This window comes from Streptomyces sp. NPDC091412, assembly GCF_044756885.1.
GTDB lineage: Bacteria > Actinomycetota > Actinomycetes > Streptomycetales > Streptomycetaceae > Streptomyces.
The window spans coordinates 1-56015 of sequence record NZ_JBIVTV010000029.1 but is presented as its reverse complement, the minus strand read 5'-3'; the positions used below and the strand labels follow the sequence as shown (position 1 = coordinate 56015).

The 56015-nt window shown below is 68.9% G+C and carries 51 protein-coding genes and 12 pseudogenes (1 of these 63 running past the window's edge); 36 read left to right on the top strand and 27 right to left on the bottom strand.

Features of this window, described 5'->3' with window-relative positions; genetic code table 11:
- The 5 genes in view from ACIQMV_RS36595 to ACIQMV_RS36575 are tightly spaced (at most 51 nt apart) and all read right to left on the bottom strand, a layout consistent with a single transcriptional unit that may run on beyond the window.
- Positions 1-391, bottom strand: partial view of a cupin domain-containing protein gene (locus ACIQMV_RS36595; protein WP_402597391.1) — the 5' portion only. 20 nt of this gene lie to the left of the window's left edge; the window shows 391 of its 411 coding nt (coding positions 1-391); the start codon lies at positions 389-391; its stop codon lies beyond the left edge, outside the window.
- A gap of 51 nt (positions 392-442) precedes the next feature.
- Positions 443-766: a carboxymuconolactone decarboxylase family protein gene (locus ACIQMV_RS36590; RefSeq protein WP_141365668.1), complete on the bottom strand. Its 324-nt coding sequence runs from the start codon at positions 764-766 to the stop codon at positions 443-445.
- Between the two features lie 49 nt (positions 767-815).
- Complete coding sequence (locus ACIQMV_RS36585; RefSeq protein WP_402597390.1) at positions 816-1583, bottom strand: glucose 1-dehydrogenase; 768 nt, start codon at positions 1581-1583, stop codon at positions 816-818.
- 43 nt (positions 1584-1626) lie between these two features.
- Complete coding sequence (locus tag ACIQMV_RS36580; RefSeq protein WP_402597389.1) at positions 1627-2502, bottom strand: MFS transporter; 876 nt, start codon at positions 2500-2502, stop codon at positions 1627-1629.
- A gap of 21 nt (positions 2503-2523) precedes the next feature.
- The gene (locus tag ACIQMV_RS36575) at positions 2524-3540 is read right to left on the bottom strand and encodes a zinc-dependent alcohol dehydrogenase family protein (RefSeq protein ID WP_402597388.1); all 1017 of its coding nucleotides are present in this window, start codon (positions 3538-3540) and stop codon (positions 2524-2526) included.
- Between the two features lie 215 nt (positions 3541-3755).
- On the opposite strand from ACIQMV_RS36575, the gene ACIQMV_RS36570 reads away from it, so the two are divergent.
- Positions 3756-4658 (top strand): helix-turn-helix transcriptional regulator, encoded by a 903-nt coding sequence (locus ACIQMV_RS36570; protein ID WP_401782419.1) that lies wholly within the window; start codon positions 3756-3758, stop codon positions 4656-4658.
- 49 nt (positions 4659-4707) lie between these two features.
- A pseudogene (locus tag ACIQMV_RS36565) lies at positions 4708-5040 on the top strand (transposase family protein); the annotation flags it as partial.
- Between the two features lie 6 nt (positions 5041-5046).
- Here the strand turns inward: ACIQMV_RS36565 and ACIQMV_RS36560 are convergent.
- Positions 5047-5882 (bottom strand): annotated as a pseudogene (locus ACIQMV_RS36560) (IS5 family transposase).
- A 235-nt stretch (positions 5883-6117) separates the two neighbouring features.
- Between ACIQMV_RS36560 and ACIQMV_RS36555 the strand changes: the two are divergent.
- From ACIQMV_RS36555 to ACIQMV_RS36515, 9 genes are all read left to right on the top strand, one after another.
- Positions 6118-6864 (top strand): HAD family hydrolase, encoded by a 747-nt coding sequence (locus tag ACIQMV_RS36555; protein WP_402597387.1) that lies wholly within the window; start codon positions 6118-6120, stop codon positions 6862-6864.
- Positions 6865-6951: 87 nt separating this feature from the next.
- Positions 6952-7926: a hypothetical protein gene (locus ACIQMV_RS36550; RefSeq protein ID WP_402597386.1), complete on the top strand. Its 975-nt coding sequence runs from the start codon at positions 6952-6954 to the stop codon at positions 7924-7926.
- A 193-nt stretch (positions 7927-8119) separates the two neighbouring features.
- Positions 8120-8575, top strand: coding sequence for a MarR family winged helix-turn-helix transcriptional regulator (locus ACIQMV_RS36545; protein WP_402597385.1), 456 nt, complete (start codon positions 8120-8122; stop codon positions 8573-8575).
- A 51-nt stretch (positions 8576-8626) separates the two neighbouring features.
- Positions 8627-9637: an ABC transporter ATP-binding protein gene (locus ACIQMV_RS36540; RefSeq protein ID WP_402597384.1), complete on the top strand. Its 1011-nt coding sequence runs from the start codon at positions 8627-8629 to the stop codon at positions 9635-9637.
- Positions 9634-10473 (top strand): ABC transporter permease, encoded by an 840-nt coding sequence (locus tag ACIQMV_RS36535; RefSeq protein ID WP_402597383.1) that lies wholly within the window; start codon positions 9634-9636, stop codon positions 10471-10473. The genes ACIQMV_RS36540 and ACIQMV_RS36535 overlap by 4 nt, the downstream gene beginning before the upstream one ends.
- A 344-nt stretch (positions 10474-10817) precedes the next feature.
- On the top strand, positions 10818-11105 hold the full coding sequence (locus ACIQMV_RS36530; protein ID WP_402597382.1) for a hypothetical protein: 288 nt from the start codon (positions 10818-10820) through the stop codon (positions 11103-11105).
- 9 nt (positions 11106-11114) lie between these two features.
- Positions 11115-11516 carry a hypothetical protein gene (locus ACIQMV_RS36525; RefSeq protein WP_402597381.1) on the top strand — a complete coding sequence of 134 codons (402 nt, stop codon included), beginning with the start codon at positions 11115-11117 and terminating at the stop codon, positions 11514-11516.
- A 221-nt stretch (positions 11517-11737) separates the two neighbouring features.
- Positions 11738-11998: a hypothetical protein gene (locus ACIQMV_RS36520; RefSeq protein ID WP_402597380.1), complete on the top strand. Its 261-nt coding sequence runs from the start codon at positions 11738-11740 to the stop codon at positions 11996-11998.
- A gap of 266 nt (positions 11999-12264) precedes the next feature.
- A complete protein-coding gene (locus tag ACIQMV_RS36515) occupies positions 12265-13059 on the top strand; it encodes a hypothetical protein (RefSeq protein ID WP_402597379.1) in 795 nt (264 codons plus the stop codon).
- A gap of 302 nt (positions 13060-13361) precedes the next feature.
- On the opposite strand, the pseudogene ACIQMV_RS36510 reads toward ACIQMV_RS36515, so the two are convergent.
- Together ACIQMV_RS36510 and ACIQMV_RS36505 are read right to left on the bottom strand one after the other, a co-directional pair.
- Positions 13362-13604 (bottom strand): annotated as a pseudogene (locus ACIQMV_RS36510) (hypothetical protein); the annotation flags it as partial.
- Positions 13605-13677: 73 nt separating this feature from the next.
- Positions 13678-13977, bottom strand: coding sequence for a hypothetical protein (locus ACIQMV_RS36505; RefSeq protein WP_402597378.1), 300 nt, complete (start codon positions 13975-13977; stop codon positions 13678-13680).
- A 314-nt stretch (positions 13978-14291) separates the two neighbouring features.
- On the opposite strand from ACIQMV_RS36505, the pseudogene ACIQMV_RS36500 reads away from it, so the two are divergent.
- The 11 genes and pseudogenes from ACIQMV_RS36500 to ACIQMV_RS36450 form a co-directional block, all read left to right on the top strand.
- Positions 14292-14948 (top strand): annotated as a pseudogene (locus ACIQMV_RS36500) (AraC family transcriptional regulator); the annotation flags it as partial.
- Between the two features lie 534 nt (positions 14949-15482).
- Positions 15483-16835 (top strand): ATP-binding protein, encoded by a 1353-nt coding sequence (locus ACIQMV_RS36495; RefSeq protein ID WP_402597377.1) that lies wholly within the window; start codon positions 15483-15485, stop codon positions 16833-16835.
- On the top strand, positions 16832-17266 hold the full coding sequence (locus ACIQMV_RS36490) for a roadblock/LC7 domain-containing protein (RefSeq protein ID WP_141365634.1): 435 nt from the start codon (positions 16832-16834) through the stop codon (positions 17264-17266). The genes ACIQMV_RS36495 and ACIQMV_RS36490 overlap by 4 nt, the downstream gene beginning before the upstream one ends.
- Positions 17263-17634, top strand: a complete 372-nt coding sequence (locus ACIQMV_RS36485; protein ID WP_401783363.1) for a DUF742 domain-containing protein — start codon at positions 17263-17265, stop codon at positions 17632-17634. Before ACIQMV_RS36490 ends, ACIQMV_RS36485 begins: the two co-directional genes overlap by 4 nt.
- Entirely contained in the window at positions 17615-18211 is a 597-nt protein-coding gene (locus ACIQMV_RS36480; protein WP_401783361.1) for a GTP-binding protein, read from the top strand. The genes ACIQMV_RS36485 and ACIQMV_RS36480 overlap by 20 nt, the downstream gene beginning before the upstream one ends.
- Positions 18208-19446, top strand: coding sequence for a cytochrome P450 (locus ACIQMV_RS36475; protein WP_401783358.1), 1239 nt, complete (start codon positions 18208-18210; stop codon positions 19444-19446). The genes ACIQMV_RS36480 and ACIQMV_RS36475 overlap by 4 nt, the downstream gene beginning before the upstream one ends.
- 90 nt (positions 19447-19536) lie before the next feature.
- Complete coding sequence (locus ACIQMV_RS36470) at positions 19537-20661, top strand: polyprenyl synthetase family protein (protein WP_402597376.1); 1125 nt, start codon at positions 19537-19539, stop codon at positions 20659-20661.
- Positions 20658-22256 carry a prenyltransferase/squalene oxidase repeat-containing protein gene (locus ACIQMV_RS36465; protein WP_402597375.1) on the top strand — a complete coding sequence of 533 codons (1599 nt, stop codon included), beginning with the start codon at positions 20658-20660 and terminating at the stop codon, positions 22254-22256. Before ACIQMV_RS36470 ends, ACIQMV_RS36465 begins: the two co-directional genes overlap by 4 nt.
- A gap of 47 nt (positions 22257-22303) precedes the next feature.
- Positions 22304-23668, top strand: a complete 1365-nt coding sequence (locus tag ACIQMV_RS36460) for a cytochrome P450 (RefSeq protein WP_402597374.1) — start codon at positions 22304-22306, stop codon at positions 23666-23668.
- The gene (locus tag ACIQMV_RS36455) at positions 23665-24660 is read left to right on the top strand and encodes a hypothetical protein (protein WP_402597373.1); all 996 of its coding nucleotides are present in this window, start codon (positions 23665-23667) and stop codon (positions 24658-24660) included. The genes ACIQMV_RS36460 and ACIQMV_RS36455 overlap by 4 nt, the downstream gene beginning before the upstream one ends.
- Before the next feature lie 532 nt (positions 24661-25192).
- Positions 25193-25597 (top strand): annotated as a pseudogene (locus tag ACIQMV_RS36450) (transposase); the annotation flags it as partial.
- Positions 25598-25697: 100 nt separating this feature from the next.
- On the opposite strand, the gene ACIQMV_RS36445 reads toward ACIQMV_RS36450, so the two are convergent.
- Positions 25698-26753, bottom strand: a complete 1056-nt coding sequence (locus ACIQMV_RS36445; RefSeq protein ID WP_402597372.1) for an ABC transporter permease — start codon at positions 26751-26753, stop codon at positions 25698-25700.
- A gap of 73 nt (positions 26754-26826) precedes the next feature.
- Between ACIQMV_RS36445 and ACIQMV_RS36440 the strand changes: the two genes are divergently transcribed.
- A complete protein-coding gene (locus ACIQMV_RS36440) occupies positions 26827-27078 on the top strand; it encodes a hypothetical protein (protein ID WP_402597371.1) in 252 nt (83 codons plus the stop codon).
- Between the two features lie 57 nt (positions 27079-27135).
- Positions 27136-27494: pseudogene (locus tag ACIQMV_RS36435) on the top strand (MerR family transcriptional regulator); the annotation flags it as partial.
- 211 nt (positions 27495-27705) lie between these two features.
- Here ACIQMV_RS36435 and ACIQMV_RS36430 read toward each other — a convergent pair.
- On the bottom strand, positions 27706-28968 hold the full coding sequence (locus ACIQMV_RS36430; protein ID WP_402597370.1) for a DUF418 domain-containing protein: 1263 nt from the start codon (positions 28966-28968) through the stop codon (positions 27706-27708).
- Between the two features lie 195 nt (positions 28969-29163).
- Between ACIQMV_RS36430 and ACIQMV_RS36425 the strand changes: the two genes are divergently transcribed.
- The 4 genes from ACIQMV_RS36425 to ACIQMV_RS36410 are packed head-to-tail and all read left to right on the top strand — an operon-like array spanning position 29164 to position 31463.
- Positions 29164-29832 carry a response regulator gene (locus ACIQMV_RS36425; RefSeq protein ID WP_402597369.1) on the top strand — a complete coding sequence of 223 codons (669 nt, stop codon included), beginning with the start codon at positions 29164-29166 and terminating at the stop codon, positions 29830-29832.
- A complete protein-coding gene (locus ACIQMV_RS36420; RefSeq protein ID WP_402597368.1) occupies positions 29829-30974 on the top strand; it encodes a sensor histidine kinase in 1146 nt (381 codons plus the stop codon). The genes ACIQMV_RS36425 and ACIQMV_RS36420 overlap by 4 nt, the downstream gene beginning before the upstream one ends.
- A gap of 10 nt (positions 30975-30984) precedes the next feature.
- The gene (locus ACIQMV_RS36415; protein WP_402597402.1) at positions 30985-31239 is read left to right on the top strand and encodes a transposase; all 255 of its coding nucleotides are present in this window, start codon (positions 30985-30987) and stop codon (positions 31237-31239) included.
- Complete coding sequence (locus tag ACIQMV_RS36410; protein ID WP_402597401.1) at positions 31236-31463, top strand: IS3 family transposase; 228 nt, start codon at positions 31236-31238, stop codon at positions 31461-31463. The genes ACIQMV_RS36415 and ACIQMV_RS36410 overlap by 4 nt, the downstream gene beginning before the upstream one ends.
- On the opposite strand, the gene ACIQMV_RS36405 is transcribed toward ACIQMV_RS36410, so the two are convergent.
- The 7 genes and pseudogenes from ACIQMV_RS36405 to hisC all read right to left on the bottom strand — a co-directional run bounded on the left by ACIQMV_RS36405 (position 31353) and on the right by hisC (position 37446).
- Complete coding sequence (locus ACIQMV_RS36405; protein WP_402597400.1) at positions 31353-31649, bottom strand: IS3 family transposase; 297 nt, start codon at positions 31647-31649, stop codon at positions 31353-31355. The two genes, ACIQMV_RS36410 and ACIQMV_RS36405, sit on opposite strands and share 111 nt — an antisense overlap.
- 174 nt (positions 31650-31823) lie before the next feature.
- Positions 31824-32534 (bottom strand): DUF4232 domain-containing protein, encoded by a 711-nt coding sequence (locus ACIQMV_RS36400; protein WP_402597367.1) that lies wholly within the window; start codon positions 32532-32534, stop codon positions 31824-31826.
- A 207-nt stretch (positions 32535-32741) separates the two neighbouring features.
- A pseudogene (locus ACIQMV_RS36395) lies at positions 32742-32888 on the bottom strand (MFS transporter); the annotation flags it as partial.
- A gap of 94 nt (positions 32889-32982) precedes the next feature.
- Positions 32983-33385: pseudogene (locus ACIQMV_RS36390) on the bottom strand (alkaline phosphatase family protein); the annotation flags it as partial.
- A gap of 321 nt (positions 33386-33706) precedes the next feature.
- Positions 33707-34291: a hypothetical protein gene (locus ACIQMV_RS36385; protein WP_402597366.1), complete on the bottom strand. Its 585-nt coding sequence runs from the start codon at positions 34289-34291 to the stop codon at positions 33707-33709.
- Positions 34292-34847: 556 nt separating this feature from the next.
- Complete coding sequence (locus tag ACIQMV_RS36380) at positions 34848-36317, bottom strand: purine-cytosine permease family protein (RefSeq protein WP_402597365.1); 1470 nt, start codon at positions 36315-36317, stop codon at positions 34848-34850.
- 97 nt (positions 36318-36414) lie between these two features.
- Positions 36415-37446 carry a histidinol-phosphate transaminase gene (hisC, locus tag ACIQMV_RS36375; protein WP_402597364.1) on the bottom strand — a complete coding sequence of 344 codons (1032 nt, stop codon included), beginning with the start codon at positions 37444-37446 and terminating at the stop codon, positions 36415-36417.
- 236 nt (positions 37447-37682) lie between these two features.
- Here hisC and ACIQMV_RS36370 point away from each other — a divergent pair, with 236 nt between their 5' ends.
- A complete protein-coding gene (locus ACIQMV_RS36370; protein WP_402597363.1) occupies positions 37683-38423 on the top strand; it encodes an IclR family transcriptional regulator in 741 nt (246 codons plus the stop codon).
- Between the two features lie 43 nt (positions 38424-38466).
- Here the strand turns inward: ACIQMV_RS36370 and ACIQMV_RS36365 are convergent.
- The 3 genes and pseudogenes from ACIQMV_RS36365 to ACIQMV_RS36355 form a co-directional block, all read right to left on the bottom strand.
- Positions 38467-39052, bottom strand: a pseudogene (locus ACIQMV_RS36365) (RNA-guided endonuclease TnpB family protein); the annotation flags it as partial.
- A 75-nt stretch (positions 39053-39127) separates the two neighbouring features.
- On the bottom strand, positions 39128-40027 hold the full coding sequence (locus ACIQMV_RS36360) for an aminoglycoside phosphotransferase family protein (protein ID WP_402597362.1): 900 nt from the start codon (positions 40025-40027) through the stop codon (positions 39128-39130).
- A gap of 164 nt (positions 40028-40191) precedes the next feature.
- The gene (locus ACIQMV_RS36355; RefSeq protein ID WP_402597399.1) at positions 40192-41289 is read right to left on the bottom strand and encodes a MerR family DNA-binding transcriptional regulator; all 1098 of its coding nucleotides are present in this window, start codon (positions 41287-41289) and stop codon (positions 40192-40194) included.
- Between the two features lie 481 nt (positions 41290-41770).
- Between ACIQMV_RS36355 and ACIQMV_RS36350 the strand changes: the two are divergent.
- Positions 41771-42034, top strand: a pseudogene (locus ACIQMV_RS36350) (ATP-binding protein); the annotation flags it as partial.
- A gap of 192 nt (positions 42035-42226) precedes the next feature.
- Here ACIQMV_RS36350 and ACIQMV_RS36345 read toward each other — a convergent pair.
- A pseudogene (locus ACIQMV_RS36345) lies at positions 42227-42355 on the bottom strand (MFS transporter); the annotation flags it as partial.
- Positions 42356-42547: 192 nt separating this feature from the next.
- A complete protein-coding gene (locus ACIQMV_RS36340; protein WP_402597361.1) occupies positions 42548-42970 on the bottom strand; it encodes a hypothetical protein in 423 nt (140 codons plus the stop codon).
- 610 nt (positions 42971-43580) lie between these two features.
- Here ACIQMV_RS36340 and ACIQMV_RS36335 point away from each other — a divergent pair.
- Positions 43581-44861, top strand: coding sequence for an MFS transporter (locus ACIQMV_RS36335; RefSeq protein WP_402597360.1), 1281 nt, complete (start codon positions 43581-43583; stop codon positions 44859-44861).
- A 158-nt stretch (positions 44862-45019) separates the two neighbouring features.
- On the opposite strand, the pseudogene ACIQMV_RS36330 reads toward ACIQMV_RS36335, so the two are convergent.
- Positions 45020-45163 (bottom strand): annotated as a pseudogene (locus ACIQMV_RS36330) (hypothetical protein); the annotation flags it as partial.
- Between the two features lie 136 nt (positions 45164-45299).
- On the opposite strand from ACIQMV_RS36330, the gene ACIQMV_RS36325 reads away from it, so the two are divergent.
- The 4 genes from ACIQMV_RS36325 (at position 45300) to ACIQMV_RS36310 (ending at position 49726) form a co-directional block, all read left to right on the top strand.
- Positions 45300-46370 carry an Lrp/AsnC family transcriptional regulator gene (locus tag ACIQMV_RS36325; protein ID WP_402597359.1) on the top strand — a complete coding sequence of 357 codons (1071 nt, stop codon included), beginning with the start codon at positions 45300-45302 and terminating at the stop codon, positions 46368-46370.
- A gap of 177 nt (positions 46371-46547) precedes the next feature.
- Positions 46548-48041, top strand: a complete 1494-nt coding sequence (locus ACIQMV_RS36320; protein ID WP_402597358.1) for an amidase — start codon at positions 46548-46550, stop codon at positions 48039-48041.
- Positions 48042-48056: 15 nt separating this feature from the next.
- Complete coding sequence (locus tag ACIQMV_RS36315; RefSeq protein WP_402597357.1) at positions 48057-48302, top strand: hypothetical protein; 246 nt, start codon at positions 48057-48059, stop codon at positions 48300-48302.
- On the top strand, positions 48299-49726 hold the full coding sequence (locus ACIQMV_RS36310; RefSeq protein WP_402597356.1) for a sodium:solute symporter: 1428 nt from the start codon (positions 48299-48301) through the stop codon (positions 49724-49726). Before ACIQMV_RS36315 ends, ACIQMV_RS36310 begins: the two co-directional genes overlap by 4 nt.
- A 177-nt stretch (positions 49727-49903) precedes the next feature.
- On the opposite strand, the gene ACIQMV_RS36305 is transcribed toward ACIQMV_RS36310, so the two are convergent.
- Positions 49904-51430: a malonyl-CoA synthase gene (locus tag ACIQMV_RS36305; protein WP_402597355.1), complete on the bottom strand. Its 1527-nt coding sequence runs from the start codon at positions 51428-51430 to the stop codon at positions 49904-49906.
- 16 nt (positions 51431-51446) lie between these two features.
- On the bottom strand, positions 51447-52841 hold the full coding sequence (locus ACIQMV_RS36300; protein ID WP_402597354.1) for a malonyl-CoA decarboxylase domain-containing protein: 1395 nt from the start codon (positions 52839-52841) through the stop codon (positions 51447-51449).
- A gap of 164 nt (positions 52842-53005) precedes the next feature.
- Here ACIQMV_RS36300 and ACIQMV_RS36295 point away from each other — a divergent pair, with 164 nt between their 5' ends.
- Entirely contained in the window at positions 53006-53683 is a 678-nt protein-coding gene (locus tag ACIQMV_RS36295) for a GntR family transcriptional regulator (RefSeq protein ID WP_402597353.1), read from the top strand.
- 270 nt (positions 53684-53953) lie between these two features.
- Here ACIQMV_RS36295 and ACIQMV_RS36290 read toward each other — a convergent pair whose 3' ends face one another.
- Both ACIQMV_RS36290 and ACIQMV_RS36285 read right to left on the bottom strand, forming a co-directional pair.
- Entirely contained in the window at positions 53954-54490 is a 537-nt protein-coding gene (locus ACIQMV_RS36290; RefSeq protein ID WP_402597352.1) for an EF-hand domain-containing protein, read from the bottom strand.
- Between the two features lie 153 nt (positions 54491-54643).
- Entirely contained in the window at positions 54644-55846 is a 1203-nt protein-coding gene (locus ACIQMV_RS36285) for a sodium:calcium antiporter (protein WP_402597351.1), read from the bottom strand.
- Positions 55847-56015 lie beyond the last annotated feature (169 nt).

Sequence of the window (56015 nt, the reverse complement as noted above, 5' to 3'; positions counted from 1 at the left end):
CGGTGGCGTACTGCTCGTCGGTGACGGGCTCCAGCCATGTGGTGGCGTCTCCGCCGGCGTCTCCGACGACCATGGCGATGTGGGCCATGAGGGTGGTGTCGGTGGCTCCGTGCCAGTGCTCCTCGCCGGCCGGGCACTTGACGATCTGTCCGGCGCTGACGCGTACGACGTTGCCGTCGCGGGTGCCGACCAGGCCGATGCCGTCGGTGATGTAGAGGGTCTGGCCGTTGGCGTGGCTGTGCCAGTTGGTGCGGGCGCCGGGAGTGAAGCGGACCAGGGCGGCGGCCAGGCGGGCCGGCTCGGTCGGCGCCTCGATCATGTTGAGGTAGACGTCGCCGGTGAACCGCTCGGAGGGTGCCTTGGCCGTGGGGGTCGAGGTGATGTGCTCCATGATGGTCTTCCTTGTCGCATGGGGGGCGTTGGGCGGTGAGCGAGGGCGGGCTCAGGACGGGGCGCGCTCGTCGGCGATCTTCTTGAGCCTGGTGATGGCGGTCATGGCGTTGGGCCAGCCGGCGTAGAAGGCGAGATGGGTGATGGCTTCGGACAGCTCTTCCACGCTCAGCCCATTGTTCAGGGCAACGCCCAAATGGTGGTCGAGCTGCTCGCTGCGGTAGAGAGCAGCCAGCGTGCTCACGGTGACCAGGCTCCGGTCGCGAGGGGACAGGCCGGGGCGTTTCCAGACGTCGCCGAAGAGGACGTTGTTGGTGACCTCGACGAGCTTGGGGGCGATCGCCTTGAGCTCTTCGGGGGCGGACTGATCGGGCATGGTGGTTCTCCTTGGTCTGCGACGGTGCTGTGCGGTGGGAACTCCGGGGTCATTGGGCGGTGTAGCCGCCGTCGATGGGGAGGGCGACACCGATGACGAAGCTGGCGCCGGGGCTGCACAGCCACAGGACGGCCTGCGCGATCTCGTCGGCGGTGCCGAGCCGTCCGATGGGCTGGTTGGCTTCTGCTTCGGCGCGGTCGAGTTCTCTCTTGGTGATCATGTCGCTGACCATGGGGGTGTCGATGGTGCCAGGGCAGATGGCATTGATGCGGATGCCGCGCGGGGCGTATTCGAGGGCGGCGCTGGTGGTCAGGCCGATCACGCCGTGCTTGGTGGAGTGGTAGGAGGCGCGGCCGGGGATGCCGACGAGGCCGCCGAGGGAGGAGCAGTTGACGATGGCGCCGCTGCCCTGGGTGCGCAGGTGGCGTAGTTCGTGCTTCATGGCGGCCCAGATGCCGCGTAGGTTGACGGCGTGGACCTTCTCGAACTGGTCGAGGGATTCGTCGGCGGCGTCGGTGGGCGGGATCTGGATACCGGCGTTGTTGTAGGCCATGTCGAGGCGGCCGAAGACCTCCACGGTGCGGTCGACGGCGGCGGCGACCTGGGCCTCGTCGGTGACGTCGCAGGTCAGGGCAAGAGCCTGGTGGCCGGCATCGGTGAGTTCCTTCACCGCCTCGCGCACGGCCCTTTCGTCGATGTCGGCGAGGGCGACGGCGGCGCCGGAGGCAGCGAAGGCTTGGGCGACGGCCAGGCCCATGCCGGAGCCGGCGCCGGTGACGAAGGCGACCTGGCCGGTGAAGTCGTAGGTCGGGTTCACAGGGTTCCTCCTGGTGAATGGGGTGCGAGGTAGGCGGACAGATTCAGGACCGCGTCGACATCGCGTCAGCGGTCTCCCGCGGTGCCGCCGGGGCCCGAGCCTCGGCAGCAGTGCCCTGGGCGACGATGTGGGTCGTCCCACGCCTGGCGGAGAAGGCCAGGGCGATCAGTGGCAGCAGGGTCAGCCCGGCGAACACGGCGCAGACCAGTGCCGGTCCGGTAACGCCGAGGGAAGAGGCGAGGGCCTGTCCGGCGAGCGCGGAGCCGGCTGCGATGCCGGTGTCGTACGCGGACGTGGTCAGCGCGGAGGTGAGAGTCGGCGCGTCACCGGCGAAGCGGACGGCGAGGGCGGTGATGACCGGGTTGATCGTGAACCCGGCCAGTGCCATGAGGAAGATCAACGCGACGGCGACGGCCGGGGTGGTGGCCAGAGGGATCAGCGCGAGCGGCACCAGCGCGGTCGCCGCCGCGGCCGGGATGGTCGTGGTCATCGGGCGGCGGTCGCCGAACCGGCCACCGATGACGGTGCCGCCCAGTGCGCCGGCCCCGAAGACGATCAGGGCCAGCGGCACGGCACCGGCCGGGATGCCGGCACGGTCGGTCAGCAGCGGGGTGATGAAGGTGTAGGTGGCGAGGACTCCGCCCGTGATCAGACCGGCCGCAGCCAGCGCCAGCCACAGTCGGCCCTGGCGCAGCGCCTTGATCTCACGGCGCACGGAAACCTGGACGATGTCCATGGAGCTCTTCCTGCCGGGACTGGACGGGGTGCGGGGCGCCGGTGTCTCCTGCCACCCGGTCGACGACGCCTCTGCGGGTGGGAGGGGGTTCGCTGCGTCCTGGGAACAGGCGGTCATGGCCATCAGCACGGCTGCCGGAGCGACGAGGAGCCGGAGTGGGGCGCGGCGAGGTATGGCGCTCATCGGCGCTTCCTTGCGGGTCGGTCAGGGCTTGAGCAGGGTCTTGATGGCGCGACGCTCGTCCATGGCCCGGTAGCCCTCGGCGACCTGGTCCAGAGGCAGCGTGAGGTCGAAGACCTTGCCCGGGGCGATGGCGCCGGTCAGGACGCGGTCGATGAGGTCGGGCAGGTAGCGGCGTACCGGGGCGGGACCGCCACGCAGCCCGACGTGGGAGAAGAACAGCTCCTGCCCATCGACAGCGACCTCGTGCGGGACGCCGACGAAGCCGACGCTGCCACCCGGGCGGGCGGAGTGCAGGGCCTGCTGCATGGCCTGGGCGGTGCCGACGCACTCCAGCACGCTGTCCGCGCCGATCCCGCCGGTCAGCTCCCTGATCCGCGCCACGCCCTCCTTGCCGCGCTCGGTGACGATGTCGGTGGCGCCGAACTCGCGGGCGAGCTTCTGGCGGGAGGCGTGCCGGGACATGGCGATGATCCGCTCCGCCCCCATCTCCTTCGCAGAGATCACCGCGCACAGGCCGACTGCTCCGTCACCGACCACCACGGCGGTCGAACCAGGCTTGACCTCTGCGGCATCCGCGGCCCACCAGCCGGTACCCATCACGTCGGAGACTGCCAGCAGCCCCGGCCACAGCTCCTCGCCGGGCACCCCGTCGGTGGCGACCAGGGTGCCCTGGGCGTTGGGGATGCGAACGTAGTCGGCCTGGCAGGTGGACATGAATTCGCGGTGCAGGCAGTTCGACTGGAAACCGTTCCGGCAGTTGGCACACGTGTTGTCGGAGGTGGCGAACGAGCCGATCACGAACTGGCCCGGCCTGACCGAGGTGACTGCGGAGCCGACCTCCTCGACGAAGCCGACGTACTCGTGGCCCATCGGGTGCGGCTCGTTCGTGGGCTCCAGGCCGCGGTAGGGCCACAGGTCGGAGCCGCACACGCAGGTCACGGCCGTGCGGATGATCGCGTCGGTGGGGTGGAGGAGCTTCGGGTCGTCGAGGGTCTCGAAGCGGATGTCGCCGGGGGCATGGATGACTGCGCCGCGCATGAGAGGGGTTCCTTTATGTGCCGAGGCGCGCCGGTAGAAACCGGCCGTCGCCGAATGCAGAGAAATGCGGCTGCCCGTCCCGACCGGCTCGCAGCCGCGGCGGAGAGCACCACGTCATCCAGGTAACCCGCTCCCGGCGTGGGTAGCGAGACACCGTCAAAGGGTGTACTGCCAGTACATCCCTATGACCGCGGGCGGGACGTACCGTCGAAGGCGTGGACAACCAAGCAGAGGTCCGCGAGTTCCTCACCTCGCGGCGAGCGAAGATCACCCCCGAGCGGGCGGGCCTGCCCACCGGCAGCCGTCGGCGCGTACCCGGCCTGCGCAGGAGCGAGGTCGCCGCGCTGGCCGACATGAGCGTGGAGTACTACTCCAAGCTGGAGCGCGGCAACCTCGCCGGCGTCTCCCCGGCTGTCCTCGAAGCCGTCGCTCGCGCCCTGCAGCTCGACGACGCCGAACGCGCCCACCTGCTGAACCTGGCACAGACAGCGGACGGCTCCGACGCCCTCACCCGCCCCCGCCGCAGAGCCACCCGTCACTGGACGGCCCACCGCAGCCTGCAGTGGACCCTGGACGCTGTCACCGCCGGCCCGGCGTTCGTCCGCAACGGCCGCATGGACATCCTCGCCGCAAACCAGCTCGCCCGAGCCTTCTACGCCGACGTCTACGCCGCGCCCCACAATCAAGCGAACCTGGCTCGCTTCAACTTCCTCGACCCCGCCTCCCGCGGCTTCTACCCCGACTGGGACCAGGCCGCTGACATCGCCGTCGCCATCCTGCGCACCGAAGCCGGCCGCAGCCCCCACGACAAGGACCTCCACGACCTCGTCGGCGAGCTCTCCACCCGAAGCGACGACTTCCGCACGCGCTGGGGAGCCCACAACGTCCGCCACCATGGCACAGGCACCAAACGCTTCCACCACCACGCCGTCGGCGACCTCACCCTCGCCTACGAAGGACTGGAGATGGCCGCCGAACCCGGCCTCACCCTCACCATCTACACCGCCGAACCCGGATCGCCCTCCGAGGAAGGACTGCGCCTCCTCGCGACCTGGGCCGCCACCCAGGGGCTGTCAAACGAACGGCTCTGTCCCGTAATCGGTGGTAACGAAGGGTGACGGCCGTCGTCGGCATGGTGTGAGAGAGGTCAATGAGCTTGTGGGTGTGGTGTTTTCGGGACTGTCTGCCCTCGTCGTCGAGGGCGTGACGGACGAGGGCGAGGTCATCCGGGTGTCGGCACGGACCCGGGACGATCCGGTGCCGTGCCCGGTGTGCGGGCAGCCGACGGGCCGGGTGCATGGCCGCCACGGGCGGGTGGTCGCGGACGTGCCGGTGGATGGACGGCGGGTCGTGGCGTCGGTGCGGATCCGGCGCCTGGTCTGCCCGGTGCTTGGCTGCCCGCGGCAGACGTTCCGGGAGCAGGTTCCGGGCGTCGTGGAGCGCTACCAGCGTCGCACCAACCGCCTGGCCGACCAACTCGGCTCCGTGGTCAAGGAGTTAGAGGTCCTAACAAAGGCGTTGGACGTGTCGGTGGGTGATGAGGCAGGTGGCGAGGCCGAGGAATGCCTCGTGGAGGTCGTCTCGTCGCTCCCATCGGACGCGTAGGCGCCGGAATCCATGGAGCCAGGCGATGGTCCGCTCGACGACCCAGCGGTGGACTCCGAGACCGGAGCCGTGCGGGACACCGCGGCGGGCGATCACGGGTTTGATGCCCTGATCCCAGACGAGGCGGCGGTACTTGTCGTGGTCGTAACCCCGGTCGGCAAGCAGCATGTCAGGCCGTCGCCTCGGTCGCCCGACCAGGCCGGCGACAGCCGGGACCTTGGCGAGCAGAGGCATCAGCTGCGTGACGTCGTTGCGGTTTCCGCCGGTCAGCAACACCGCGAGCGGGATGCCCTGCCCCGAACGGGATGCCCTGCCCATCGACGAGGACGTGGTGCTTGCTGCCCGGACGTGCTCGGTCGACCGGCTGGGACCGCTTTTGGGCCCCGTCGAGCGGCCCGGACGTGGCTGGAGTCGATCACCGCCCGGGACCAGTCCAGCTGCTTCGCCGACCGCAGCCTCGTCAGCAGGACGGCATGGAGCCGGTCCCACACTCCGGCCTCGTTCCACGCGGCAAGACGCCGCCAACACGTCATGCCGGAACCAAAGCCGAGCTCCTGGGGCAGGTACTCCCACTGGATGCCGGTGTGGAGCACGAACAGGATCCCGCACAGAGCCTGTCGGTCAGGAACCCGCGGCCGGCCCGCCACCAGCTTCGGTCCCGGGATCGGAAGCAACGGCTCGATCAGCAGCCGCAGTTCATCGGACACGATCCACGGCCGAGGCTTCCTCTTCCCCACGAACAGACCAAACGAACATCCAAGCCGACAGTCACACCATCAACAGCTTCTGTTAGGACCTCTAACAGAAACCTCCAACACCCCAGCTCAAGCCACCTCTGCCACACCAACTACGAATCCCGGAATCACACCTGTCCTCCACATATCTGGCTGCGTCCGGATTGCGCCATGGCCTGCAGTGCTGGCCGCACGGCCCGCCATGGTCCACACTGGCCGGGGTGACGGAAGGAGACCGATGGCCGGCGCACTCGACGAACGTGGGGCTCTGCAGCGGCTGCTCCGCGGCGCACGTGCCGTGCTGCTCGACTTCGACGGACCGGTCACCGACCTCTTCCGCGACGAGTCGACCGCGCCCGTAGCCCACGAGATCAAGGACGTGGTACGCGGCATCTGGGGCCGGCTGGACCCCGACGTCGAAGAGTGCGACGACTCCCACGGCATCCTCCGGCATCTGCGGGACATGTTCGACCGGCCGACCGTCACGCCCCGCGATCCCCGCGCGCTGACCGAGGCCGAGGCCATCGTCACCCGGTACGAGTACGACGCCGTCAGGGCGGCCGTTCCGGCACCGGACGTCCTGCGCCTCGTCGACGCGCTGTGCGACCTCGGTCTGCGCCTGGTGATCGTCAGCAACAACTCCGACGGCCCGGTCTGGGAGTTCCTCAAGAACAACGGCTTGCAATCAAAGTTCGACACCGTGGTGGGGCGGGACCCGCACGAGCTGCGGCACATGAAGCCCGATCCGTACCCCGTCCGCCGCGCTCTGAGGCTCCTGGACCTGCCGGGCACCCAGACCCTGCTCATCGGCGACCAGCTCACCGACCTCCAGGCCGCCCGGGTGGCGGGCACCCCCTTCCTCGGCCACACGCCATCGGCCGAGCGCGCCCGGGAGATGAGGAACCACGGCGCGGGCTGGGTCGTGCAAGGGCACGCGCCGGTCGTCGACGCCGCGAGGTCCTTGGCGGCCATAAAAGCGAACTGACCCACCGATTCTGCCGAGTTGGTGTGCAAAGGGGATCCACGGGGCATCATCACCCTCCCGCACACCACGGCACGCACGGGGGTACGTGTGTCATCTCGCAGTGAGGGCGACAACGGCCCGAGCCGACTCGAACGTCTCCAGGACACGCTGGGCCGGTGGAAGCCTCGCGTGGTGCGCTGGCTGCTCGCCCTGGTCGCCCTGCTCGGAGTAGCCGCCGAGGTCATCGACCCGCTGGGGAACGCCCTCAAGGGACAGCAATTGCTGGGAGGTTCGTTCGCGGCGCTGATCGCCCTGATCCTCTTCGATGCCATCAGCGGGTCCGAGCCGAAGGAGGTGTCGGGCGTCCATGTCTTCGCCGACCGGGATGAACTGCACGCCGCGTTCCGGGAAGCGTTCCAGGCGCGGCTCGTGCGGGTCGACTTCTCCGGATTCACGATGCAAACGCTGCTGGACGCGCTGCGGGTACCGCTGGAGAAGATGGCCGATCACGAAGTACGCACGGTCGAACTGAAGCTGTGTATCATCATCGCCCATCTGAACCTTCCGATGGGGCTGCCCGGAGGCCTTGTCCCCGCACCCCGTAATGGTCAGTCCGAAGCGGAGAGGTTCTACTTCCGGGACTCCCCGGAGAACCGGCAACGGATGCGGGACGACTTCACCAAGCACAACTGGATCACACTGAAGAATCTGCTGGAACGGGTGCACCAGCGAAATCCGGGAATCGTCATATCCTGCGAGATCCGGGAGTCGCCGCAGATACCCGAGCGGAAGCTGTACATCCTCAACCAGGAAACAGTTTTCTCCACGCCGTACGGCATCGAGCACAGAGACGTCACCTGGCACGAGAACACCTACCGGATCCTCGACACCGAAGGCTTCGGCCCGCTCTACGGCGAGGCCCGCTACATCGGCTGGGATCTGCACTCGCGGGCGCGCTCGACCAGACAGATCGCGGAACACCACATGGAGTGCCACCGCAACCTCTGGGAGAAACTCGCCGACATCAAGCCGGAGCGTCCCGTGATCGCGGATCCACTGTGGGCCACTGCCCCTCGTCGGTGAGCATGTCCCAGACCGACTCGCACCACTTCGTCATGCTCTCCACGAAAACGGAATCCAGTGCCGGGGGGTCGTTGGCGCGGACGTGATGGGTGAGCGTCGCGCCGAGCCCCGGGACGATTCCGTCCGGCCATCAACTGAACAAATCCTTGACTGCTCAAGCTACTGATATGCTTGAGCAGTCAAGGAGGTGGCAATGAGTGATGTGCTTGACGCGTCGCTGCGTCTCGTGAGGGCCCAGACGGCCCTGGTGAAGCGATTCGACGCGAGCCTGGGAGGGTTGCATGGGGTGAGCCTGGCCGACTTCACGACGCTGCTGCGTCTGGGGCAGGCGCCCGGCGGCCGGATGCGCCGGGTGGACCTGGCTGAGGCGCTGGGTCTGACTGCCTCCGGGGTGACCCGGGGGCTGGCGCCGCTGGAGCGGATCGGGCTGGTGACGCGCGAGACGGACGCCCGTGACGGCCGGGTGGCCTACGCGGCACTGACCGACACCGGCCGCGCACGCCTGACGGACATGCTCGCCACGGCCGAGCAGGTCGCCGCCGAGATCTTCGCCGCGCCCCCGTGGAGCAAGGAGGACATCGGCCGGATGTCCGCGCTGCTGACGCGCCTGGGCGGTACCGGCCTGCCCGGCCACCCCCTCACCCCATAACCGCCGGCACGCCTCCCGACGGATGCCTCATCCGCACCTTGGAGCACCCACATGAATCCAACCCCAGCCCCCGCACCGCCCCTCGCCCCTGCCGCCACCACGGCCCACGCCCCGGCGGCCATCCGCACGGAGGGCCTGCGCAAGGTCTATCCGCGCGCGCAGGGCGGTCTTGTCGCCGTCGACGGTCTGGACCTGACGGTCCACCAGGGCGAGTTCTTCGGCCTGCTCGGCACCAACGGCGCTGGTAAATCCACCAGCATCGGCATGCTCACCACCCTGGTCGCGCCCAGCGCCGGACAGGCGTGGGTCGCCGGGTACGAGGTGAGCGCCGACCCGGTCGGCGTGAAGTCCCGCATCGGCGTGGTCTCCCAGGCCAACACACTGGACCGCGCACTCACCGTCGCGGACAACCTCGCCTTCCGCGGCCGTTACTTCGGCATGCCCGCCCCAGCAGCCCGCCGCCGCGCGCTCGAACTGCTGGAGCAGTTCGGCCTCGCCGACAAGGCCGGCGCCAAAGCCCACCAGCTCTCCGGCGGCCAGGCCCGCCGGGTCATGATCGGCCGGGCCCTGATGCACCTGCCGGAGGTGCTCTTCCTCGACGAACCCACCGCAGGCGTCGACCCTCAGGCACGCGAGGACCTCTGGCGGATCATCGCAAGCCTGCATGAGGTCGGCCAGACCGTGGTGCTGACCACCCATTACCTCGACGAGGCCGAGGCCCTGTGCCAGCGCTTGGCCGTCATCGACCACGGGCACCTGCTCGCCTGCGACACCCCCGGGGCGATCAAGGCGTCCAGCGGAGCGCAGACGGTCATCACCGTCCACTACGACGGCGATGCCACCCCGGCCACAGACGCCCTGCGCAGCATCCCCGGCGGCCCCCACGACGTGGCCGTCGACGGCCCGACCGTACGGGTCCGCACCACGCATCCCGACGGCCTCCTGGGCCACCTGCTGCGAGCCGGCAGTGCGGCCGGCCTCATCGTCCGCGACGCCACCACCACACCCCCCAGCCTGCAGACCGCCTTCCTCACCCTGACCGGACGTGACTACACGCCATGACCACCGAGAACCTTCTCGCCATCACCTCCCGCCCGCTGTCGTCCCGCCGTGCCGCCTGGCACGCCTACCGCGCGCTGACCAGCCGCGACCTCCACGTCCTGGGCCGCAACCTTCCCGCTCTGCTCATCCAGGTCGGCCTCCAGCCGCTGCTGTTCACCTTCGCCTTCGCCTACGTCATGCCCAGCATCGGCAGCGGACTGGGCGGCGCGACCTCGTTCTCCACGATCCTGCTGCCCGGTCTGATCGCCAGCACCCTCACCCTGCAGAGCATCATGTCTGTCACCGGGCCGCTGGCCGCCGAACTCGGCCCGGGCCGCGAGATCACCGACCGCGCCCTGGCGCCCCTGCCCGTCTGGGCCCTGGGCCTGCAGAAGATCACCTCCTCCGCGATCTTCGGCCTCGTCTCGACCCTCGTTGTCGTCCCAATCGTCTGGCTCGTCCACGCCCCCGGCAACGCGCCCCGAGCCCATATCGACAACTGGCCCCTGCTGCTGACGACACTGGTACTCAGCGCGCTGCTCGCCTCCACACTCGGGCTGCTGCTCGGAACCGCGGTCGACGCCTCCGCCTTCGGGCCGCTGCTCGGCCTGCTCCTGGCCGCCGCCACCATGCTGGGCTGCGTCTACTACCCGTGGACCGCTCTGCACCCGATCCGCTGGGTCCAGGTCCTGACCCTGGCCAACCCGCTCGTCTACATGAGCGAGGGCCTCCGCGCGAACCTCACGCCCTCCACGGGTCACATGCCGACCTGGGCCTACCTCACCGCTCTCACCCTCGGCACCGCCGCTCTGGGCTACCTCGCCCTGCGCCGCTTCGCCCGGCGAGTGCAGACGTGACTACGCGCCTGCCGCAGTAAATGCCGGATTTACTGCGGCGGAGCCCCTAGCGTGATCGCCGGGACCTGCGGCGGCCGATTCCGGCCGCCTGGGCGAGGTGTGCACATTTACTGCGGCAGTGAGCCCTTTCCAACCTGCCGGTTTGGGTTGGCAGTTGGGCTGACACACAGGCGAATTCCCTGGTAGATGGGTTTTCGGCCAAGAAATCCGTCTCCACCAGAGGCTTCGTTTGCTTGTCTACCCGTCCGGCGTCGACGTCCAAAACTGACGATCATCGTTGACACCTGAATCTCCGATCACTACGGAGATCCCCCTGCCGAAGTCCATCCCCGTTCCTCGACTACGTGCTGCAGCGCCTGCCGTTCCAGGTCGAGGTCATCCAGACCGACGACGGCGCCGAGTTCCAGTCCGCCTTTCACTGGCACGTGCTCGACAAGGGCATCGCCCACACGTACATCAAGCCCCGCATCCCGCGGCTGAACGGCAAGGTCGAACGCTCCCACCGCATCGACGCCGAAGAGTTCTACCGACTGCTCGACGGCGTCGTCATCGACGACGCCGAGGCCTTCAACTACAAGTGGCGCGAGTGCTCAAAAGCCCCAGGGTCATGCACCGTCCCGTACGACCGCTAACCTCTCAGCGTGACGAGAGAGCAAGGCCCCGAGACTGACCCGATTCGCCGCCGAGCGTGGGTTGTGGTCGTGTCCGTCGCATTGCGTGCTCTGCTCGGCCTTGCTGTCTGGGGAGTCGTGACTCTGGCACTTTGGCACTTCGAAGACGGGGTCGACAGAACGATCACCTTCGCGGTCCAGGTGTTCGCCGCTGCCCCAATGCTCGGGCTCTACATCGCCGAGCCACCGCGCCGGCGCGTTGGATGTGCAGTCGCTCTCGTGGCCGTACTCGTGATGGCAGTGCTCGGCCTTGCAGTGCAGGCGTGGCTCTCCCCCACGCACCATGTGGGATTCCAGGTAGGCGGGATCATCGGGGTACCCGTTGGCGCAGCCCTGTTCGCTTTGATCGTCAGCCGGGCCAAGGCTGCCTGATCGCCCACCTGGGCTGCCGACCACTCGGTACCCGCTGATATGGCGGCGAGTGATCGAGCGGCGGGGTCGCTCGTCGCGGCTGATCCCCCTCGATGCGAACTATGGGCATGGTGGTCGCTGAGGCCGGTCAGGCACGTCAGCTGATTGCTTGGGGCTGGCAGCGGTTGGTCCTGGGCGCGGGGGTTGCTGCACTTCCCTGCTGTACAGCAACCAGATGCGCCATGTACAACATCGCCATGACGACTCAACCGACGCGGGCCATGTGGTGGGCCGAGATAGCGGTCTTCCTTACCGTCGCCGGCGCGACCTTCACGGCGATTGCTTTCCTGATGTCGTTGGCAGCCGGAGGCCGCCACGTGACCCTCGACGGCGGGGCGTCGATTCTGTTGATCGCGCTGTCCATCGGCGTAGGCATCTTCGTGAGCGGCCGATTCAGGGCGTGGGGGTTGCGTCGCAGAGCCGTGTGCCACACGCAATCTTGAAACCCGTCGTGACGCGAGTCACCGTGCGCCTGTAAGCACTTTGGTTGGCTCCGCCATACGGACCGACCTTGGCGCCATCGCGCGTAAGCCGCTGGCTGAATTCTTGATCATGGGGAGTCCACGCGCGTACCTCGTGACGAACCGATGACGCTGCGCATGCTTTCCGTGTAGCCGAGTGCCTATTTGGGCTGACTGAGACTCTCCAGTTCGCCGCGGATGGGATGGCGTGCAGTGATCGTCCTGCCTACGATCCCAGGATGGCTGGAATGTCAATCATCGTGTGCCTGCCCGGTTCGGCCGTGGGAAGGGTCGACGAGGCGGTCGCGGAGGCGATGATGCCCTTCGCGCGAGACGGTGTGGGCGCCGTGGAACGGGATGTGTGGGACAGCTTTCGGATCTGTGGCGGGTCCATGGGCCTGCCGGTGCTGGCCGACCACGAGGACGACCCGCGGCTGATCGAGGATCGTCCCCGCTGGGACGGCACGTTGGAGCCCGGTCTGCCCGGAATATGCGCGGGTGGGCCGAGGGGGCTGATCGATTTCCGCGATGCCCTCCGAGCGAGGGGCGCCGAGCACGCGGGCCGGGTCTGGGATCGATGGCAGGAAGTAGCTTCCCGCCACCCGGCTGCGGACGACGAGTCGGTGTTCTTTTACCGTCACCTCGCCGCCGCAGGGACCAGGGCCTCGTACGAAACGTCCCAGGAGGCCGCCGCCTACCGTGCCCAGCCGGCCGTCCACGCCTGGGCCGAGGTCGCGCCGACATTGGCCCGGCCCGATATAGCGGACCACTTCTCCTTCGGCTGGGACGCGGTCGGTATCGGCCAACGCAGCCGCGAGGAATACGTCGCGACCTACGAGTTCAGCCTCTTGCCTTCGCGCAACGTGCTGACCCTAGGCGGATGGTGGTACGAACTGGACGAAGCGCCCCAGCATGGCGCATGCCACAGCCGCGCCGATTGCGTCCACGAGCCGGACGTCAACGAGGGGCACCAGGGTGTCCAGTCCTATCTCCTCGCACTGCCCGCCGACACACTGCTAGTCAACGTACGCTGCCACGTCTGACCCGACCGACCGTGCCATGCCCTCCCGCATGCTGCCTTTACCGACGCCGAGTCGGGGGCCGACGGCATACCCGGCAACGTGCGTTATCACTCCGGGGGCTCTCGCAGATCTCTCACAGATGCTCATTTATGAGATTGCCGAGTAGCCGAACTGCAACCGGACGGGCGCCCGATCGGAGTGCCTTGCCGGGCGCCAAGTCGCGGCGAAGGCCACGGGCGTCCGACCTCCCGCACGTCGCCGTAGTACTCCTCCTGCGAAGTTGTCTTTCGCTCCGCCTGTGTGGTCGGAACCGATCTGTGCGCTCAGGCGGGCTGACGGAGTGCGCTGACCAGTGCGCGCGGGTCGTCTGCGTGGAAGCGGATGGTGTGGGCCTCTTCCGTTGCGCCGAGCGGGCGAGTGAAGGAGAGTGGCCGGTTCAGCTCCAGGGTCACCGAGGTCTGGCTGCCCACGATCAGGTCGAGGACCCCGTCCTCGGAGAGGGTGATCAGACGGCCCTCGGGGTAGCGCCGGTCGACCCGGACCGAGGCGACCGCGTCATCCGCCACCTCGTCCTGCAGGCCCCGGCCCCCGTCATCGCCAAGGCGCTCGGTTACCACGACAGGACAGCCACCCGGCTGGTCACCGCGAAGCCGGAGGGACCTGGAGCCGATACGTTCCCGGCGACGCCAGGTGATTCCGATCAAGGGCCTTGTTCACTGAAGCGCAGAACAGGTACACCGTCCCCAGAGCTTCGGAGTCGAAGACAGTCTGTCCGACCGCCACCGAATCGACCGGACCGCACACGCCTTCGACCATGCCGCTCAACACATCAACGGCGACCGCCGGATCACCGCCCGGATCCCACCGGGCATGCATGAGCGCAGCGCGCATGGCCTCTGCCAACTCCGTGGCTGAGGGCTCCGCCAGATCACTCTCCATCCCCGCATCGTCCCAACCTGGCCCGCGGAAAACTACCCTGACCAGCTACTCATCGTGACCGATGCCGTGAAGTCCCTGTGAATACACGACACATCAACATGCGAGCCCACCAGTCCCGAGGCCGTAGGACTCCAGGACCGACAAAGGAGAGAGCACCGTGCAAGATCAGATCGCACGGGCCGCTCGGGAGTCAGGACAAGACTGTGAGGGGACCTTTGGCCGGCTGGGGCGATGGTGGGCGGGATGGGAGCTCCCCGCGCACGCCACGATCAACCCTCAGTCGGGAACGGCGCCCCCTCCATCCCGGTGCCGTGCAGTTCCTCCACGGCGCCACCGGGGTCATGGTCGCCGACACTGCCGATGGCTCCTGGACCGTTCCTCCCGGGCGGGCGCTCTTGATCCCCGCTGTGACCCGGCACCGCGTCCGGATGCTCCAGGTGAGCACCCGGAGCCTGTACATCGAGCCGACGGCCGTGCCGTGGTGGCCCGCCACCTGCACGGTCGTGGACGTGCCGCCGCTGCTACGCGAACTGCTGGTGGCGGCAGTCGAGTTCGTGCCCAACTACGATCTGTCCGGACGCGGCGGACACGTCGCGGCGCTCTTTCTGCACGAGATCGCCGCGCTCGCCCCGCTTCCGTTCCACATCGGTCTGCCCGCTTCTCCCGACCTCGCGGCGCTCTGTCGCGCCTACCTGGCGGCCCCGGACGTGACCGTCACCAATGCCGCGTGGGCCGCGCGGACGGCCGTGAGTGAACGTGCCTTCACCCGGCGATTTCGCAGGGGGACAGGAGAGAGCCCGGCCCATTGGCGGGCCCTCGCCGGGCTGTTGGCGGCACTCCCCATGCTGCGTTCGACCTCCGTCACCGAAGTCTCGGGTCGGCTTTGCTGCGCCTCGCCTGCGGCGTTCACCGCCGCCTTCACCCACGGCTTCGGCGGACCGCCGTCCCGGTTTCACCGCTCGTCACCGTGACGGCCTGCGGGGCCTGTCGCCGGACAGGATCATTTCCGGGAAAGGCTCACTGTGCTCATGTGCAAAGTCGGCACCCGGGACCTGCTCGCCCGGCTCTTCGGAGTCAACGGCAGCACTCTCGCCAGGGCCGTTCACCCAGCCCGGTCCTTCCCGGCCGAGCCCGGCCGCACCGATCCGCCCTCGACGGCCAGGTTGCCGCATTGTGGACGCGACGTGAAGATGCCACACGCTGATCATCTTATGAGTAACATGCCGGATCGTCTGCTCGTTGTCGACCGGAGCGAAATGCCCTGCTTCCCTTGGTTCCCAGTGTGCCTGGCGTGTCCGTGTTCCGTTTCTCGGTGCGAACCTGCCGCGGGACGGGCTCCTGGGAGCGCGGAGTTCCGGGAAGCAGGCCGTCCCACGCGGTGGCCGGCAGACGTGCGCGCCTCTCCCTTACCCACATCGCCAGGTCTGCCTGTCGGGCGTGAGCTTCCGCTGCGTCGCCCGATGCCGGCCGGGGCCTGGCTCTGACCCTCCGAGGACCCCCTATCCGTGACATCAAATCCCGAAGCTGCCCTTGCGGTGTTGGGTGCGACAACCGCAGCGGGCGCTGTCGCCGCAGCGGCTCTCGCCAGATCTCGCGCGGGCCTGTCGCGTCGCTGTGCGGCGCTGACCCGGCAAATCGCCGAGCAGAATGAGGCGTTGGCAACCCTCCGGGCCCGCGAGAGGGCGCAGTTCGAAGAGTTGCGCCACTTGGTGAACAACCGGCTGCCCGCCGCCGCTCTGCACTTGATAAGCGATCATCATCCCGTGCCCGACGGCCTGTTGAACGACGACAGCGACTTCGCGGTGCAGGCCCAGGCGGCGCACGACCTGTTCGTGGAGACTCTGATCGGTGAGCGCGGCCGTATCGACTCCGCCGCCCGGGCGGCACTGCGCGGCGCCTGCACGGCCATCCAGGCCCAGAGCTTCCGGCTGCAGACGCTCATCGACGAGCTGCAACGCGACTGCCGCGACCCGGAGGTCGTCAGGGAGTATTTTCGTATCGACCAGCTCAACGAGCAGGTCCTCCGGCTGGTGCAGAAAGCGGCCATCGTGAGTGGTTCGTGGCCCGGCCTGGTCCGGCCGGACACCCACCTCCCCGACGTCGTCGCCGGAGCCACGTCGCGTCTGAACGGATTCGAGCGGATCCAGGTCCACACCAAACTGCTGGTCGGCGGGGTGGGCGTTGTCGGCCGGGCCGCAGAACCGGTGGCGGTGGCTTGCGCCGAGCTGATGGCGAACGCGCTGGAGTCCTCACGGGGCGACTTGGCGGTGGAGGTCACCCTTCTGCAGACGGACAACGGCAACGTGTGCATCCAGATCGACGACGCGGGCAAGGGGATGACCCGCGAGTCCGTCGCGCGCGGCACCCGGCTGGTGACCGGCGAGAATGCCGGCAAGCTGCTGCTCACCGAGCTGGGCGACCCTCCGGCTCTGGGTTTCGCGGCTATCGGGCAGCTGGTCGCCGACCACGGCTTCCACGTGTCCGTCGATCAGGTCTCCCCCTATGGCGGGGTTCGTGCCGTGCTGGCGGTTCCGAAGCATCTGCTGACCACCATCGATGAGCAGGCGGAGCCGCCGTCGGCGATGGCGGCCCTGCCGGCCCCGGCGCCGCGCACGCCCGTACCTCCTGACGCCGCGGAGCGCGGGGAGGGGTTGCGTGACGTCAGCGCGCCGTCTCCGCGTGACGCCAGCGGGCTGCCCCAGCGCCGCCGCCGGAGCGGATCCTCCCGTGGCCGCTCTCTGACGCGTACGGCTCGACCGGTGGACCCGGATGCGGCTGGCGCCGCATGGGGTGACTTCGAGCAGGCCGTTGCCGCCGGACGTGACGCAACCGACTCTGAGAACAAGGACAAGTCTTGACCCAGTCAACTCTCAGTGAGCAGATACCCGACCCCTCCTGGGTCCTGGGCCCGATCATCGAGATCGGCGTCCGTCATGCTCTGATCCTGTCCGCCGACGGCATCGTCGTCGGAGCCTCGGGCAGCCTCGGCCGCGATGACTCCGAGGGTATGGCGGCCATGGTGTCCGCCCTGCACGGCGCCGCGCGCGCGGCGGCCGTCGTCTCGCTCCAGGCACCCGAGGAGACTCCGATCTCCACCATTACGGTCCAACTCGACGCCTCTGGAACGCTTATGGTCATGCCGGCCGGCGGAGCCAACGCGTTCATCGCCGCTTCCTTCGGCACCGATGTGCCGATGAACATCGTCGCGCACACTCTCGCGCGGCAGGCGAAGAACCTCGGCGAGGCGCTGATGTCCGTACCCACGCGCTCCCATGGCCCGTCATCATGAGCCCGGGCCCGGCGCGACGACTGGTCCCCAGTTACCTGGCCACGGGAGGCCTCAGCGCTCCCGAGCACAGCACGCTCGAAGACCTGACGGCCTTGACCGCCACCGGCCGACCTGCGCTGCCCCATCACACACCCGCCCATCAGCGACTTCTCGACCTGGTCAGTGACGGCGGGCTGACCGTGATGGAGATCGCGGGCTATCTGCGTCTTCCGATCGGCGTGGTGAAGATGCTCGCCGCGCAACTGGTGTCCGACGGTCACCTGCGTGCCGCTGCGCCGCTTCCGGACGCCCTTGCTCCCACCGCTCACGCCGGACGGCCCAGCAAGGCCCTCCTGGAGGAGGTTATGCATGGGCTCCTCGCCCTCTAGTGCGCCGGTCTACCTGCCGGACTCGAACCACGAACGGGTGAAGATCCTGGTGGCCGGGCCGTTCGGTATCGGTAAGACCACGATGATCCGCACCCTGTCGGAGATTCCGAGCCTCCACACCGAGGAGGTCATGACCGACGCGGCGGCTCATGTCGACGAGCTTGCGGTCGCGGACAAGAAGACCACCACGGTGGCCATCGACTTCGGCCGTCTCACCATCGCCCAGGGGCGAATCGTCCTGTACCTGTTCGGCACGCCCGGGCAGCGGCGGTTCAAGCCCCTGTGGAGCGACTACGCCCGTGGGGCCCTGGGCGCACTCGTCATCGTGGACACCCGGAGACTGGCCGACTCCTTCGAGGTCATGGACCTCATAGAGGAGAGCGGCCTGGACTATGCCGTAGCCGTGAACCAATTCCCCGAATCCCCCACCTATGACGAGGAAACCCTCCGCGTCAAGCTCGACGTCGAGGATCACACCCCCATGGTCATCTGCGACGCGCGCGACTGGGACTCCAGCCTCAACGCGCTGCGAGCGCTGGCCGCCCACCTCGTCACCCGTGCCGGAGGCGATCTGTGACCAATGCCCCCAACGCTGTACCGCTGTACGGACCGGAGCATGCCGTCGACCCTCAGCGCAGCTACCAACTGCTGCGAGCACAGGGCCCGGTGGGCCGCGCCGAGATCGATCCCGGCGTCGTCGTATGGGTGGTCACCGACTACCGGGCCGCTCTCGACCTGTTGCAGGACCCCGGCACCTGGACCAAGGACACCCGGGGCTGGGACACGACGGTGCCGGCGGACAGTCCGGTCAAGGAGCCCTTGCAGTGGCGGCCCAGCCTGTTCTTCGCCGACGGCGAGGAACACGCGCATCTGCGGAAGGTCATCACCGACAGTTTCGCGCTCCTCGACCCCCAGTACCTACGGGATGTGACGCGACGTCACGCGGACACGCTTCTGGACGAGTTCGCCCATACGGGACGGGCCGACCTGGTCGCCCAGTACGCCCGTAGGCTGCCGCTCATGGTCCTGAACACCTTGTTCGGCATGCCGGACGAGGGCGCGGACCAGCTCATGTCGGCAATCGAGGCGATGATGAGTACGGTCCCGCAGGCCAAGGAGGCGGGCGAGCAGGCTCTCACCGCGTATCTGGGCGGCCTCTACGCCATGAAGAGCGCGCGGCGCGGCCGCGACCTCACCTCCTGGTTCATCGACCACCCGCACGGGCTCAGCCCGGAGGAGGTGATCAACCAGGTACTGATCACTCAGGGCGCGGCCTACGGCACGCTGGCGGGCCTGATCGCCAACACCCTCGCGCAGATGCTCTCCGACCAGCGGTACCGGGGCACTCTCACCACCGGGAGTCTGCCCATCAGGCACGCCATCGACGAGGTGCTCTGGGCGGATCCGCCTCTGGCCATGTACAGCCTCCACCGCGCGCGGCGCTCCGTCACGTTCCACGGGCGCGCCATCGAGGCCGGAGAGCCCATCATGGTCTCCTACGCGGCGGTCAACACCTGCCCCCACGCCGGTCAGGTGAGCGACGAGCAGCGCTCCGACTACAAGGCACACCTCGCCTTCGCGGCCGGTCCGCACTCCTGCCCCGCCGAGGACATCGTGTTCGTGGTGTCGGTCGCGGCCATCGAGCGGCTGATGGGCAGGCTGCCGGACATCGAACTCACCGTTCCGGCTGCCACTCTGACGTACCAGCCAGGCCCCATCTATCGCGTTCTCACCTCACTGCCCTGCCGTTTCACTCCGCAGACACCGGATTCACGGAGATCAACGCGGGGTAGCGTCCCCGTGTCCGCTTGATCTACATCACCAACACCGACAGCTGACCGACCGCCCCCGGGGTGCAAACCCGGGGGCCGTGTTCTGCCCGGCCACGGGAAAAGGGCGAATTTGCCTGGGATTCTCGCTTCAAGGAAGGTACGTGCATCGATGGCTGGTACCGCGTGGGACACCGATATTCCGACCCTTATATCCGTTCGTGACGATGTAGACGCGGTACTCGAGGACTTCGTCGTCGTGCAGGAGCGGGCAGCACTCGGCCCGGAAATGGCACCGCTGTTCACCACCGTCCGCCGACTTCTCTTCTCCAACGGCAAGCGACTGCGCCCCTTGCTGTGCGTGGCAGGATGGCAGGCCGCAGGCGCATCGGAAGACTTCCACGCGGTCCTTCGCGTCGCCGCCGCCTTGGAGCTGTTCCAGACGTTCGCCCTGATCCACGACGACGTCATGGACGACAGCGATACCCGCCGCGGACGGCCCTCGGCCCACCGCGCGCTGGCCGCCGAGTACATGAGCGGCGGTGGGCGGCTCAGCAAGGCGGAGGCGCACGGCCGGGGTGCCGCCGTCCTCCTCGGTGACCTCTTGCTCGTGTGGTCGGACGAAATGCTGGCGGGCGCAGGGCTCGGAGCCGGGACACGGGCCCGGGTCCTGCCGCTGGTGGACAGCATGCGCGCCGAGCTGGTCTACGGGCAGTACCTGGATCTGCTGTCGACCGACCGGATGTCCGGCGACGTCGAGGCCGCGCTGCGGGTCGCCCGGTACAAGACGGGGAAATACACCGTGGAACGGCCCCTGCACCTCGGCGTTTCCCTGGCCGGCGGCGATCCGCAGCTGCTGCAGACCTGCACCGATTTCGCCATCCCGCTGGGAGAAGCGTTTCAGCTGCGCGACGACGTGCTCAACGTCTTCGGTGATCCGGTACAGACCGGCAAGCCTGTCGGAGACGACATCCGTGAGGGCAAAGCCACCGCGCTCCTGGCTCTCACGGTCCAGGACGCCTCCGGGGCCGACCTGAAGCTGCTCAGCACCCTGGTCGGCAGCCCGGAACTGGGGAGCGAGGACATCGACCGGGTCCGCACCGTCATGGAGACCACCGGCGCCCGGCAGCGGGTCGAACAGATGATCACCGCCAGGCGCGACACCGCTCTCGCCACGCTGGAAGAAGCAGACCTGCCCCAGGACGTCGCCGAGACGCTGAAACAGATCGTATGGATAGCCACGGAAAGGCAGTCATGAGATCCATGTCCCACCAGGCGACCCCGATACGGGCACGGCACACGAACAGCTACGTGGAGCGGGCCCAGATTTTGGTGACGTCGGTCGACAACGATCCCTGGGGCAACGTGCGTCCCTCCGTGTATGAGACGGCCCGGGTGACCTCCTGGGCACCATGGCTGGAGGGACACGAACGCCGTCTGACGTGGCTGCTGGAGAGGCAGTCCGCCGCCGGCACTTGGGGAGAGGGCCCCGCGCCGTACCGGCTACTGCCGACGCTCAGCGCCACGGAAGCCCTCCTGTCCACGCTGCGCCAGGACACGGCCGCAGGCGTCTCGCGCGAGCGGCTCGCCGCGGCTGTGGACAACGGGCTCGCAGCGCTGCGGGACCTGTCCAGGACCGGTGGGTGGCCGGACACGGCGGCCATCGAGATCCTCGCCCCCGACCTGGTCATCCTGATCAACGACCACCTGGACCAGCCGGAGGTCGCGGCCCTGCCCCGGCTCGGCCCGTGGGCCCGCGGGCAGCGCATGGCTCAACCGCGCGGATTTCAGGCGGCGCTGCCCGACCGCGTGGCCGAGCGGTGCCAGGTGGCCGGCGGTGTGCCACTCAAGCTGCACCACACCTTCGAAGGGGTCGCGCGCCGCCTGCCGCAGATGGTGCCTGGCGTCCCAGGCGGGCTGCTGGGCAGTTCCCCCGCCGCCACCGCCGCCTGGCTGGCCACCGGACCCGGCGCGGGCCGGGAACAGGCGGTCACTGCGCTGACCGCCGTGGCGGAGCGTTATGACGGTCTTTTCCCGGAGGCCACGCCGATCTCCGTCTTCGAGCGGCTCTGGGTCGCCGCCGCCCTGGCCCGTCCCGGCCTGCCCGCCACGTGTGTGCCACCCGTCCGCGCCTGGGCTGCGGAGATCTACGACGCCGCCGGCGTACGCGGCGCCCCGGGCCTGCTGCCCGACACCGACGACACCGCGATGGCGGTGCTGGTGTCCGCCCTCGCCGGCTCACCCCGCGACCCCTCCCCGCTGTCCGCTTTCGAGGCCGGCGACCACTACGACTGCTATGTCGGCGAGGACACCGGCTCCAGCACAGCCAACGCCCACGCCCTCCAGGCGCTCACCTCCTGGCTGAGCCACCAGCCCACGACAGGTGACGTTCTCCAGGCCCGTATGGACCTGACCCGCGACTGGCTCCTCGCCCAGCAACAGCCCGACGGCGCCTGGTGCGACAAGTGGCACGCGTCCCCCTACTACGCCACCGAACGGTGCGTCACTGCTCTCTCCGGGCACACGGGCCCGACCACCCGCGACGCCGTCCGCTCGGCCGCCGACTGGGTACTGGCCGCTCAGGGCGACGACGGATCCTGGGGGGTGTGGGGTGGCACCGCCGAGGAGACCGCCTATGCCGTGAACATCCTTCTCAACTCCCCGGATCACGCGGGCAGGCCAGAGGCCGCCCAGGCCCTGAAACTCGCCGAGGACATCCTGCGCGAAGCCGTCCACTCCTCCGGCCACCACCACCCTGCCCTCTGGCACGACAAGACCCTTTACGCCCCGCAGGCCATGGCACAGGCCGAGGTGACCGCCGCGCTCGAGCTGCTGCAGACACGCCGGCCCTGAACCGTCCCGCCCCCCTTCAGCCCGGATCACAGACGGAGGCACCAACCGTGAACGCCGACCTGCACGTTCCGCCATACGCTCCAGGGCGTGTGCCGCTCATCGGACACGCGGTGCCTCTGGCAAGGGACCGTCTGGCCTTTCTGCAGCGCCTGCGCGAGCACGGGCCGATCGTGCGTATCGCGATCGGCCCGAAGACTGTGACCGTCATCAACTCTCCCGAGCTCTTGCAGGAGATGCTCACCAGCAAATCGGGGCACTTCAGCAAAGGGCTCCTGTTCGAGAAGCTGAAACTCTTCGGCAAGGATGCCCTGCCGGTCGCGGAGGGCAGCCGGCACCTGAGGCGCCGCCGCCTGATGCAACCCGCGTTCCACCACCAACAGGTCGACCAGTACGTCCGGACCATGCACACCACAGTCGATCCGATGATCGCGGCATGGCAGAGCACGGGGCCACTGGATCTGAAGACCGAGATGCAGTTGATGACGCAGAACGTCGTCATGGGGGCCTTGTTCTCCACCACTCCCGACCGCGACACCGGGCACGCGATCCTCGAGAGCGTCGACACCCTGTTCGCCGCGGCGCTCCGCCGTGCCCTGCTGCCACTTCCCCTCCTCGAACGGCTGCCGACCCGGGGGAACCGGCGGGCGCGGCGTGCCGGCCATGTGATGCGTGCTGCTGTGGGTGAGGTCATCGCCGACCACCTGGCACGGCCGGAAGCCCACGACGACATCGTGTCTCTCCTTCTGTCCGCCCAGGAGCCGGACGGTACGCCGCTGGCCGACGAGGACATCCTGTCCGAGGTCACGGGCCTGCTCGCGGCGGGTTCGGAAACCACTGCGGTCACCTTGACCTGGCTGTTCCACGAGCTGGGCCGTAACCCGGACCTGGAGCAGCAGTTGCACCACGAGGCCGACACGGTCCTCACGGACGAGCCCTTGACCACGAAGACTCTGACGCAGCTCACGTTCACCCGCAGACTGGTCAACGAGAGTCTGCGCCTGTACAGCCCGGCATGGCTGGTGACCCGTCAGACCACCGAGCCCGTGCGGCTCGGAGCCGTGGATCTGCCGGCCGGGGAGGACATCGTGTGGAGCCCCTACACGTTGCACCGTGATCCCGGCCTGTACCCTGACCCGCTCCGCTTTGATCCCGACCGTTGGCTGCCAGAGCGTCCGCAGCCCCCGAAGGGGGCGTTCATTCCGTTCGGGGCCGGAAAGCGGCAATGCATGGGCAACGAGTTCGCCCTGGCCGAAGCGACCCTGATCACGGCCCTGATCGCGTCCCGCTGGCGGCTGCGGCCCGTCCCAGGACCTGCCGTTCGGCCGGTCGGAGCGATCACCCTGCATCCGTCCACGTTGCGCATGACCGCCGAGGCGCGGACGCCCGTGCGCCGCCACCGGGAGGCCGTATGACCGGCACCGGCGATGCGGCGACGATGCTGCCTCAACCAGACTTCACCGCCACGTTCCCCGGTCCGTTCCCCGCGAGTCCGCACGGGAATCACACGGAACGCCAACTCCTCGGCTGGCTGGACGAGTACCCGCTGCTCCCCTCCGCCAAGGCCAGGAGTGTTCTGGTGAACATCACGAGTCACGGGGCATCGCGTACCTTCCCGACCGCCGACGCGGACGATCTGGTTCTGTTCGCGGAACTCCTGCTGTGGCTCACCGCGTTCGACGACGTGCACGGCGAGGGCAACGCCGCCGGCGACCCGGCTGCTCTTGTCGACCGCTCCGCTGAGCTGATGCTTGTCCTGGCCGGCGGCAGCCCGCCTCCCCTCAGGGGCCCGTTCCCCGCCGCCCTGTACGACCTGCTTGCCCGCTTCCGGGCCCGGACCGGCCCAGCCGCGTACCTCCGACTTGCCGCAAGCCTGCGCGACACCATCATGGCTCTGGTCTGGGAGGCACACCATGTGGCGGAGCCGGAGAGGGTTGCGCTCGCGACCTATCTGGAGATGCGTCCGCACACCGTGTTCGTCAGGACGATCATTGCTGCAGCGGAGATTGTCCTGGACTACGAACTGGCGGACGCGCAGCGGGCGCTGGCGCCGGTGCGGCACCTGGAGATCGCTGTGGCCAATCTCGCGGGATGGATCAACGACTTGGCCTCCTACGAACGTGAGGTGGCGCGAGGGCCGGTGCAGCCATTGAGCCTGCCCACGCTGCTGCGGGCGCGGCACGGCGGAAACCTCCAGGAGGCGTTTGCGCACGCCGGCGGTATGTGCGAAAACGAAGCAGCCGTCGCCCGGCAATGGATCACAAGCCTCGCCTGCGATCCCCCGAGCACGCTCACAGCCCACGCCCGCGCCCTGGAGGGCATCGCCCGCTCCTTCATCTGGCACACCAGCCATGCCCGATACCAAGGCCCCGAATGCGGCCCTGCCCGGTCCGTCCGCTCACCTTGACGACCAGCGGGTGTGTCGGCGCTCGTACGACCTGGACCGGCTGGTGATCACCCCGACGCCAAGGCCGCACTCACCTTTCCGTCGCCACATGCGTCTTGGTCCAGACCGGTGGCCGAGTGCCGGCCCCGGGCCACCAGGACACCGTCGGCGCATCGCCAGGCCCGCACCTCGGCCGCCGGACCGGGCAATCCCTCCGGCTCCGCCCCGCGGCAGGGGCGGAGCAGTGATGCGCCAGCGAGCGCTTCACTTAGGTCGCCGAGTGGCCCCGCCGCGGCTTGATGCCGATGGACAGCGACGCTTCGCAGGGAGCGGGTGGTGCACGCAACCTGCGGAATCGACTGGGCCGAGGACCACGTGCGCCACGAGGCACTTGAAGTCGAGCGGGGGTGAGAGACCTTCGGCTCCTGGCCGTCGCAGCGGTCGGGTGAAGCTGAGGGCAGCTTCAGCCCGTGTCGGACCAGGGCCGAGCCGATACCGCGCCTGTGGTGCTCGGGCATGACGGCCAACGGGCTGCGGTTTTGAAGGCCGAAGTATGCCCTCGATTCCGGGGGTCGCGGTCAGGACTGCCGCCACCGTGCTGGTCACCGTCGGCGACGGCACCAGCTTCCCCACCGCCGCCCACCTGGTCTCCTACGCCGGCCTCGCCCCGACGACGAAGTCTTCGGGAACCTCGATCCACGGCGAACACGCCCCGAGCGGCGGCAACCGGCAACTCGAACGCGCGATGTTCCTGTCCGCACTCGCCGCCCTGCACGATCCCGTCTCCGGTACCTGCCACGACAAACGCCGAGCCCGCGGCAAGACCCATACCCAGGCCCTTCTCCGCCACGCCCGCCACCGCATCAGCGTGCTCGAACCTGCGGGCGAGCGCCTGACGGTCGATGTGACGCGGCATGGCGAACGATGCGCGCGGCGCCCAGCCGCTTCGCGGCGATGACCATGGGTGGGGGCGGCTGACGACGTTGGTTCAACCATGGGTCGCAGCGCCCGCGCCTGAGTCGGCCACCCAGTCCCCGTGCGACGGAAGCCCCTCACGCTCATCCCGCACCGGGCTCAGTGGCCGGTGCGCTCGCCCGAGCGCTTGGGTGGCGTGCACGCCCTACGAGAAAGACCGACATGCCGACCAGGCACCACACAGCGAGCACGACATAGGGCTCGATGTGCTGGTTGTGAGGAAAGTAGATTGCGTTGCGCTGAGCACTCACCGATGCGCCCGGTGGCAGGAACCGTCCCAGAAAGCCCAGGACCGGAGGGAGCAGCGGCCAGGCAACTGCGCCTCCGGAGGAGGGGTTGCCGAGGATGACGAGCAGCAGCCACGTCGGCAGAAGTGCCCAGCGGCCCAGGAAGGTGTGGAACGCAGTAAAGATCATGCCGGCTGTGAACATGGTGAGCGTACAGATGCCCCACGACTGGGCAAAAGGCAGCCGCACCACGCCGAGCACCCAGTCGGACATGGCACAAATGCACAGGCCACCCAGCGCGGAATAGCCGACGGTAGTGGCGATCCGTTCGGCGGGGCGCAGCGTTTGGGCATGCACCCCGAGCTGGATGGCACCGACGAAACCCAGGATGGTCGAGCCCAGGGCGATGTAGAAGAGCCCGAGCCCCTGGGGGTCAGTGGCCGGAAGCGGCTTGATATCCCTGACCTGGACGGAGATTCCGAGCGCCCTGCCCACCTCCGGGGCGCCTTGGCCGAGGACCCGGGCGACCGACGCACCCGCCGCGCTCGCCACGTCGACCTCCACGCCGGCCGGACGGCGCTGCAGGATCGCGAATTCCCTCTGCGCGTCGACCGCGGCGAGCGCACTGCCGTAGTCGGAGTACGGGTGCAGGACCAGCGAGGTGCGGAGCGCGGACTCCAGCGCACCGACGAACCGATCGCCGCCGGCCGACTTCCCCGTCACCGCGACGGGGATACGATGCGGTACGGGATTGGCCATCGCCCAGCAGTAGGCACCGACGAAGAGACCGGCCAGTGCGGCGACGATGAGCGAGATCACCACCGCCGGCACGAAGCGCGAGGACGTCAGCCGCGACCATCCACCCTGACGGGGCCGCCGACGAGGCTCCGCTGCGGACCGATGTTCGCCCATAGCTGTGATCGTATGGGGGGCGAAGTGCAGCGTCCGGCTGCCGCACCGGATGCGTCGCCTTGACCTCGGTCTTATGACCTGCCGCAGCTTCGTCGCCGAACCGCTGATGGCCGAGTACGACGGCCTGGCCCGCCGCAGGTCGAAGCTGCGGGCCAGGGCGGCGAACCTTCCCCCGGGAGAAGGCCCCGCTGACCTCAGGCTTTTCGACGCCAGCCCCAACATCGCCCCAGCCACGATCCATACGCTTGCCAGCTCCGAGTGGATCAAGGAAGGGCAGCCACTCTGCCTGATCGGTGGCTCCCGCACAGGCAAGTCCCCCAGGTAGCAGTGCAGCGCTGGCAGGTGCGAACACAGCGCGTCGACCGGCGGTGAAGTCGCGGCGATGAGCATCGGGGCCGTCGCGGAACGCTTCGGTCTCTCTCGCCACGCACGTCCTGCGGCACTGGGAAGCGATGGACCTCCTCGCCCCCGACCGCGACTCTGCCGGCCGACGTCGCTACAGGGTCGACCACCTCACCCGCGTCGCCGTCATCCTCCGCGCCCAGGAAGCTGGACTGTCCCTCGACACCATCCGCTCCCTGGCCGCCACGGCCGACCCCGCGAAAGCGGCGGGACATCCTGCAAGAGCAGGCCGCGGCCTTGTGCTCCCGCATCGCCACCGCACAGTACTCACTCGAGCTGATCGAGTGCGCTCTGGACTGCGATCACGAAGACTTCACCTGGTGCGCACACTTCAGGCGCCCCTGCCCATGTCCCGGTCTGATCCGGCTCCGGAGGGAGCCGGATCACTCCAACCGGCCCTCTCACAGCAGTCGGGACGTCAGCGCGCCCAGACCAACGGCGAGTTGGGCTGCATGGTCGACGCCGCGGAGCCTTGACCGTGCCACGGCGGCAGCCCCGGCAGACGATGACGGCGCACAGGGCCGCCGGCTGGGCGGGAGCCTCCGCCGTCTCACTTGATGAGCTGGGCGGGCCGGGTCGCGATGTGGAGCAGGTACTCCAGTGGGCCGCGCCGGAACAGGCGGGTCCAGACCGTCGCCAGGAGCGTGGCGCCCGCGATGAAGCCGAGCAGTACGGGCAAGGCAGCCATGGTCCCGTCCTCGACCCTGGTCACGTGCCAAACGTCGGTGAAGAACCAAAGAGCGACGATGTGCAGAACGTAGACGGTCAGTGCTGTCATACCGACCGCCGCAATGGGTGTGGCCAGACGTGTGAGGCGCGGCATGCGGTCGGCGACCGTCAGACACGTGGCCACCACCAGGAGAGCGATGCCCGTGCTGCCGAGGATGGAGAAGGTCGTCTGGCTGTGCGGTGCGGCCACCAGCAACCAGGCGAGCGGGGTGCGGTTCTGTGGCTCGCCGACGGTGTCGGACCACCACGCGGACGACGCCGAACCGCCGTCCGTGGCGGCCGCGACGGCGGAGAGAGCGTGGGGGACCAGGCGCAGGGCCAGCCAGGAGCCTCCGTAGCCAAGGAGAGCGAGTGCCCCGCCGGTGAGGGCAAGCCGGGAGCGGATGCGGGAGCAAGAGAGATCGAGCCGGGCCACCGCCATGCCCGCGATCAGGAACGGCATCCAGGTGAGAACCGGATACTCTCCGGTGAACAAAAGTTCGATGATGCCGTTGGTGTTGCTGATCCTGGCCAGCGGGTCGCCGGCGGTGATGGCATCCGCCCAACTCCCCTCCTCGATCGATTTCCTTACCGCGTACAGGACTTGGGGCAAGATGAGTGCGCCCGCGCCGGCGATGAGTGCGAGCGTCCGTGCCCGCAATCTGTACAGCGAGAGAGCGGACAGGAAGAGCAGCCCGTAGAAGCTGAGGATCACATCGACCTGGGTGTCCAGTGCGGTCAAGGCGTAGCCGAGCACCAGAAGGATGACGGCGCGGATCACGATCCTGACGACCGCCTGCCGGCCGTGGCGCCCTGTCCTCGGATGCGGGCGGCCGGTGATGATGACCAGCGAGAAGCCGGCGAGCAGGGCGAAGAGGGCGGAGGAGCGGCCCCGCGCCATCTCCAGGAGGATCCCCATCGGTCCGCCCACTGTCACGTCGGGTCCAACATGGGCGGAGTACATGCCGAAGACGGCGAACCCGCGGGCCAGGTCGATACCGATGAGCCGGCCCGTCGACGACGCGCTGACCGGGGTGGACGAGCGATCCGTCCCGAGCTCACGTGATACCTGTGCCGACAGGGTCAACGATGCGTTCTGCGTCATGCCTTCAAGGTCGACCGACCAGTCGTCCCAGCCACCCCGGCGACTTTCCAGAGGCGCCCCGTCGACTGGCCGGAGTTACCTGGCCGACTGGCCGGACCCGCGCCGCCGTCTGGCGGGAAACGCATGTCGGACGCCGACAGACGGCTTCCGGCGTGGTAAGGATCGAAAGGCGGGCATGCGACGAGCGGAGCGCACGTGATCCGGGTACTGGTGGTCGACGACGAAGCCCTGATCCGCTTGGGCTTCACGCATATTCTCAACGCTGTTGGGGACATTGAGGTCATCGCCGCGGTACCTGGCAGTCAGGCCGTCCGGACGGTGGGCGAGCTGCACCCTGACGTGGTCCTGCTGGACATCCGGATGCCGGACGTGGACGGGCTCACCATTCTGGCCAACATTCGCCGTATCCCCGATCCTCCAGTGGTGGCCATGCTCACCACGTTCGACACCGACGAGTACGTGGCGACCGCCCTGCGCTCGGGCGCCGCCGGTTTTCTACTCAAGGACACCGACCCCGAGCATCTCCCCTACCTGGTACGAACCCTGGCCGAGGGTGGGACCGTACTGTCGTCCAAGGTCACCCGCACAGTGGTGGACGGCTTCCTCGACAAGGGTGCGCACGAGCCCTCCGCTGTCCGACTCACTGCCCGGCTCTCTGAACGCGAGCGTGCCGTCCTCATACTCATAGCAGCGGGGCTCGCCAACACCGACATCGGCGAACGGATGCACCTGAGCACCGGCACCGTCAAAGGCCATGTCAGCGCCGTTCTCAGCAAACTGCGGGTCAGCAGCCGCGTCGAGGCGGCCTTGATCGCCGAACGCGCGGGCCTCCTGCCGCCACCACGGGATGGGGACACCCATTGAACGTCCGACGCCCGCCGGCTCGGTTGCTGGACGCCGCCCTCATCGGGGCGTCGTTGGCTGATGCCTGGGCCCACATCGAGATCGAGGAGCACGCGGCCATGGCCTGCGCGCTGCTCGCCGCGCTTGCCCTCGCGCTGCGTCGCCGCCTGCCACTGACGACCTTCGTGTTCACACTCCCCACCGCCATGGTCTCCGACGCGGTATTCGCAACCTTGGCCGCGCTGTACACGCTCTCCTCTCTCAGCCGCCACCGCATCCTGCTGGCCGGCTGCGCCCTGGCCTACGCGATCACGGACTTCCTGCCCTGGCCGTGGTCGTCCCTGGAGGCGGCCGACCTTGCCGAGACCTCGAGTCTGGTCCACCTCACCTACACCCTGGCCGTCTCAGTCGCCCCCGTCTTCCTGGGCCAGCTCGTGCAGGCCCGACGCGAACTGTCCCTTCGACTGTCTGAAATCTCCGAGGCCCGCGAGCACGAGCGGCTGCTGACCGCCCAGAGCGTCCTGGCGAAGGAACGCGCACAACTCGCCCGGGAGATGCACGACGTGGTCTCCCACCAGGTCAGTCTCATCGCGGTACAGGCCGGAGCACTCCAGGTGGGCAGCCGGGATCCCGAGACCAGAAAGGCCGCGGCCACGATCCGACGGCTCAGCGTGCAGACCCTGGACGAACTGCGGCACATGGTCAGCGTGCTGCGCGCATCCGGCAGCCGCCCCACAGAGCTCACTCCCCAGCCTTCCATCGCCGACCTGCGGCAACTGGTCGGCGGCAGTGGAATCGAAGCGGAACTGGAGACGGACCTGCCCGAAGACCTTCCGCCCGGCATTCAACGCGCTGTCTACCGTTCCGTCCAGGAAGCCTTGACCAACGTCCGCAAACACGCCCCCGGCGCCACGGCGAGGGTACACATCCGCCACAGGGACGGCGCCCTCCACACCACCGTCATCAACACCGCCCCCACCCGGCCGGCTCTACCCCTGCCCAGCGCCCACCACGGCCTCGCCGGCCTGCGCCAACGCGCTGAGCTCCTCGGCGGTACGATCGCCACCGAGTGCACAGTCGACGGTGGGTACAAGCTGCATGTGGAGCTGCCGATGCAGCACAGGCCGCCCCCGGCCAGCGCTGCGCCCCAACTACCCAACTGAGTGGGCCGCGATGAAGGTGGACGCCGCGAACCTGGGCATCGGTTCCGCCGAGACGATGCGGACGTGGGTCCGCAAGGCCGAGGTCGACGCCGGCCGGCGTCCCGGGGTGACTTCGGAGGAGGCCGCGGAGATCAAGCGGCTGCGGGCCGAGAACGCCGAGCTGCGGCGGGCCAACGAGCTCCTCAAGGCGGCCTCGGCGAGCACCCCGTATGCGGCCAAGAACCGCACCCCCCCAGTTCCCGGTCGCTCCGCGACGCGGAGCTGAAGACGCAGATCAGCCACGTCCACGCCGACAACTTCGGCGCCTGCGGAGTGCGGAAGGTCTGGCGGCAGCTGCACCGCGAGGGCATACCCGTGGCCCGCTGCACGGTCGCCCGGCTAATGCCTGACCTCGGTCTTGAGGGCGCCCGACGCGGGAAGAAGATCCGTACCACCATCCGCCGGCCGACCGCTGCCGGGTCGGGCTGGAAGTCCCGCAGGACCAGTTAGGGACGGGGTGCCCACCTGCGGGTCCGGAATTGTGGTGCGGTGGCGGCGTCTACGGTGACGGCCGACCAGCTCGGCCTGCCGCATCAGCCGCGCAATGCGACGCCGACCACACCGATCGCCATCGCGTCGCAGGACAGCGTGAATAGGCGGAGTCCCACAAGCACCCCGGCCGGCCCAGGTGCACATGCTCACCCGTGATCAGCGGACGGACACGTACTCGTCCCTGGGGGGTCGGGAATTTTGTTCAGCAGCGGTCCGCGCTGACCGCCCGGTATATCAAGCCGACGCCGACGCCGTCCTGGTAATCGGTGTCGATCAGGGTGTCGCCCGCCCTTGTTCGCGTCACTGGCCGGCGGGCCGTCAGAAGTCGTACGGCTTCTTGGTGCTCCAGTTCAGCACGTCGGCCTCGTTCCAGCTGAACTGCGGCTTCTGGCCCTTGGTATCGACGGAGTAGAAGGGACCGTTGTGACCGTCCGCGCCGCGCAGCGCGATGGCGAACGAGTGCGCCGTGTGGTTCTTCGAGCCGTAGTCGAAGAGGTTCACCGCACTGTATGCCTTGCCTCCGGGCCGGAGCGTGATGCGCTTGTCGCCGCCCGGGTTGTCCTTCTTCGAGTGCGGCAGTGCGGCGCCGTCGACGTCCTCGCCGAGCTTCACCGCCGGGTACGAGGTGACCCAGCATGGCTTGGCGCCCTCGTTCGACGCGGTGACCAGCAGGTGGTCCCCCTGCTGACCGGCGAACCGGTGCACAGCGGTGACCAGCATCTCGTCTCCGCGGCACTGCTGGGCGCCGGCCATTGTGCCCTTGCTCGCGGCCTCGTCCGTCCCGCCCGCAGCGGCCGCCGAGCGCGCCCCCTCCTTGGTGTCACCACCGCTGTGGGCCTGCTCCGCGCCGCCCTTGCCGCCCCCGTTGAACACGGACCGGCTCCGCGCGGTACCAGCGGCGCGGTCGCCGCCCGCCGCCTTCGAGCCGTCGTCGGCGCCACCGCAGGCGGTCAGGCCCAGCGCCAGCGCGGCGGTCACGGCGGCCAGGGTGACGGAACGGGCGGTACGGCGGGCACGGTGCATGGTCATGATGAAAGCTCCCCCATGGTCTGTCAGGACGCGGCATCTCCCCTGCTCCCGCAGGGCGACCGGCCGCATCGACTGTTTCGCTGCACCCCATGAGATGACCCGGTGGCGGGCGTAGTTCACTCGGGTCTGTCCGCATTCGGTAACAAGCAACTGGGCGCAGGCACACCGGTGTTCACGCCGTGCCCGTCAGCGGTGCAGCGCCTCCGGCTACTCCAGCACAGGGGAGACCACCAGGCGCTCCCGCCCCGTCCGCGGAACGGCTCGCCAGCGGTCCACCGCGTACACGACCCCCGCGACGCCCAGCCCCGGCACCGCCAGTGCCGCCCCGGCCGGCGCCGGTGATGTCACGCCGAAGACGCGGAGGCATCGGTGGTGGCGATGTCCTGCATCGCCGAATCCGGCGTGATGCTGATGGTCACCGGCGCAACGTACTTGATCGGACCGTCGTGCTTGATCGAGCCGTCCGCGTTCAGCAGAACCTGCTCATTGTTCGGGTGCCGGAAGTCGAACATGCCCTTCAGCGGGCCGGCCGTGGCATCGAAGGAATGGCCGCCGAGGCGGCCGGTACGCCAGTTGTCCTCGGGAAACCAGGTGATGGACGCCTGGTCGGTCAGGGTGTGGTCGACCTTGTTGACCTTGCTGTACGGCGAGACCACGAGCAGCGGCTGGCGGGTGCCGGGGCCGCGGCGGTCGGCGTAGCCGCCGGACGCCTTGGGGCCCTTCTGGCAGGCGGGGCTGTCGGTGGCCTTGCCGTTGGAGCCGAGGGAGGTGTCCTTGGAGTCGTTGCGCGGGGCGACATAGGCATGGTCGTACCAGCCGTCGGAGTCGTCGTAGGCGATGACGAGCGCGGTTCCTGGGCGTAGCGAACACGTCCGACAGGGTCCGCCGGCGCAGACCGGACCGGTCGGGGACCGCGCATCCCCGACCGGCCAGGAGGGGTACACCCTCATCGGAAGCCCGGTCCCGGTGCCGCCGAAGGGCCGTACTCCATGCACAGGTGCTGGAGCGGGGCGGCGGGGCCGAAGCACCCAGCCGCCCGTGAGGGCGGCGGGCCGTCGAGGCGGAGGGACCGAAGGAATTCGCTGACCTGCTGAAGCGCCGCTCTCATCGTGTGTAGCTGTCGCATCCGCTCGTGAGGATTGGCCCCCGTGCGTCGGATGTTGTCGGACCCATCACTCGCGCGAGGCGGTGGTGAGCGGGAATCCTCCGCTGCCGCCGCCCCGCATGTCCTCCACGTCGAACGGGTCTGCGTCGGCCCGGACGGCATGGATACCGAGCCGTCCCCGGCCCGCGGGGGCGTGCTCGGCAGCGCTGATCCGGTACTCCACGGTGCGGGTGCCCTGGGCGGGCAGGTCCTGCGCACCGGAAGCGCCGGTCAACGGCTGGTAGTCGTTGGCCACGACCAATTCGACGGGATGCCAGTCGCCGTCGGGGGCCTCGCGCCGCTCCACCGTCAGCTTGGGCGGCTGCTCGCCCGCGTAGTTGGACTCGACCTGCGCGGAGAGCGCGATGTCGCGGAGTGCCTTGCCGGTGGTGTTGCAGAGCTTGACGAGGACGGTCTGCGGTTCGCCGCCGGGGCGGACGGTGATGCCTTCGCGCGGGCCGGCGGCCGTGGTGATCAGGTGGCCGTTGGCCTTGTCGGCATCGGTGAGCTTTGGACAGGGCTTGGCCTGGAAAGCCGCGAAGTCGGGATTCGGCGAGCTCTCACCGTCTGCCAGGGCTGACGGCCCCTCGCAGGCGGTGATGAAGAAAATCACCGCCCCTGCCGCGGCGACAGCGGATCTGGCCCAGCGCCTATCTACGTGCACGGATGCCCCTTCTCATGGATCACTCGTTGGTGATCATCATGCCTGAAGGCCGATCACGGTAGCGCCGCGGGGAAGGTGCCGTGACCGCCTCAGCGGGAGCTGAGGCCGAGCCGCGCCGATCCTCCCCGCGCATCTCGCACGCGCTCTGGCCGTCCGGACGACGTAACACACTGGCGGCTCAGGCAGCGGTGAACGGGGGATGATCCGGTGGGGTCTGGAGATCGAGAGCCGGCCGTCGGAGCTGCCGCCACGTTCTTCGGCATCAGCTTTGCCCTCGGCACCTCGATGTCGCACATACCGATCAGCCGGCTCGTGGGCGGTAGTGCGGAGATACCCGACGTGACGCGGCGCTCCGTCTGGCTGAAGGGCTCCGCTTGGCACCCGCCCGATTACGACAACGCGGAGGCGTTCGTGCGGCGCATGGTGCGTGAGGGCATCGGCGGGGCCAGACTTGGGCAGCCGACGCTCCGGCGGCAGGTACTGCCACAGGTTGCGCCGGCTGTGATCAGCTCGGAGTTGTGGCGCTGGCGGGGGCGGTGTCGGACAGGAAGCCCTCCGGGTAGATCATCTGTTCCGGTGCCCGGGATCGACTGCGGCTGAGGGGGTAGTACAGGGCGGCGGTAACGACCAGTCCGACGATCCAGGAGATGTCGGCACCGCCGAGCATCTTCGTCATGGGGCCGGTGTAGAGGGTCTGGGCGAGGAAGGGGATCTGGGTGACGACCCCGGCGGCGTAGCAGCCGAGCGCGACGGGGTTCCAACGGCCGTAGCGGCCGTCGGGGTCATACAGGGCGGGAATGTCGACGCGTTCCTTGGCCACGAGGTAGTAGTCCACGAGGTTGATGGCGCTCCAAGGGGTGAAGACCATCAGCAGGGTGAGGACGAAGTTCTTGAAGTTGCTGAGGAAGTCGTGGCTGGCCAGCAGGGCAACGAGAACGGACAGCGCCAGGAAGCTGGTGATGTACAGGGTGCGCACGCGCGACGAGATCCGCCGTTCGCTGGTGAAGGCGGAGACGGTGGTCAGGATCGACATGAACCCGCCATAGGCGTTGAGAGTGTTGACGGTCAGTTTGCCCACGACGATGACCAGGTAAATCAGCAGCGCGACCGCACCGCTGCCGCCCAGGTGTCCCAAGAAGCCGATCTGGCTGTCGAGGAAGCCGTGCCCCGCAGCGGCCGGCAGGGCGGCGAGGAGTGCGCCGAAGGACCCGGACCACTGCGAGCCGAGCACGCTGCCCCACAGGGTGCAGTGGAAGGTGGTGCGCGGGGAGGTTGTCCTGGGCAGGTAGCGGGAGTAGTCCGCGACGTAGGGGCCGTAGGTCAGCTGCCATCCGGCGCCGAGAGAGATCGCGAGCAGAAAGGTCGCGGCGTTGAAGGGCTTGGCTCCGAGGAGGGAGCTGAGGTGGTCCGTGGTGGTGACGAGCCGGAAGGCCAGGTAGGCGAAGCCGATGCCGCCGAGAACGGTCGTGACACGCCCCAGGGCGTGGATGTAGCGGTATCCGAGTACCGCGACCAGCGCGGTCAGGGCGCCGAAGACGATGATGCCCACCGGGCGGGCACTGGTGTGCACGATCTCGTTGACGGCCTGGCCGGCCAGCACGGTGCCGGTGGCGGCGAAGCCGAGGTACATCACGATGACCATCACGAGCGGGAGGACTGCGCCCAGGACGCCGAACTGCGCGCGGCTGGAGATCATCTGCGGCAGGCCGAGGCGCGGACCCTGGGCGGAGTGAAGCGCCATAACGATGCCGCCGAGCAGGTTGCCAATCAGCAGGCCGATGATCCCCCACAGGGGGTCGGCACCGAAGGCGACCGCGAGCGCGCCGTTGACGACGGCGGTGATCTGCATGTTCGCGCCGAACCACAGCGTGAACTGGTTGAAGGGTCTGCCGTGGCGCTCGGATTCGGGCACGACGTCGATGGTGCGGCGTTCGACGCGCCCGGTGGGTCTGACGGGCGGAACCAGTTGTGCCATGGGTGCGCCTCCTACGGCGACGGTGTGGAGTTGGGCGAGGTGTGCGAGGTGTTGCGGCCAGGTCTGACGGACCGGTTCGGTCAAGGGCCGGGCGGCGTCAGGCGAGAGCTCGCTCCACGAGTTCGAGCCCCCTGGTCGTCGGGACACTGATGCGTACGGTTCCGGGCACGCCGAGGGCGCTGCCGGGGCGGACGGCCACGCCGTGCCTGGCGAGCCTGTCGATCAGTTCTGTCTCGTCCCGGGCTTCTATCAGGACGAAGTTGGCCTGGGAGGGGACGACCTGGTAGCCGGCGCGGGTGACGAGGCTGGTCAGCGCTTCTCGGTGGGTGAGGGTGTGCCGGCGGACGGCCTGGTGGTGCCCGGCATCCCGCAGGGCGGCGAGGCCGGCGGCCTGTGCCAGCACACCGACTGAGAAGGGGGCGCGGATCTTGCGCAGCGTCTCCACTATGGCGCTGTCCGCCACCAGGTAGCCAACTCGCAGACCAGCGAGCCCGTGGATCTTGGAGAAGGTACGCAGGACCGCCACCCTGCCCTCGCGGGCGAGAGGCATCGCGGTCGTGGTGCTCGGGTCGTCCGTGAAGTCGATGTACGCCTCGTCCACCACGACCAGGCGGGCACGACTCTCGGCGACGAAATGTTCCAGCGCCGCCCGCGGCAGCGCGGTGCCGGTCGGGTTGTGCGGGTTGACCACGTAGGCGATGTCAGCGTCCAACTCGGCCATCGCGTCCAGGTCGTGGGCCCAGGCGCGCAGCGGAACCTTCGTCAGATGGGCACCGACCACCTGACTGCTGATCTCGTCCATGCGGTAGGCCGGGTCCGCGCAGACCGCGCGACCGCCGTGAGCGAGATACGCCCACGCCAGCAGGAAGATCAGTTCGTCGGAGCCGTTGCCCACGAGGATCTGCTCGGGAGAGACCTGGTGCAGCCGGGCCAGCTCGCCGCGCAGCTCACCCGCCAACGGGTCCGGGTAATGGTGGGCCCCTGCAGCGGCTTCGGCCACCGCCTGGGCCACCCGCGGGCTCGCGCCGAGCGGCGACTCGTTGGACGCGAGCGAACCGTCCTCGCTGCTCGCATGCACACCGGGCCGGTAGGGCTCGATACGGCTCAGCCACGGCCGAGGTTTGATCATTGAAGAGACCCTCCCAGGATCGATGCCAGTCGTCCGGCCGCGGGCCGACGTGCTCGCCCGCGCGTCAGGAACAAAAGGCTTCGTTCGTATATACGAAAACGAAACGCTTATACGGACGGAGGCACCATAGGAGCGGCTCAACCGGAGTGTCAATGGCCGGTTGCCGAGCGCAGCGGACCCATTGATGACACCCGGGGAACGGTGTTTCTATATGCGAACAGACCCGGAGGAGGAACGTGAGTACATCCGTCGTCCGCGCCATGCGCATCCTCGACCTACTGGCCCACGCAGACGAGGCGATGACGCTGACCGAGATCGCCGAAAAGCTCGACATACCCAAGAGCACGGCCTTCGGCATCCTGCGCGACATGGTGAACGAGTCCTTCGTGTCGCTGCCCAAACCGGCCACCTACACCATCGGCCTGAAGGCATTCGAGGTCGGCTCCGCCCACCTGCGCCGCGTCGGCGTCACCGGCATCGTGACCCCCGAGCTGAGCCGACTCACCCGCGCACTCGGGGTCACCTCGCACTACGCGATCCTCGATCGCACCGACGCCGTCTACCTGTGCAAGCAAGACCCACCCGGCCTCGGGATCCGTCTGGCAAGCTCTGTCGGCGCGCGCCTTCCGTCCCACCTGACCGCCGTTGGCAAGGCCTGCCTCGCCTGGCTGGCCGAAGAACGCCTGCCCGAACACATCGAACTGACCGCGCCGAACGACACCGGCATGGCGAATCCGCTCCAGAAGCTCACCGCGGAGCTGACCGAGATCCGGGAACGCGGCTTCGCCGCCGACAACGGACAGATCACACCAGGAGTCACCTGCGTCGCAGCACCGGTCTTCAACCCGGCAGGCTGCCAAGGCGCCGTCGGCGTGAGCTACCTGCGCGACACCGCAGTGGACTTCGACACCCTCGTCACGCAGGTCCGCGACGCCGCCGGCCGGACCTCCGCACTACTCGGCGCAGCCCCGGCCTGACAACGCTCCCTTGACTTCTCCCCCTCCTGGAGGAGGGGGATTCTCACGGCTCGCGCTGTGAGGTTTTCTGCTTCGCCGCCGACTGCCCGTCCAAAGTTCTCCGTTGAGGTCTTACACCGGCTTCACAGACCGACGCCGCCAGCCCGGCGGCCAGGAGGTTCTTCGCCGCGTTCACGTCCCGGTCATGGGTCGTCCCGCAGGCACACGTCCAGGTACGGACGCTCAGCGGCATGCTCTCGGCGAGGGCACCGCGAGCGGAGCACTGCCTGGAGGACGGAAAGAAGCGGTCGACCACAATCACTTCCCGCCCGTACCAGGCGGCCTTGTACTCCAGAAGGCTCCGGAACTGAGACCACGCCGCATCACTGATGGCGCGGGCCAGGCTCCGGTTCTTGACCATGTTGCGCACGGTCAGGTCCGATGACGAGCGTTTGATTTTCACACACGAGTCGAGTGGTCAGCTTATGCAGGTGATCGCGCCTGCGGTCGGTGATCCGGGCGTGGATCTTCGCGACCTTCAGCCGGGCTTTGCACCGGTTGGCGCCGTCGCCTTTGGCCTTGCGGGACAGCTCCCGCTGGGCCCTGACCAGGCGGGCGCGCTCCTTGCGTTCGTGCCTCGGGTTGGCGATAGCTCGATGAGACACGAAGCGACCTGTTGGTGGGTGGCGTTGGGCGGAGGGAGAGTGCGCCAGTGTCGGTCCCGGCTACGCGAAGCGTTCGTGGTCGGCCAGCACCGCGTCGATCACATCGAGATGGATGGCGACTCGCCCGTCCCTGAGATCGGAACACTGGGTCAACGTCAGCAGGGACTTCCACAGCGCCCAGCCCCTGGCCCTGGCCCAGGTGCCGTCATCCTGGCCAACTGTGTGGCGGAATGCCTCGCGGTTTTCCTCGCGGAGCATCGTCCAAGCGATCACGAGATCGCAGGCCGGGTCGCCGATGCCCGAGGTACCGAAGTCGATGACGGCCGACAGCTTGCCGTCGGTGACAAGCAGGTTGTTGCCGCCGAGGTCGCCGTGGAACCATACCGGCGTTCCGCGCCATTGGGGGGCCTCGAGTGCCGCTTGCCAGACCTCGGTGGCCCTCACGGTGTCGATCCGGCCGCTCAGGGCGGTGATGCAGCGACGCGTCTCGTCGTCATAGTGGGCGGGTGACGTGCCGCGATACCCGCTGTGCGCGCCGGCGAGGGGGCCACCCTTGGAGTCACAGCGCTGAAGGGCGAGGATGAACCCGGCGACGCTGGTGGCGAACTGGGTCATGTCGTCGATGCGTTCGGGAGAAGCCGTCTCGCCGGGCAGCCAGCCGCGCACGGACCAGGGGTAGGGGTATCCCGCGCCAGGGGCTCCCTTGGCCAGGACCGTGGGGACAGCCACCGGCAGCGCGGGGGCCAGGCGAGGCAGCCAGTCGCATTCCTTGTCGACCGCAGGGGCGTAGCCGGCTGCGGTGGGCAGGCGGACCGTCATGTTGTCACCGAGGCGGTAGGTGCGGTTGTCCCAGCCGTCCACAGCCACCGGGACCACAGGCAGAGGGCTCCACTGAGGAAACTGAGCGGTGATCAACCGCTTCACCAGAGCGGCGTTGATTCCCGCGCGCCCGTCCGACACAGCTGTAAGCACCCGCTGATCCTCACCGGTGAGGACGTACCAGGCAAGTGATTAACGACGCGAGACACATCTGAATGTCTGGAGGACCGTCGAACTTCGGGTCGACCGCATGGATCGACGACGAGTCCGGGAAGAATCTCCACCTGCTGAACCTGCGACGCGATTCAAGCGACGAGCAGGCGGAGGCCGAGATCTGCCGCGTCGAGGTCGGCGAGGTCGCTGTTGCGCTCGGTCCACCGACCGGAGTCGATGTCGTCGCTGAGGCTTCGCACCGCCCGCTGCTCGGCCTCCGGCCCGACCCTCGTCCACACCGACATCGCACGGCGCACGTGATCCTCCAGATACGCCCCCGGTCGGCGCCAGTACGCCTCGAACAGGCCGTCAGCGCAGTCCCACGGAATGGGCACCGGCTCTGCGCGGGCGCCGATCGCGTCGGCCATCCCGGCAAGCGAGGGAAACTCTGCGAGGACGGCGGCGAACTCGGGCACGTAGTCGCGGGTCAGCCAGAACCGGTCCTGCCATCCGGGCTCGTCGGTGTCGAACGTGAGCACCACCACGCGGCGGGCCACGCGCCGCATCTCGCGCAGCCCCGCTATCGAGTCCCCCCAGTGGTGAACAGTGGAAACGGCCATCGCGACATCGAAGGACTGATCCTCGAACGGCAGGCTCTCCGCGGCGGCGGCCACGCACGGCGCCGAGCCGGCAGGCCGCTGCCCTCTCATGACCGCCGATGGTTCCACCGCGGTCACGTCGCGATCAGCAGGCTCGTAGGAGCCGGTGCCGGCCCCGACGTTCAGTACCGTCTGCGCGTCCCCGAGCGCGTTCCAGATCTGCGCGGCGATCCGTGGCTCGGTACGCCGTGTCGCGGTGTAGGCGCCGCCGATGGCGTCGTACAGCCGTGCACCGAGCATCCCCAGTTGCTCCTCCGGTGTCACCTTCAGTCCCTTCGCCCGTGCCTCGAGTTCTCTGTCGACGGCCGCCACCATGGAGTCAGCGCGATCACGCCGCTCCAGCAGCAGGCCGCGCAGTCGGCGCAAGTGCGCGACCGCGTCGGTGGACGGGTCGCCGACCAGTTCCGCCACCTCCCGCAGCCCGAAGCCCAACCGCCGATAGCCCAGAACCTCGCGCAGCCGCTCCACGTCGCCCGCCGAATAGGCCCGGTACCCGGCCGCAGTCCGCGCCGACGGCCGAACGAGCCCGATCTCGTCATAGTGATGCAGCGTGCGGACGCTCACGCCGGCCAGCTCGGCCACGCGTCCCACAGTCCAGTGGTCCTCCACGGCACCGACTATGCGGCCTGACGCCACGTGAGGGTCAAGAGCCTCACTCACGGCAGAAAAAGCCGAACGCGAAGCAGCGGTCCGGGACGACTCCTGCAAGCCAGAGGGTTCATGTCCAACTTCTGTGGAGCGCCTACTCCCTGTGCCCGTTGGCCTCGCTGGTACGTCCCGCGAGATCGTCTGGAAACTGCCGGCGCCGGCGGCGTTCGGGCTGATGGTGCTGGGCTGTGCGCGAGGTACTGCTCCGGCTGGAAGAGTTGCTTTTCCTGTCGGCTCCAGAGATCAGAGGGGTGTCGGTGCAGGACGACTGCGTTGTAATCCGGGTCGGTGTCAGATGCCGGATGGCAAGGCTCGGTGTCCGGGCTGCGGGAGTTGGTCGGGGCGGGTGCACGGCCCCTACCTGTGGTTTCCCACTGACCACCCCGTTGCGGGACGGCGGGTGGTGCTTCCGCTTCGTGTCCGGCGCTCGTTCGACTTCGAGGCCAACCCCACCATCGACGCGGCCACCGTCCATACTCTCGCCAGCTTCGAATGGTTCAAGAACGGCCAGCCGCTCTGCTTGTTCGGCGACCCCGGCACCGGCAAGTCCCACATGCTCCTCGCCCTGGGTACCGAGGCGGCCATGAAGGGCTACCGCGTCCGCTACGCGCTCGCCACAAAGTTGGTGAACGAGCTGGTCGAAGCCGCCGACAAGAAGCAGCTGAACAGAACCATCGCACGCTACGGGACCGGGACCACCTCACCGCGCCGGCAGCCGAGAACGCGGCAGTCTCAGCATCGGCCAGACGCAGGGCGCACCACCGTGGACGAAGGCGTCATCACCAATGGCGGAGCCGTGGGCACCGGTCACGCCACGGGCCCGGTCCTCCGGTGGGAGGTCCGGGCCCGGCTGTTTACCGTGGTGTCGTGACGACAGCGAGGCCACCAGGCGCTCCCGCCCCGTCCGCGGAACGGTTCGCCAGCGGTCCACCGCGTACGCGACCCCCGCGACGCCCAGCCCCAGCACCGCCAGCACCGCCCCGGCCTGCGCCGGTGATGTCACGCCGAAGAGGCGGAGGCATCGGTGGTGGTGGCGGTGTTCTCCATCGCCGAATCCGGCGTGATGCTGAGGGTCACCGACGCAACGTACTTGATCGGACCGACGTGCTTGATCGAGCCGTCCGCGTTTGAGTGCCGTTGCGCGGCGAGGCCTGAGCAGCAGCGACGACGTTCCGAGCTCCCCTGGGTCCGCGGGCTTTCCTCAGCGCGTGCCTGTCGTCGCAGTGCTGTAGGCATACAGGGCGACGACGCCGACCACACAGGCGAGGAGGATCGTCCAGGAGGCGAGGCTCATCCGTTTCCCTTTCCGCCCGGGCCGTTTTGGCTTCTCGGACCGCTTGGTCCGGCCGGGAGCCGCCGGGGCGGGCGGTGCGGCATCGGCGGCGGTCTCGGCAAGCAGGCGGCGGCAGGCCATGGCGAGTTCGCCGGTGCCGGCACCGAGCGGGACGACAGTCTCCGAACGCGCCGGAGCGGTGGTGCCACCGTCGAGGATACGGCCCGCGCGGAGCAGGATCTCGTCCTTGCGACCCGAGGGGGCGAGACTGATCCAGCGCTGCACATGCTCTCCCCGGATGACCACACCCCCGGCCCGCTCCCGGTACACGGTGTGCTGACGCCAGAGCATGGCTGCCAACTGCACTGCGGTGTCTCTTAGTTGGGCGCTCAAGGCCCGTCCTTCCAGAGCCGTACGGTCAATCGAACGAGAATCGTACTTCGGGCTCTCTGCTTCGCTCGGGCGGCCCAGGGCGGGGTGATGCGGTCTGCGGCATCGCCCGGCCCCTGCGGCACAGGAGCCCGCACTGGGGGAAGCAGGCACCCGCGGGAGGTAGGTCCCACGCTTACAGCGCACCGAGGGTCCCTGGCGTCACACATCCAGCCGATCACCCGCGAGCACCAGGCGCACGGCGACTCGAGTTCAAAAACTTGGTGATCTTGTAGGGTCAGGCCGCCACCTGTGACACGCAGGACCTGGAACGCGCTGAACACAGTGACCCCTGAGCGGGTCACGCCGCCTGCAGTCCGGGGGAGGTACGCGGGCGGCACCAAGACAGGGGCGGGCCCGTTCATCCCCGTGGCGGGCCCGCCCCCTGTTCACCTCGCAGCGTTTCGAGTGGAGTTCACGTGCAGCGTTATGTCATGCCCATGGCTTCAGCGAATGTGGCGTTCTCCTCCGCGTGAGCGGCCGGCAACACCTTGGCCGTCCCCTCCCCCGCTCAACGAAAGACCCCCACTTCGTGACCGTCTCCTCACATGAGGTCCAGCCGGCCGGCCGGCACGCCGCCCTCCCCGCGGGCAGCCTGTTCCGGCGGGTCTACGCACCCCGCGCGTGCGACGCGCTCGCCTACTCCATGGCGACCTATGCCATGCCGCTCGTCGTGCTGGCCACCACCGGCTCGGCGTCCCTGACGGGCCTGGCCTTCGCACTGGAGTGGATACCCCGGGTGGCCGCGTTCGGCTTCGCCGGCACCCTGGTGGACCGCAGCGGCGCGGCGATCGTCTGCTTCATCGCCTCACTGGCCCGCGCCCTGCTGGTGGCGGGCGCCGGTGTGGCGCTTCGCCTGGTGCCGCCGGGCACGGCCGAGACCGTCACCGTCATGGCACTGGCCGCCGTGACCGGGGCGCTGACACAGTTCAGCTTCATCGCCAACGAGGCGGTCGGCGCCGTCGTGAGCCGGCAAACCCAAGGGCAGTCCCACAAAGTGCAGTCGGTACTGATCGGCATCGACCAGACGGCCACCCTCATAGGCCCCGCGCTGGGCGGCGTCCTGCTGCTCACCGGCCCGACGCGCATGCTCGCGTGTCTGAGCGTGCTGTCCTTCGCCTCCGCCGCACTCGCCCTGCAGACCCCACCCACTCCCCTGCGCGCCGCGCGCCGTGGCGGACCGGCGCCGGGCGGTGGCCTGCGGGACGGATGGCAGACCCTGCGCTCCCTGCCGTCCCTGCGCCGACTGGTGGCCGGCCTGGCCTGCTCCAACCTCACGCTCGGGCTGCTGCAATCGGCCAGCCCCATCCTCGTGGAGGACCGCTTCGGCCACTCCCCGGCCGCCGCCGGCGCGCTCTGGTCCATCGCCGCGGCCGCCACCCTGGTCGCGGTCGCCTGCTGCCGCGCCGGCCTCGACCGGCTCGGCCTGTGGGGGGTCGGAGCCATCAGCGCAACCATCGCGGCCGCCGCCTGCCTCGCCGTGCCCCAGGCCCCCTCCTACACCGGCTACGTGACCCTCATAGCCCTCTTCATGGCCGCCGACGGAGGACTCACCATCGTCCTGCGCACCCTCCGTTCGCAGGTCATCCCACCCGCGGCCTTCGGCACGACCCTCTCCCTGACCATCCTGCTCCTGCTGCTGCCCTTCCCCCTCGCAGGCATCCTGCTCGCCCTCATCCCGCCGCCCTACCTGAACAGCCTCATCGGAGCATGCGCCCTGCTGCAGGCACTCACTCTGCTCGTCACCTTCCTACGACTACGCAACGACCCCGCCCTCCGAGTCAGGACACCGCCACCCCGCAGCGAAACCTGACCCGTCCATCCAGCCATCGAAGCGCCAGTCCGAGGACAAGCACGCCGGTCCAGTCCGGCCCGTACAGCGGCACGTCCAGAACCCCGGCAGCACCATCGCCTGGAGCCCGGACGGCAGGTATTCCAGCCGCGGCCGTCTCGTACCAGCGCGGCGGACCGCTCCAGGTTGGCCAGGTGACAGGCGACCGACGCGGTGCTGCGCATCCCGGCGGCGTGGGCGAACCGCCGCACCGACGGACCCTCACCCTTGTCTTCGATCCACCGCCTGATACAGCGCCGGATCTCCTCTTCCCGCTCGGTCACTCAGCCACCACCCCGGGACCGACGCCGAACACCCCCAGAAGATCACCTTCAAACCACGTCGGTGGATCGAGGCTTGGCCGAGCCGCAGAGCCCGACGCCCCTGGGTACGGGGCTGCCCGGAGTTAGGGTCGTTCCCGTGACGTACCCAGTACCGGCCACGCCGACCGCCCCCGCAGCCCCGCCCGCGCACCCCTCCACGCACCCGAGCGTGCCCGCCGGCGCGCACGGTGGAGCGCCCAGTGGCCCTCTCGACGGGCTCGACCGGCGGATCGTCGCCGCTCTGCAGATCGATGGACGGGCCTCGTGGCGGCGGATCGCGGGGGCCCTCGGGGAGCCCGAGCGGAAAGTGGCGCGGCGCGGGTTGCGGTTGCTGGAGAGCGGGGACGTCGCCGTGCGCGGGCTTGTCGTGCGGGGTGAGACCGTGATCCTGCGGATGACGTGCCGGCCGGGCGCCGTGCGGGACGCGGCCGTGGCGGCGGCCCGGCGCGCGGACTGCATCTTCTCGTACGCGCTCGCCGGGCCGGTCGACTGCGTGGCCGAACTGCAGTGTCCGCCGGGCCGGTTGGCGCCGCTGATGTTCGACGAGGTGCCCGCGCTGCCGGGGCTCGTCTCGCAGAGCGTGTCACCGGTTCTGCGATATTTCCGCACGGTGCACGAGTGGTCGCCCGGGATCCTGGAGGCCGGGGAGGTCGAGGCGCTCGGGGGGCCGTCCGGGATCGTCGACGGGCTCGCTCTCCCGGACATCGAGGTCGGGCCGGAGGAGCTGGCGATCCTGGGGGCGCTCGCCGAGGACGGGCGGCGCACGCACGAGGACCTGGCGGCCGTCGCCGGGGTGTCCGTGGCGACCGCGCGGCGCCGCGTGGAGACGCTGACGCGGGAAGGCCTCGTGAGCATCCGGGCCGCCGTCGAGCCCGCGCTGCTCGGCCTGCCGGTGGAGGCGCTGCTGTGGATCAAGGTCAGGCCCGACGAGGTCGAGAAGGTGGGCCGGCTGCTCGTCGAGTCGCCGCTCGTGCGGTACGCGGCCGTCGTGATGGGTGAGCATCAGCTCCTGGTCGACGTGACGCAGCCGTCGAAGGCCGCACTGCACGCGTTCCTCACGGCCTCGCCATGGGTGCGGCACGTGGAGGCCGTGCAGTCCCATCTGGTCGTCGAGTCCTTCAAGCGCAGTGGTGTCGAGTTCCCGGGCACCGGCCGCAATCCTTCGTAGCGCGACTGAAAACTTCACCATCGACGATCTCGCGTCTTAAAACTTCATCATGGCCAACCTATTGACTGAAAGGGTCAGCAGCTTCAGTGTGGTGCACCACACGCGTCGCGCCTCGGCCACCGGCCGGATCAGCATCACCGCGGCGATGCCCACCGTGCCTGCTGCCCTAGGACTGCCATGCCCGTTGCTCCCGGCCCCGTCGCCCCCAGCTTCGTCGAATCCGTCGAACCCGCCGCATCCGGCCCCGCCGTCCCCGGCCGGGACGAGATCTGCGTGCTTGACGCCGTCGACCTCGCGGCCCGCATCCGCCGCGGGGAACTCTCGGCCCGCGAGGTCGTCCAGGCCCACCTCGACCGCATCGAGCGTCACAACCCCGCCGTCAACGCGATCGTCACCCTCGACTCGGAGGGCGCGCTGGCCGCCGCCGCTGCCGCCGACGAGCGGCAGGCGCGCGGCGAGGAGCTCGGCCCGCTGCACGGTCTGCCCATCGCCTTCAAGGACACCCACCTCACCCGCGGCATGCGCACCACGCACGGCTCGCCGCTCTTCGCCGAGCACGTCCCGCACGAGGACGAGCTCCTCGTGCAGCGCATCCAGGGCGCGGGCGCCATCCGCATCGGCAAGACCAACGTCCCCGAGTTCGCGGCCGGCTCGCACACCTTCAACCCCGTCTTCGGCGCGACCCGGAACCCGTACGACATGACGCGGTCCGCAGGCGGCAGCAGCGGCGGGGCCGCGGCCGCGCTCGCCGCCGGGTTCCAGCCGCTCGCCGACGGCAGCGACATGGGCGGCTCGCTGCGCAACCCGGCGTCCTTCTGCAACGTCGTCGGCCTGCGCCCCACCCCCGGCCGCGTCCCCTCGCACCCCTCCGGCAACCTCTGGGACACCCTCGGCGTCGCCGGGCCCATGGGCCGCACCGTCGCCGACACCGCGCTGCTGCTGTCCGTCATGGCCGGGCCCGACCCGCGCGTCCCGATCTCCCTCGACGAGCCGGGCGCCGGCTTCCGCGCGCCGCTCGGGCGGAACACCGCCGGGCTGCGCGTCGCGTTCGCCCCCGACCTCGGCCGCCGGGTCCCCGTCGACCGCGACGTGCGCGACGTCCTCGAACGCCAGGCCAAGGTCTTCGAGGACCTCGGCTGCGTCGTCGTCGAGGACTGCCCCGACCTGGACGGCGCCGAGGACGTGTTCCGCACGCTGCGCGCCCATGAGTTCAACCTCGGTCTCGGCGCGCTGCTCGACAGCGACCGCGCGTCCCTGAAGTCCAGCCTCGTCTGGAACATCGAGGAGGGGCGGCGCCTGACCGGCGCCGACCTCGTCCGTGCCACCACCGGGCACGCCCGCATCCACCTCGCCGCCACCGCCTTCTTCGAGCGGTACGACGTGCTGATCGCCCCGGTCAGCCAGGTCACCCCGTTCGCCATCGAGTCGGAGTACCCCACCGACATCGACGGGGAGCCGCAGCACACCTACCTCGACTGGATGCGCTCCGCGTACTTCGTCACCGTTCTGGGCTCACCCGCCCTCTCCGTCCCCGCCGGCTTCACTCCAGCCGGGCTTCCCGTCGGCCTCCAGATCGTGGGTCCACCCCGCGCCGAGAGGACCGTGCTCGAGACCGGTGCCGCCTACGAGGCCGCCACCGGGCACGGACGCCGTCGCCCCTCCCTCCCGTAGCCGTATGGAGCCCCGATGAGAAAACCGCACGTCCTGTGGGCCGTCGTGCCCGTAGTGGCTTTCCTCAGTACACCCTTCCTGCCCTTCGTCAACGGCCCGCACCTCTGGTTCGGCATCCCCTCCGTCCTCGCCTGGTGCCTGCTGTGGACGGCGGGTACGACGGCTTCGCTCGCGCTCGTCGAGCACTTCGCTCACCACACCGATGAGGACGACGAGGACGACCACGTGACACGCGACGCGTACGAGGAGGTCGCCGCGTGAACACCACCATGGCCATCACCCTGGTCGGCATCGTGACCATCGCCGTCGTCGGCATGAGCGGGCGCCGGCCGAGCCGCGGGGAATTCGGCGAATGGACCGTGGGGAAGCGCACGTTCTCCACCTTCACCACCTGGTTCCTGCAGGCGGGCGAGTCCTTCACGACCTTCAGCTTCCTCGGTCTCGCCGGCATCGCCTTCGGTGGCGGCGTCGCCGCGGCCTTCGCGCTGTGCTATCTCGCGATCAACTTCATCCTGCAGTACTTCACCGCGCCCCGCATGCGTGAACTGGGCCGCAAGGGCGGCTACTTGACACAGGCCGACTTCTTCGCCGACCGCTTCCGCAGCCCCCTTCTCGGCAAGGTCGTCGCCGTCGTCGGCGCCGTCTTCCTGCTGCCGTACCTCCAGCTCCAGATCACCGGGCTCGGACTGATCGTGCAGCTCGCCACCGGCAGCCGTACGGGCGGCAACCTGAGCATGGTGCTCGCCACCGTCCTCACCGTCGCCTTCGTCCTGTGGTCCGGCATCCGCGGCATCGCGCGCGTCGCCTACCTCAAGGACGCCCTGATGATCGTCGGGCTCGTGGTGCTGATCGTCGGCGTGGCACTGTCCGTGAACGGCGGCATCGGCGGCCTGTTCGAGACCGTACGGGACAGCCATCCGCACTTGCTGACATTCCATCAGGACGGTTACGACGCCACGTTCTTCGTCACCGCCGTCATCATCTCCGGCATCGGTGGCGGACTCGGCACCATGGCCCACCTGTGGCCGCCGGTCCTCGCCGCCGGCAGCGGGCGCGCGCTGCGCAAGAACGCGGTCTGGCTGCCGCTCTACCAGATCGCGCTCGGCATCCCCGTGATCGTCGGGTTCGCCGGAATCCTGCTGGTGAAGCCGGGCTCCCCCGCGAACGCCGTCGCCTTGACCCTCGCGGGCCAGACCCTGCCCGGCTGGCTCGTCGGCATCGTCGCGGTCGCCGCGGCCTCGGCGGCGATGGTGCCGTCCGCGGCCATCGTCGTGGGCATCTCCAGCCTGCTGTCCCGCAACCTGCTCAGCGTCCGCAACGAACGCGCGCAACTGCGCACCAACCACCTGTGCGTCGTCGCGGCCGCCGGCCTCGCCCTCGTACTCGGCCTGACCAGGCCCGGGCTCCTGTCCGACCTGCTGCTGCTCACCTACGGAGGCCTCACCCAGCTCGCCCCGGCGATCGTCATGGGCCTGGCGAAGAAGGTCCGTCTGGACGCGGTGCCCGCGCTGCTCGGCATCCTGACCGGTGTCGGCGTCCTGGTCTGGCTCACCTTCGGAGGCGTGGCCGTCGGCACGGTCGACACCGGGCTCATCGCCCTCATCCCGAACCTGGTGGTCACGGCCGTCGCCCAGCTCATCGTACGGTCCCGTTCCCTCGCCCCGGTCCCGGCCGAGGCCAACTGACCGGCCGCCGGGCCGCGCGCGGCGTGGGGCCGCGCGCCGCCCGGCGGTCCATCGCGCTCTCAACTCCCCTACGGGTTACGGCTTTCACCGTTCCCGGCAACCGCAGACACGAAGTGAAGGGCCGTCTCCATGACGGCCCTTCACTTCGTGTCTGGCTCTTGTCAGCCCCGCTACGGATCAGGCGTTCGGGCCCACGAACAGGTCCTGGTAACGCTTGCGCAGCTCGGCCTTCTGCACCTTTCCCATCACGTTGCGCGGCAGCGCCTCCTCGACGCGCACGGCGCGCGGGTGCTTGAACCGGGCGAGGTCGCCGGCGATGAACTTCAGCAGTTCGGTCTCCTGGGGCTCCTGGCCCGGTGCCGGGACGACGACGGCCACGACCGTCTCGCCGAAGTCCGGGTGCGGGACACCGATCACGGCGGACTCCAGCACCGTAGGGTGGGCGTCGAGCAGTTCCTCGATCTCCTTCGGGTAGATGTTGTAGCCGCCGGAGATCACCAGGTCCTTGCCCCGGCCGACGATGCACAGATAGCCGTCCTCGTCGATGCGGCCCAAGTCACCGGTGATGAAGAAGCCGTCCGCACGGAACTCGGCCGCCGTCTTCTCGGGCAGCCGCCAGTACCCGCTGAAGACGTTGGGGCCACGGACCTCGATGCTGCCGACGTCACCGTCGGGCAGCGCCTGTCCGGTCTCGCCGTCCACCACCCGGATCTCCGTGCCGGGCAGCGGCTTGCCGACGGTGCCGGGCTTGCGCGGGCCGCCCTCGTACGGGTTGGTGGTGTTCATACCGGTCTCGGTCATCCCGTAGCGCTCCAGGATGGCGTGGCCCGTACGGGCCTCGAAGGCCTCGTGGTCGCTCGCGAGCAGCGGGGCCGAGCCGGAGACGAACAGCCGCATCGAAGAGCAGGTCTCCGGGGTGAGCCGGTCGTTCTTCACCATCCGGGTGTAGAAGGTGGGCACACCCATGAGCACCGTGGCCCGGGGCAGCAGATCCACGACCGTCTCCACGTCGAACTTCGGCAGGTAGTACATGGAGGCACCGGCCGTCAGGGTCATGTTCGCGGCGACGAAGAGCCCGTGGACGTGGAAGATCGGCAGGGCGTGGATCAGCCGGTCCTGGTCGGTGAATTGCCAGGCTTCCAGCAGCGCCTGGCAGTTGGAGGCGAGGTTGCCGTGGGTCAGCACCGCGCCCTTGGAGCGTCCGGTGGTGCCGGAGGTGTAGAGGATCGCCGCCGGGTCGTCGGCCGACGCGTCGACGGCCTCGTCGTGGCGGCCGTCGCCCTCCAGCAGGGTGCCGTCGCCCTTGGTGCCGAGGGTCTCGACGACGAGGTCCTCCCCTTCGCGGTGCGCGTGGTCGGCCCGCCGCTCCGGGGAGCAGACCAGCACACGCGGCTGGGCGTCGCCGATGAAGTACTCCATCTCCGCACCGGTGTAAGCGGTGTTGAGCGGCAGGAAGACGCCGCCGATCCGCAGCGTCGCCAGATACAGCGCGATGGCCTCCGGGGATTTGTCCACCTGCATGGCGACCCGGTCACCGGGGGTGACACCGTCGGCGACGAGCCGGGCGGCGATCCGTCCCACGGTCCGCGCCGTCTCACGGTAGGTGATCTGCCGACCGTCGGGCAGCTCGAAGAGCGCCTTGTCCGGCTGCCGCTCCACCTGCTCGGCGAAGGACCGGCAGATGGTGGTGAAGGGTGGTGCCATCAGGGGTGTTCCTCTCTCATCGATCGTTTGAGGCGGTAGAGGCGGTGGAGGCGTCCCTGGCACGGGGCACCTCCGCGGCCTCGGGGAAGGCGTCGCGCAGCGGTCCGCCGAGGGCGACGGCGCCGCGGCGGACGAAGTCCTCGTGCCGGCGCTCCAGCTGCCCGGGCTCGTAGCGGTAGTTGATCATCGCGCCGTACGACTGCCGCCAGGCTTCGGCCGAGCTGTTCGCCGGCCAGTTCAACTGCCAGGCGGCGGCCCCGTTACCCAGGTGGAAGCGGGCGACCGGATCGAGGGGGCGTCCGTCCTCGCGCCGCTCGACCGCGATGTACCGTGCCAGGGCGGGAAGGAGCAGGGCACGGATCCGTTCGACGTCCGCCGCACCGAGGTCCGCCGTCCCCTCCAGGGCGTCCAGCTCACGGACGAGCAGCCTCAGCTCGGCGTCCCGTACGGCCTGCTCACCGAGCCAGCGCCGGAATCCGGGGAGGGGCGAGAGCGTGACGAACTGCGTCAGATGGGGCAGTTGCCCGCCCACCTGCTCGATGACCTGCTTGATGAGGAAGCTGCCGAAGGAGACTCCGGCCAGGCCGTCCAGGGCGTTGTTGATCGAGTAGAGCGCCGCCGTGTCCGCGTCCGAAGGGCTGAGCACCGGGCCGGGCTCCAGCAGCGGAGCGATACGGTCCGGCAGGCCGCGCACCAGAGCGACCTCCACGAAGATCAGCGGTACCTCCCCGGTGGCCGGATGGAAGAACGCGTAGACAGCACGGTCCTCCGGCTCCAAGCGACGGCGGAGCTCGGCACTGCTCGCCATCGGGTGGACCTTCTCGCCCCGCATCAGGTGCTGGTGCAGCTCCTGCGGTGCGTCCCCGGTGACCTCCGCCATGCGGAGAAAGCCTCGGTTGAACCACGAGGTGAGCAGGTGGTGGAAGTCATGGTCGAGGGGCCGCAGCTCGGGGTGACGGTGCATCAGCCGGCGCAGGTCCGCGCGCATCTCGACCAGGGCGAGCGTGGCGTCGGGTGCGTGGTTCATCCGGCGGAGCAGCTGCTGGCGGGCGGGCTCGACCACGTCGAAGAGCCGTACCAGCTCCTCCTCGCCCCGGGACCCGGCGCTGCGGGCGTCCTCCCAGCGACGGAAGGCGGCACGAACCTGATCGGCGTCGGCGCCGTAGGTCTGGGTGATGTGGCTGAAGAAGGCCCGCCTGCCGTCGTCGTCGAGCTCGTCGTAGGCGGCGAGAGCCCTGGCCGCGACCGCGCGCATCGAGGCTTCACCCACGTCGCTCATCAGGACTTCGCAGGCGGCGAGCAGCTGGTCCAGCGGGGAGTCCAGCGGCTCTCCGGCCGCCGGATCCGCGCAACGCCGCCGCCCGAGAGCCTGGAACAGGTCGGTCAGCAGCCAGCCGTCGTGACGTTCCATGTCCGCACCTTCCGTACGCCCCTGGTCTCGCTCGCCTCTGGTGTCGCCCCCGGCTTTGAATCCATGACGAACGACGATATATATAACAGCGCTACCGTAGGACACATCGAGGCTCGTGCACCACCCCCTGCACGCCCGGATAACCTGACCGCTCGGAGGTGCACATGGCCCGGGTCCCGGAATCCCAGCGCGTTCGCGACGCACTCGAGAACGCTGTCGTCGACGGTCACTACCGTCCCGGCGAGCGTCTGGATCCTGCGCGGCTCGAGCAGGAGTTCGGCTGCTCTCGCACGCCGATCCGGGAAGCCCTCCAGGCCCTGGAGCGCTCCGGACTCGTACAGATCCGCCCCAAGCAGGGCACGTACGTCACCGAGCTGAGCGTCTCCGAGCTGGCCGAGCGCTTCGAGGTCATGGCCGAGCTGGAGGGGATGGCGGCGCGGCTCTCCGCCCGCCGGATCGACCGGGAGGCGCTGGACGACCTCGAACGCGCCCTGCAGGAGTGCGAGAGCCACGCGGCGGCCGGCGACGCGGACCGCTACTACTACGCCAATGCCCGGTTCCACGGCATCGTCTACGACTCCTGTGGCAACGAGTACCTGCGACAGCAGGCCCACGCGCTCAAGCGAGCCCTGCAGCCGTACCGGCGACTGCAGCTGCGCGTCCCGGACCGCATGCGCCGCTCCCTGGCCGAGCACCGCGAGATCGCCGACGCCATCACCCACGGCGACGCCGAGACGGCGGAGAACGCCGCCCGCGACCACGTACTCGTCCAGGTCAAGGAGTTCAGCCAACTGGTGCGGACATGGCGACAGTTGACGGATCCGGCGCGCGACGCCGGATGAGCACACCGCCGGGCCGCGGCTCTGATGTCACGCCCTTCCGACCTGGATCACGATCCCCAGGACGCGGTGGAGATCGCCCGGCTTCAGCGGCCAGCGGCCACTCCCACGCCTCTTTACTGCCGACTTCCAGTGCCGAAAGCCCGCGATGATCGACCTGACAAGGATGAGGCCCGATCGTCAAAAACGGCTGCGGAACGCACCGTGGCCCGGAGCGGGGGGGGCGCCTTCCCGGCTCCGGGCCATCTGGTGTTCAGCATGTTCCGGTTCAGCTCAGCGCCCGAGCAGCGGCACGTCGATCTCGCCCATGTGGTAGGCGCGGACGGCCTGAACCAACTCGTCGACGGAGAGCTGGTCGCCGTTGGCGTGCATCTGGCGGAATGCGTCGGCCGGGTCGACGCTCTCGACCCCCACGGCGTCCAGCCAGGTCTTGAACTCGGTCGGGCTGATCTGGTCGTCATCGTCCACGTCCGCCAGCTCGATCATGGCCTGGATGGTCGGTTTGATGGCCTTCCCGAAGTCTGCGCCGCCATTCTCCAGGACGTGTTCCTTGACGATGTCGTTGAACTGCTCGGGAGTCAGCCGGCCGTTCTCTTTGTCGATCCCGGCCTTGTCTGCGAAGAAGTTCCACATGCCCAGGTAGGCGTCGCTCAGCGCGCGGCCCCTCGGGGAGCCGGGATTTTCGCCGAAGGCCTGCAGGATGCGCTTGGACTCGGCATCGCAGTCGGACTGGTCGATGCGGCCGTCGCCGTTCACGTCCCAGCTCTCGAAGCGCTTCTCGATCCGGTCGAGCTGCACGGAAGTGGTCATCTCGGAGATCTCCAGGTGGTTCGTCCGGGCGGGGCCGGTCCAGGGGCAGGGCCGGCGGTGGCACCCGGGTGCATCTGCGAAGTGCCGTCACCCGATCGGAGTGGGCACGGAACGTCACCTTACCTACACTGTCAGCGATTGCGGGTCGCACATCTATTGCCAACCGAGTGATAGGGGGTGGGCAGATGCCAGATCCGCGTCGTCGTTGTCGGGCGCGGGCGCGCCCGGAACCGCCGGTGCCTCGATGCCCGGTCGCCGCGCGCCGTCGGAGCCCGGGGCATCGTCCACGGGAACCAGCCCGAACACGGAGAAGCTGATGGCCCAGTAGGCGATGTAGGCCACCAGCAGCACCACGCCGTGCCAGCGCCTGAGGTGCCCGGTGAGAAGTGCGTATGCGGCGAACCCGTTGATCACCACCAGGGCCGGCAGGTGCCAGCTGAAGATCTCCGGGGTGATCACGAGCGCGCCCCCGGCCAGGGCGATGATGCCCACCTTCGCAGTCACCGAGAACACGACGCTGCCGATGACGTTGCCGACACCGATCGCGGGCGCGCCCCGTCGGGCCGGCTCCGCGGTCAGGAAGATGTCCTCCAGGGAAAGCACCAGCGTCGCGATCGTCGCCCCGAAGACAGTGCCGCTGATCGCGAAGTTCTCCACGATGCCCTCGGTTCCCTTCGTCATGGTCCAGGCGCCGACGACGATTCCGGTCAGTGCGAGGATCGCCAGCCCGAGCAGCATCCACCCCGGCCGGCCGGCCGACTTCGCCGCGCCGACCTGGCCGGTCTCGTAGAGGCCACCGGAGCCATGGTCCCGGTCCCCGCTACCACCACCTGGGCCCCCGGCCGTTCCGGCGGCGACGCCGACGAGTTCGGGACTGTCCACCGCTTCGAGTACTTCCGCGCTCCTGAACGTCGGCACCGCCCGACGGGACTCGCGGTAGGCGATGTAGGCGACGAACAGCAGGAACAGCAGGACGAGAACGATCGCGAAGACGGTCCCCAGCTCGCCGAGCAGTGCCGGCCCGATCAGGATCAAAGGAGCGATCGCGAACAACGCGATGTAGTCCTTCGGGATCTCCACCCGGCAGGGCGCGACGAGGGCAGCAATCGCGAGCACCAGGCCCGACAGCGAGATGACGGTTCCAAAGACGACGCCGAGCGCGACGTCCTCCAGTCCCTCAACGTTGAGCACCACACCGAAGGCGAGGTCGTCGAACTCGATCCCGGTGAACACAATGGCCAGCAAGAACAGCGAGACCGCCAGGCCGCGCGCAGCGCCGACCAGGTAGGTGATCAGCTTCTCGGCACTGTAGATCAGCAGCGCCACTCCGGCGACGAAGATGAGGATGGACGTCATCCGATTGCTCCCCCTTGAGCAGAACGGACTGGCCAGGCCCCCCAGGGGCCTGGCCAGTGACAATCAATCGGAAGCTAGGGCCTGTTCTGAGTTGAGATCACAGGATCGGTCATTCCCGCTTCAGGAAGGTGCTGGCTGCGGTAGACCGGTCGCGTGACTCGTGGTGATC

Coding starts and splice junctions, on each gene's coding strand:
- ACIQMV_RS36590 (WP_141365668.1), bottom strand. CDS start 766: ATGCCCGATCAGTCCGCCCCCGAAGAGCTCAAGGCGATCGCCCCCAAG.
- ACIQMV_RS36580 (WP_402597389.1), bottom strand. CDS start 2,502: ATGAGCGCCATACCTCGCCGCGCCCCACTCCGGCTCCTCGTCGCTCCG.
- ACIQMV_RS36575 (WP_402597388.1), bottom strand. CDS start 3,540: ATGCGCGGCGCAGTCATCCATGCCCCCGGCGACATCCGCTTCGAGACC.
- ACIQMV_RS36555 (WP_402597387.1), top strand. CDS start 6,118: ATGGCCGGCGCACTCGACGAACGTGGGGCTCTGCAGCGGCTGCTCCGC.
- ACIQMV_RS36545 (WP_402597385.1), top strand. CDS start 8,120: ATGAGTGATGTGCTTGACGCGTCGCTGCGTCTCGTGAGGGCCCAGACG.
- ACIQMV_RS36540 (WP_402597384.1), top strand. CDS start 8,627: ATGAATCCAACCCCAGCCCCCGCACCGCCCCTCGCCCCTGCCGCCACC.
- ACIQMV_RS36535 (WP_402597383.1), top strand. CDS start 9,634: ATGACCACCGAGAACCTTCTCGCCATCACCTCCCGCCCGCTGTCGTCC.
- ACIQMV_RS36520 (WP_402597380.1), top strand. CDS start 11,738: ATGTACAACATCGCCATGACGACTCAACCGACGCGGGCCATGTGGTGG.
- ACIQMV_RS36515 (WP_402597379.1), top strand. CDS start 12,265: ATGTCAATCATCGTGTGCCTGCCCGGTTCGGCCGTGGGAAGGGTCGAC.
- ACIQMV_RS36505 (WP_402597378.1), bottom strand. CDS start 13,977: ATGGAGAGTGATCTGGCGGAGCCCTCAGCCACGGAGTTGGCAGAGGCC.
- ACIQMV_RS36485 (WP_401783363.1), top strand. CDS start 17,263: ATGAGCCCGGGCCCGGCGCGACGACTGGTCCCCAGTTACCTGGCCACG.
- ACIQMV_RS36480 (WP_401783361.1), top strand. CDS start 17,615: ATGGGCTCCTCGCCCTCTAGTGCGCCGGTCTACCTGCCGGACTCGAAC.
- ACIQMV_RS36465 (WP_402597375.1), top strand. CDS start 20,658: ATGAGATCCATGTCCCACCAGGCGACCCCGATACGGGCACGGCACACG.
- ACIQMV_RS36455 (WP_402597373.1), top strand. CDS start 23,665: ATGACCGGCACCGGCGATGCGGCGACGATGCTGCCTCAACCAGACTTC.
- ACIQMV_RS36445 (WP_402597372.1), bottom strand. CDS start 26,753: ATGGGCGAACATCGGTCCGCAGCGGAGCCTCGTCGGCGGCCCCGTCAG.
- ACIQMV_RS36440 (WP_402597371.1), top strand. CDS start 26,827: ATGACCTGCCGCAGCTTCGTCGCCGAACCGCTGATGGCCGAGTACGAC.
- ACIQMV_RS36430 (WP_402597370.1), bottom strand. CDS start 28,968: ATGACGCAGAACGCATCGTTGACCCTGTCGGCACAGGTATCACGTGAG.
- ACIQMV_RS36415 (WP_402597402.1), top strand. CDS start 30,985: ATGAAGGTGGACGCCGCGAACCTGGGCATCGGTTCCGCCGAGACGATG.
- ACIQMV_RS36405 (WP_402597400.1), bottom strand. CDS start 31,649: ATGTGCACCTGGGCCGGCCGGGGTGCTTGTGGGACTCCGCCTATTCAC.
- ACIQMV_RS36400 (WP_402597367.1), bottom strand. CDS start 32,534: ATGACCATGCACCGTGCCCGCCGTACCGCCCGTTCCGTCACCCTGGCC.
- ACIQMV_RS36380 (WP_402597365.1), bottom strand. CDS start 36,317: ATGGCACAACTGGTTCCGCCCGTCAGACCCACCGGGCGCGTCGAACGC.
- hisC (WP_402597364.1), bottom strand. CDS start 37,446: ATGATCAAACCTCGGCCGTGGCTGAGCCGTATCGAGCCCTACCGGCCC.
- ACIQMV_RS36340 (WP_402597361.1), bottom strand. CDS start 42,970: ATGCTCTGGCGTCAGCACACCGTGTACCGGGAGCGGGCCGGGGGTGTG.
- ACIQMV_RS36320 (WP_402597358.1), top strand. CDS start 46,548: ATGCCCGTTGCTCCCGGCCCCGTCGCCCCCAGCTTCGTCGAATCCGTC.
- ACIQMV_RS36315 (WP_402597357.1), top strand. CDS start 48,057: ATGAGAAAACCGCACGTCCTGTGGGCCGTCGTGCCCGTAGTGGCTTTC.
- ACIQMV_RS36305 (WP_402597355.1), bottom strand. CDS start 51,430: ATGGCACCACCCTTCACCACCATCTGCCGGTCCTTCGCCGAGCAGGTG.
- ACIQMV_RS36300 (WP_402597354.1), bottom strand. CDS start 52,841: ATGGAACGTCACGACGGCTGGCTGCTGACCGACCTGTTCCAGGCTCTC.
- ACIQMV_RS36295 (WP_402597353.1), top strand. CDS start 53,006: ATGGCCCGGGTCCCGGAATCCCAGCGCGTTCGCGACGCACTCGAGAAC.
- ACIQMV_RS36290 (WP_402597352.1), bottom strand. CDS start 54,490: ATGACCACTTCCGTGCAGCTCGACCGGATCGAGAAGCGCTTCGAGAGC.
- ACIQMV_RS36285 (WP_402597351.1), bottom strand. CDS start 55,846: ATGACGTCCATCCTCATCTTCGTCGCCGGAGTGGCGCTGCTGATCTAC.